Source organism: Candidatus Villigracilis vicinus (genome assembly GCF_016702885.1).
GTDB lineage: Bacteria > Chloroflexota > Anaerolineae > Anaerolineales > Villigracilaceae > Villigracilis > Villigracilis vicinus.
Genome location: NZ_JADJDD010000005.1, coordinates 115,344 through 173,014, shown reverse-complemented (window position 1 = coordinate 173,014; position 57,671 = coordinate 115,344). Strand labels below are relative to the sequence as shown.

The following is a 57,671-nucleotide window of genomic DNA, read 5'->3' as shown; positions in this document are numbered from 1 at the left end:
CCAGCAGGAAAAGATCGATGTTCCCGCTGATGGCGAAGTGGAATTAAAGCCTGGCAGCTACCATATCATGTTGATTGGTCTCAAGCAGGATCTGATGGCTGGCAGCGAGATCACCCTGACCTTGACCTTTGAAAAGGCGGGCGAAGTAACTTTGACCGTGCCTGTGAAAGATGCTGCAGAAATGGGCGGCTCCGGTATGGAAGGTGAAATGCACATGGGTGGTGAAGACCCCATGCATGCGGAAGCCACTCCCACCCCTTAGTAATGAATTCGCGTCTTCGCCAGACGCATTCTCCTGTTCCCCGTTCATACTATGGACGGGGAACATAATTTAATCGCTGTCTTGATGGGTATTCGTACGATATCAGGGGGGTGATTTTTTATTTATTCAAAAAGGATACGGATAATGAAGAATACTTTATTGACTCTCTACATTATTTTCCTGGTGATCGCTGCGGGTTTCGGTGTTGGGGCTGCCACCGATGCGGGGATTTTGATCCCTGCTTCTGTGCCTTTTGCCCTGATCTTGATCGCGCTTTTATATTATATGGGGGGCAAGCCGGAATTACTGGCGTGGGCGGCTCTGACGGTCGGTCTGCTGGGCGGGACATATCTGCAAACAGGCGAGCCGATCGAATACGGCATGTATTTTATTTACATGTTGTTAACTGCTTTGGGAATCTTTAAGTCTCCTTATTTTCTAGCATTGGCATGGTTATTCCACCCGGTTTGGGATTTCGTTCCGCGTACCCTGCCTCAACACATGCATGACCTGCCGCTTGCTTGTGCGTTTTTCGATACACCGATCGGTCTTTATTTATTGTGGGGTTCATGGAAGAAACGTTGGGTCTCCTTTGGCGAGGACTCTAAGGATGCGTATTGGCAGATTGGAAAAACCTTTTTCGTTGGGATGCTTATTGTGGGGATCAGTTATGCCGCTATTATGGCGGCTGAAACAAAGGTACTGATTTGGGCGGCACTTCCTTTGGCAGCTGTGGTTATTTTTAGTTTTCGTGCCATGGGCGCAAGAGCGGAGTGGCTTGCTTGGGCAGTGTTGACTGGCTGGCTGGGTATGACCTATGCCCATACTGGCAATTCATTGGATGCGGTCGTATTCTTTGTTTATGTAGTGATTTCTGCTCTTGGCGTTTTTGTGTCTCCCTACTTTTTGGCGGCTGCCTGGCTGGCGTTCATTCCCTGGAATTTTGTACCGCATGAACTTTCTTTGACCTATCCTGATTTCCCGTTAGCCTGTGCCATCTATTGTCTGCCAGTCGGTCTTTATTTGTTGTGGGCGATTCGGAAAAAACGTTTTGTGCCAGCGGATGCAAAAAGACCATCCGAGATGGTCACTACTGTAATTTGATACCTACTCTTGGAGAACAAGAACATAAATGAAATCTCAATCATTCAGGGTTGCCGATCTGGCTTTCAAGTCAGACGAGAAGAAATACTCCCTCTTTTTGTGGGGCATTATTTTTATCCTGGGTGTTTGTGTGTTCTATCTATTCTCTCTTGGGTATGGCGCGCGCAAAGTTCCGCTGCCTTATGAATATTCTGCGCAGGATCTGTATAGCGGGAAGGCAGTATCACTAAGTCAGTATCGTGGTTCGGCTGTTGTCCTTATGAGTTGGGCAACATGGTGCATGGATTGCAAAGACGAACTTGCTGCCTTGGAAGGGCTTTGGGACTCTATGCATGAACGAGGCTTGGTTGTTATTGCCGTCAATCTTGATGCGGTGGAAGCCAATAAGCAGATTGAGGATATGGTTAATCAATACGACTTATCCTATCCCATCTGGCGCGACCCGGAGAATACATTCTTTTCAACGTTCAATGCGCCTGGAATTCCCACCACGGTGCTGCTCGATAAGCAGGGGGTGGTGGTGCGAGCTTGGGTGGGACCTGTGGATTTTGAAGTCTGGGATGTTAGAGAAGATATCGAAGATGTGTTGGTACAGTAGTTGGACTACTGGAAGACGATCCCCGCTGTGATAGGCGGGGTTTTTGTTTGGATGAAGTGGAGAAGTTTGCAGCGCCGAGGCAATTTTCCCGTAGGGGTGAGGCGGTGTGTCATGAATCGAAATGACAATCCTCCTGTTTGGTCCGGGGTGTAACTAAAGTCACAGGAGATTTCGTCGTATTTGGCTATAGTAGGGTTAGGTAAATTTAATGCGAGGTTAATCCATGTCTAAACTTCCTATCATTGCCATTGGGATCGCGGTGCTGGCGCTTGGGTATTTTGCGCTCGTGTCAGATGCCGCTGCCTACGGCGGAAGCGCGCCGGAGACGTGTGCGAACTGTCATGCAATGGACTCGCAGTATGAGAACTGGGCACATGGGGGGCATGCCAAGGTGGCAAAGTGTACAGATTGCCATTTGCCTCACGATAATTTTGTTTCGTATTACATGGAAAAAGGACGTCAGGGCGCGAAGGATACCTATGCCTTTGTAACGGGAGATATCCCGGTGGCGATCCGTGCTGAAGAGAAAACGAAGCAGATCGTGCAGGAGAATTGCATCCATTGCCATGAAAATACTGTGGAAGCCATGCTGACGAGTGCTCAGCCCTTTGACCGCTATTGTTGGGAGTGCCATAGAGATGTTGCGCACGGACAGCGCGGCGGAACGGGTGCTCCATATCAAGACTCTGTACTTTACCCGACTAAATGAGGAGAATGCTCATGAAAAACTATACAACCTTAATTCTTGCCGGATTGGTGATCGTGCTTGCCGCTGTATTGATCGGCGTGATGGTCTATATCCAAAATCAACCTGCCGAAGAGCGTGCCATCGAACCCCTGGTGGATATTGCCGCTATGGAGCCGGATTCTTCCAAGTGGGGTATCAATTTCCCAAATCAGTACGATTCGTTGATGAAGACCAAAACCAATAATATAGATACTGCCTATGCCGGGTCTTCACAGTTCTCCTGGTTGGAGCGTGACCCGCGTCAGGTGATCTTGTTTGGCGGTTATCCATTCAGCAAGGATTACAACGACGATCGCGGCCATGCCAATGCAGTGGATGATGTCCGCGCGACCAAGCGTTTGAACCTGAACGATGAAGATCCCAAGCATACACCTGCCACATGCTATTCCTGTAAATCTTCCGATAACCCCGGCTTGTGGGCAGAGCTTGGCATGGAAGCGTATGATGCAATGACCTTCAATGAGATGACACCGAATATCAACAATTCCATTGGCTGTGCCAACTGCCACGAAGCCGGAACGATGCGCCTCATTGCCACCAACCCGGCGCTGATCGAAGCCCTTGAACGTCAGGGCAAGGATTGGGAGACCTATTCCCGCCAGGAAATGCGCTCGTTGGTCTGCGCCAATTGCCATGTGGAATACTACTTCAAAGGCGATGGCAAGTATTTGACCTTCCCTTGGGATAACGGCACCAAGGTTGAGGAGATCATTTCCTACTACGAAGAAGCTGGTTTCAAAGATTGGGCATACCCTGAAACAGAAAGCCCCATGCTTAAGGCGCAGCATCCGGAGTATGAGTTCTTCACCGCAGGCAGTACGCACTATGAAGCTGGTGTTTCCTGTGCCGATTGCCACATGCCGTATGTTCGTGATGGTGCAACAAAGTACTCTTCGCACGATGTTCACAGTCCTTTGCTGAACCCGGAACAAGCCTGCGGACAATGCCACACCGATACGGACTATGTTGTAGGACGCGTTGCGATCATTCAGCAGCAGGTGGCTGATACAAAGATCACAGCCGAAGATGCCATCATCGATGCGATGAATGCCATCAAGGCTGCAACTGCGGCCGGAAATGCCGATCCGGCTTTACTCGATGAAGCCAAGAAACTGCATCGCGAAGCCCAATATATGTGGGATTTCATCTCCGCTGAAAATTCGACGGGCTTCCATAACCCGGAATATGCACTGGAAGTGCTCTCCAAGTCCATTGATAAAGCACGACAGGCGCAGATGTTGGCGGCACAATCCGTCAATGACTCCGCCCTATTGCAGACAGGCACATTTTACGAGACGAAGTAAGACCAAATGAAAGCAAAACTCCCCGCCATACGGCGGGGAGTTTTGCTTTGGAACATTTACGGGTAAACTTTCGTTATATAAACAAGGAGTTTTATCATGAAGAAGATTTTAATAATGGTTCTTTCGTTTATGTTGGCGGCCTGCTCTGCTACTTCTGAGTATGACCAAAACCTCAAAAAATGGCAGGATGCTACTATTGATCACTATCAATTTGACCTATTCATCATTTGTTTCTGCCCATTTCGGGATGTCATGCCATTGACCATTGAAGTGCAGAATGGAGAAGTGCTCTCGATCACTCAGGTGGATGGTGTGATTGTAACCGCCGATAATCCATCGTTTGATTTGTTTGTGTCCGCCGCCAGTGTGGATGCTCTTTTCGCCATGCTGGATTCCAGCCTGAATGGGGATGCGGACGAAGTGCTCGTAACCTACGATGCCACATACGGTTTCCCCACTTCGATTTCCATTGACCATATTAAAGAGGCGGTGGATGACGAAATCTATTATCAAGTGGAAAGTTTTGAAGTTCTGCCATAAAAGAAAAGGCGGCAAATTTGCCGCCTTTTCTTTAGTTGGGTTGCATCCACTGTTCAAAAATTTCCTTGTCCACGATCTGGATGCGGCGATCTTCGACCTTGATCGCGCCGCTGCGTTCCAATTCCTTGAGCGAACGTGCCACCACCTCACGTACAGTTCCAAGCCGCGCCGCAAGTTGTTCCTGCGTCCAATGCGGGGCTGATTTATCCATGGATATTTCGGAGATGAGTCGCGCCAGGCGGTGAGTCACCTGGTAGAACGCCATCTCACTGACCATACGCACCATGCCGCGCAGCATTTTGCCAAAATTGACCAGCGCCTTTTGGGCAAAGGTAGGGTGTTTCATGACCAGCTCATGCAGTTTGTTCTTATCGATCACCCAGACCCGGCAGGTTTCCAGCGCTTCTACATTGACCGGACTGGTGCCTTCATCAAAAGCGGGTACTTCAGCAAAGGTATCACCTTCTTGAAGGATGCGGACAATGTATTGGCGTCCCTGCGGGGAGAGGCGGAATATCTTGGCACTGCCCTGCTCCAGAATGAACAAGCCTTCACAGTCGTCGCCTTCCCAAAAAAGAACATCCCCGCGCTGGAATTCTCCAAGGCGGGTATGTTCTGCGATTTCCTTCAACATGCTTTCAGAAAGATCATCAAAGTATTGATTTCCCCTGACTGCATCCATTCTTTGTTGTAGGGTGGTCTCAACTGATTTCATGTCAGTTATGCTTCGCCGAAAAGGACTTGATCCGGTCCCCGATCGATCTCCCATGGATATGTGATGAAGGCATCAGTGGTAGCGGCATAGTAATCGGGGCGGGCATTGCCGAACAGGTTGCGATACGGGTTGAAATGCAGCACACAAGTTTCCGGGAAGCCGCCCGCCGCGGAAACGCGATTCTTAACCGCGGTAATGGTGCGCCCGGAACCCCAGACATCATCCACGATCAAGGTGGGACGTCCACGCAGCTTATCTTCGGCAGGGAATTGAATGAACTCGGGCCATGCCATAAATGCGGAGGATTTCTCACTCTGTGTTTGTGCGGGGAAGTCCACGGCTGCGGTGAGGATGTGGGTGATATCCATTGCCTCCGCCAGCATTCCTCCGGGGATGATGCCGCCGCGGGTGATCATTACCATCGCGGTAAACTCACGGCGAAATTGCGGGATCAAGTGGTCGATCAGCTTATCCACTTCTTCCCAGGTTATGGCTTCTTGTCGGCGGGGATCAGGTTTCATAGGTTTATTTTATCAAAAGACCCCGAAGGTATGGAACTTCTTTCGGGGTCTGATCTGTTTTAGGATGCGAGCACCGCTGCCAGCGGAGCCGGAGCCTGCACCTGCGCCGGGACTCTTCCTTCCACTGTGGCTTTTTCCACATCACGCGCCCAAATGTAAAGGCAGGTGTGATATGCAGTGTTGGTGTACGAACTGAATACGCTGGAGATCATCACAAACGTGAAGAAGATCAACGCACCGACCACAATGCCAGCGATCGAAACAGCCGTATTCCCACCGGAAACGAAAGCCAACCCACCGCCAATGGCAAATGCGATGACCAGGCCCACCAGCCCGAATAAAAAGCCGATCAGCCCGGTTACAAAGCGAACTCCCACTGTACTGACGCCGATCAATAGCAGGTTTTCCTTGGTGATTTTCCACACACGCTGCAAGCCATCTTTGAGGTTCAAGTCATCGATAACCATCGCAGGCAGGACGAGCGCCGCAGCCTCTGTCCATAATGTTTCCATTAATCCAGTTGCTGAGCGAGCCAGACTAGCAGCAATACCGCCTTTGCGATTACGCTGTGCTGCATTGCGGATCAGCGCAACCGCTGTGGATGCGGCAGCCAGAGTGAGAATATCAAAGAAGTCACGTTTCACGACCGCCCAGGCATGATCCATGCGACCATCGCCTTTTGTGAGGTAACCAAAGATCAAGTAAGCCGTCATCCCTGAGAAGACATACGTCACTACGAACTGCACAAAGATCAACACCGCGCCCATCGCTGAAAGCACGATATTCCCAAAATCGCTGCCGCCCAGAATGACTGCCGCGATGGCGATGGGAATGATACCAATGACGGAGATGATACCGCCAACCACCAGTGCATAGATCGAGGGCTTGAGCAGATCCTTGTCTTTGAACGCCATATCCCAGGCTTGTTTCAGGAATGACCAGCCGCGTGAAAAACTTTGCATAACTCACTCTCCTTTTAATAACGTAAAACTGGTTGCATTATAGCAAACTTGCCAGACCAAAAAAACCTTATTTAGTTCGAGACAAGTATAATCGGGCAATTCCAATCCAACTTCGGGACTATTATGTACAGATATATACTTATCATTTTGTTTGCCGCCTTGGCTCTTTCCGCTTGTACTGGTGCTTCCAATGCAGTGCCCACCCCAACCCCTGACCCGTTTATTCTGCAAGGGCAGGCGGTCTTCAATGCGCGTTGTGCCACGTGTCATGCCCTCGTGCCTGATACGATCATCATCGGTCCATCCCTGTATGGGGTTGCCACCCGTGCTGAGACGCGTGTTCAGGGCTTAACTGCAGAAGAATACATCCTGATGTCCATCTTGCGCCCCGGAGACTATGTGGTGGAAGGCTTTAACAACGTCATGATCACCAACTTTGCCAAGGAAATAACCGGCGAAGAAATGGATGCACTCGTCGCATTTTTGCTGACGATGAAATAGTTCAACAAAACTTAAATACCAAAGGAGAGTGTATGAAAGTTTGGATCAAACGAATCTTTACAGGGCTGGGCGTTTTGCTGCTCGTTGGTGTTGCCTATGCCGCCTTTGTGCCTCTTGCCCCTGCTGTGGAATTGCCTGAAGAACAGTGGGGAGCAGGCTCCAGCAGTGTTGAACCCGCCTGGAGCGGATTGCAGCGTGACTTCCCTGCCACGAACGAAACAGCGGAGAATTCATCGACGCCGGAAAAAGTGGAACTGGGACGCCTCCTTTTCTTCGACCCGGTTCTGTCTCAAAACGACGACATGTCCTGCGCCTCATGTCATCACCCAGACTTGGGCTTTACCGATGGCAGACCGCAAGCCTTCGGCGCGGACGAACAACCATTAACTCGCAACGCCATGAGCTTGTGGAATGTGACCTACAACACCAACTTCTTCTGGGATGGTCGTGCTGCCACGCTAGAGGAGCAGATGGAAACTCCCATCACCAACCCGGATGAAATGGGAGCTTCTCCTGAAGAGATCGTTGCCGAGTTGAAAGCCATTCCCGAATACGTGGACTTGTTCGAAACAGCCTTTGGCAGCGCAGATGCCGTGACGTATGAAAATGTCAAAAATGCCATTGCCGCATTCGAGCGTTCTATTGTGACGAACAACTCGCCCTTTGATCGGTACGCTGCCGGTGATGTGAATGCCCTCACGCCTGCTCAGCGCCGTGGATTGGGACTCTTCCGTTCGGCGGCAACGCGCTGTTTTGAATGTCACGCAGCACCGACCTTCAGCGACGACTCATTCTCTGTCACTGGCGTGCCTGACCTCGAAGGTCAAGTGCATGATGCCGGGCGCAAAGCCATTGAAGACTCGAGTTTGGATGGCGCATTCAAAGCGCCGACCTTGCGCAATATTGCCCTGACTGCACCTTATATGCACAACGGTGTCTTCAACACCCTTGAAGAAGTCGTGGACTTTTACGCCAAAGGCGGCGGACGTGATGCAGGCGTGCAAGATGTGGATATTCACGTCCTCGGCTTTGAATTGACCGAGCAGGAAAAAGCCGACTTGGTCGCCTTCCTCTATGCGTTGACCGATGAAGGCAACCTGCCTGAAATCCCTGCCTCTGTGCCTTCAGGCTTGCCCGTTGTGGAATCCGTGGAAAACCCTGCACGTGACGTTATCAGCCAGGTGAATGCTGCTGAAAGTGAATCAGCCGCCACGTCTACGCATGAGCCGGTGACTTTGAGAGTCGAGCCCGGTCAGACCATTCAGGAAGTTGTCGATCAGGCATTGCCCGGTGACACCATCGAAGTCCCGTATGGTGTTTATGAAGAACATGTCATCATTGACGTGAGCGATATCAAGTTCTTAGGCATTCCGAACGATGCAGGTGAGTGGCCCGTCATCGAAGGTAATGGCACCGGCTCTGATGGTGTGATCGCCTCTGGTAATAACTTTGAGATGGCGTACTTTCAGGTGAAGAACTTTACGAGCAATGGTGTCTTGGTGGAAGGTTCAACACATGTATACCTGCACGATATGTACATCGAGAACACCGGTGTGTATGGCGTGTACCCCGTGCGTTGTACCGATGTGTTGATCGAACGCATTGAAGGGACGTTGATGAACGATGCGGCGATCTATGCGGGTAAATCGAAAGATGTTGTCATCCGCGATACGTTGACCTATGGAAACGTGATCGGCATCGAATTGGAAAACACCGTCAATGGTGAGGTGTATAACAACTACGCTCACGATAACACCATCGGCATTTTCATTGACTTGCTGCCGCAGTTGCCTTCCAAAGTATCGATGTACACCAAGGTATATGACAACATTTCAGAGAACAACAATGGTGCGAACTTTGGCAAGCCTGGCACGGCGGTCTCGCTCATCCCGCCGGGAACGGGTATGTTGATCCTTGCGGCAGATCATGTGGAAGTGTATGGCAATACTTTCAAGGGCAATAAAACGGTTGGTTTGGCGATCTTCAACCTCACCATTGGTTTCTCGCCTGAAGAGATCGATGTAGACCCCAACCCCGACCATAACTTTGCCCACGATAACATCTATGAGAACAATGGGTATGATGCCGACCCATTCGTGAAGAATATGCTTGGCAGTGGTTTTGATATTGTGTGGGATACCACTGGTGTGGATAATCGCTTCGATGAGCCGAACGCGAAGACATCCTTCCCGCCTGCATTGCCCAAGAGCAACTGGCCCCAGCCGTTGTATAACTTGTACTGGCGTGTTTTGAATTTTGCTGTGGGGTTGATCTCGTAATTGAAAAAACTCGGCTGAGGGCTTAGCCCTCAGCCGAGTTTTTTATAGTATGTTGATGGGGTCTATCTCAAGTCGCCAGTCGTTGAAACGCATATCTTTCAAAACAGCTGCCGGGTCGGGTCCACGCAGGACGACCTGCCAGCGGTACTCGCCATTTTCTTTGGCAAAGAAACAGGGAACGGGACCAATTAATTCCGTTTGACGGAACCCGCCCGCCTCAAGCTTTAACTTTAGCTTGTCTGCCATTTTTTTGGCTTCTTCTTCCGCTTTGGCATTGTCTACATTCTTATATTCAAGTCGTGCCAATTTCGCGAAGGGTGGGTAGCCTAATAATTTTCGATATTCCAATTCACGCGCATAAAATCCGTTCACATCATGCCCGGCGGCAAATTGAAGTGCATAATGTTCCGGGGTAAAGGTCTGCATAATGACCTTACCGCCGCGTGAAGAGCGACCTGCCCGCCCAGCTACTTGGGTAAGTGTTTGAAATACTCTTTCATTGGCGAATGGATCGGGCAAATTCAAACCGACATCTGCCAGCACGATGCCAACTAATGTGACCAAGGGTAAATCCAAACCTTTGGCGAGCATTTGTGTGCCGACCAAAATATCGGCTTGATGATTGGCAAAGTGGGTCAGGATGATCTCGTGCGCATCTTTCTGACGGGTCGTGTCCCAGTCCCAACGCAGAGTCCGCGCTTGTGGAAACATGGATTTGATTTCCGCTTCCACTCTTTCACTGCCCAAACCATATTCACGGATTTGCGTGCTCGCACAAGTCGGGCAGGTCTTGGGCATCTGGCGGGTGTATCCGCAGCGGTGGCAAAGCAATCCATTGACCTTTGACATTTGTCCGTCGACATGCAACGTCAACGGCGTTTCGCAGTTGGGGCATTTCAGGGTCGTGCCGCAATCACGGCAGAAGATGTAGGTGGAGGTTCCACGGCGGTTGAGATAAACAATTGCCTGCTCTTTGCGCTCGAGCACTTCTGCTAAAGACTCTGCTAGTGTTTTTGAAAAAATTCCGCGATTGCCGTTCTTTAACTCCTCGCGCATGTCCACTACTTGAACGGGAGGTAGGTTTGAGTCAGTCACGCGATTCGGCAGTTCTAACACCCTCATCCCCGACCCTTCTCCCGAAAGGCGAAGGGAGTGCTCGGCGGTATATCGTTGTTCCACGGTTGGTGTGGCAGAGCCGAGTACGCACACTGCCCCACATAGACGGGCATATTCTTCTGCGGCAGTCACCGCGTTGTAATATGGCGGCTCGCTTTGATAATAGGAACTGTCGTGGCACTCATCCACGACGATGAGACCGATGTTTGGCAACGGCGCAAACAATGCCGAGCGTGCGCCGATGATGACGTTCAACTTCCCATCACGGGCACGGCGCCAGGTGTCGTATCGTTCCCCTTCAGAAAGCTTCGAGTGGACCAAGCCTACCTGCCCTGGAAAGCGCGAGACAAAGCGCCGTACGGCTTGGGGGGTCAACGCAATTTCAGGGACGAGGATCAGCGCCTGCTTGCCGTTCTTTATCACTTCTTCCGCTGCTCGTAAATAAATTTCCGTTTTGCCGGAACCAGTCACACCGTATAAAAGGAAGGGAGCAGGCTGATTGCGAAAAGATGAAAGGATCGCATGCAACGCATCATTTTGTTCAGAGGTTAGTGATAACTCGCTGTTCGCTTCCTGTTGTTCGACCCTTTCCAATGGGTCTCGGAAAATCTCGTTCTCAAACAAGCGGATCAAACCGCGTTCTTCAAGTTCTTGCAAGTCGGCGATGTTGCTGCCGGTTTGCGCATAAACCCACGAAAGATTCACCGGCACAGGTTGTTGGATGAGGAAGCGCAGAGCCGCTTCACGCCGGGTTTGAGTCGCTTTTGTGGAGCCAAGAGAGCTTATCTCCGCCTGAGCCGCTTCAGGTGTGACGGCAAGCTGCGCAACGCGGATATTCTTTGGGCGTACGCGTGGCGGCGGCAGGACGTTCTTCGAAGTCAACACGCCTTTTTTGACGAGCATGTTGGCGGTCTTACGCCAATCTACTTTGGCGAAGTGAGAGTCGATCTGACGTCCGCGCAGGGGTCCGCGTTCGGTCAGAAGGTTTATCAAACGAGTTGAAATAACAGTCGATTTTTCCTCGTAACTCGTAACTCGTAACTCGTAACTTATATCGGCTTGCTGACTTAACCCGGTGGGGATCATCATGCCGATGATGGCGGAGAGTGGATTCAGCGTAGAGTCCGCTAACCGCATGGCAAGCGCAAGTTGGGGCGGGGTGAGAAGCGGGGCAGGGTCGAGCAGGTCAAGGATCGGTTTGAGATTCGGTACGGAGGAAGAGTCGGTCAACTCGACGATAATGCCCTGCACGGTTTGATTTCCAAATGGAGCTGTGACAAGGCAGCCTGCCTGGAGGTGTGGCGCGAGTTCGGCGGGGACAGAATAGTCGAAGACGCCGGAAATTGCAGGGATGTTGACGGCAAGGCGGGCAAACATGAGGTGATTATAATGTTTTATAATATCTTGAACGGAGGCTGATCGATATGAGTATTCTTATTCTTGTAGCAGGCGGGGTAATGATCGTGGTTGCCTTGGTGATGCTGGCGCTTGTATTCATGAAGTCAAATCAGGTGAACCTGACGGAGAAAACAGATGGGAAACCAGAATGGATGCATGCGATGCCTCCGGCTGAAACTGTGGCGGCAACCCTGAAGGATGGGGAAGGCGTAGCGCTGTTCGATCATGATGAAGGCGAGAAACTTGCAGCACCCTTTGCTGAACAGATCGAAGATGTGTTGCGTGCAAAAGTGGAAAGTGACCCTTACCTAAAATCTTTTAATATCGACTTTGGGACGGCTCCCGATGGTGGGTTGGAGATATGGGTGAACGGCGAGAAATATGAAGGTGTGGCGAACCTGCCCGATGAACAGTTGAAAAAGACATTCCTTCAGGTTGTGAAGGAATGGAATAGCAGGGGGTAGAGTTAATAAACAGGTGAAGGCGCGCCGGAGGAAACTCTGGCGCGTTATTGTTTTAAGATCACTGCGGCGCCATAGCCGACCACAGAGGAATAGTCACCGGTGACATCCCCGGATGTGGCATGTTTAAGGACTTGAACCTTGTTCGCTCCAAGAGCTTGTGCCGCCCACATTACCGCGGCAACTGCGGCATGCCCGCAGGCGAAGCCTTTGCCGGTTTGCTCGGCTTCAAAGATCGAAGCAGGGTCGAACGCTTCAAATCGTTTTAGCATTTCCTGGTCATATGTGCTGGCGGTTCGTTGGTCGTAGAAATGTGACAGGTCGGTGGATGCGATGAGGATGGCGTTCTTGTGCTGTAGCGTATGTGCCAGCGCTTCGCCAAGCTGCTTTGCAATGGAATCTTCCTGTGCTCGCAACATAATGGGTAGAAGTTTGAATTTGTTCTTGAAGATGCGCTGCAAGAAGGGAAGCTCGATCTCAAGCGAATGTTCCCGGTCGTTTGCCATGGGGGTGATGGGCAGAGGAAGCTGGCTTTGAAGTTCAGCCAAAGCAGATCGATCCACTTCGAGCTCGCCTAGAGGTGTGGCATAGGCTTGGTGTTTGGTCGTGAGTAGAGGGTGCGGGCTGTAGTTGTGGAACGGTGAAATGACAGCAGCGAGGTCGGGGGTAAGTCCGTGCAATGTCGCGAAGGCATGGGCGGCAACTGCACCGGAGTAACGGTGCCCGGCATGCGGTGCGATGACTGCGATGACCTGTCCGCTTAATTTTGGCAGTTTGACCTCTGCCAGGAATTTGTCTATGCTGGCGGCTAATATTTTGGGATTCTCAGGATACCAAGTCCCTGCTATCGGTGAAGGGCGGATGTCTGGTGCGGTCATGTTTTTATTGTAGCACTCTGAAAATAAAAGACCCTCGCGAATTTTCGCGAGGGTCTTTTGATAGAGTAGTTTTGATTACGGAATGCGGTACGAGGCGATGGCGTTGTTGATGGTGTCTATGGTTGCCTGGTCTGCGCTGCCCATCCACCAGGAGGTGAGCATCATAAAGGTGCTGTTGTCGTCGCCACGAGTCTCGAAGAAGGAGACTCCGGAATAACCGCCGCTTTTGGAAACCCATTCGAGGCGTTCGGAACCGTCGTTCATGATCTGATCGCTGGAAATGCGGATATCGCCGACAGCGCCAGTGGCGCTATAGAAGTTGTTGATCAACTCCAGAGCGAATTGCCCCTTCTGGCTCTTTTACGAAAGCCGTTCCGTCGTTGTAAACAAGGTTTTCAACGAAGCCCGACACTTCATCGGGAGATGTGAAGCGGTCTACGTAGTAGTTGTCACCGGTGGTATGGCTGTACAGCCAGTCGCCGGGCAGGTCGAAGGCGGCGAGACCGTTCTCATCAGTAAAGGTGACCAGTCCATTATCTGCGGGTTGCTGCTGTTGCTGCTCACCCTGATCTTGGGGAACGTTGGTTGGAACGGGCGGAATAGTGGGGTTCACAGCAGGGGTGGATGAACCGCCACACGCCAGGCTGACAACCATTAAAAGGGCGGCAAAAGCAAATATCATACGGTAACTTTTCATTTATTAATTATTCTCCTTAAATTTATATGATTATATGGGTTTTATTAAAAACAAAAAGAGTACCGAAGTACTCTTTTTGTTTTTTGTGTGGTTATAGCGGGACTACGGAATACGGTAAGTAGCAATGGCATTATCGACAACATCAAGGACTGCCTGATCGGCATTGTTGTCCCACCAGGCGGTCAGCATTAACCAGGTGCGTTTGTCGTCGCCGCGCACTTCAAAGAAGGATACGCCCGTGTAATTACCGCCTTTGGAAATCCACTCGAAACGTTCTGAACCATCTTGCATGATCTGGTCGCTTTTGATGCGAATATCACCATTATTTGTTCCGGTGCTGCTGTAGTAGGTGTTCAAGATGTCGAGCGCTACAGCCTGACTGATCGAATTGTTGACGGTAACACCTTCGTTCGCGAACATGACCAGACTTTCAATTTTTGCCGCTTCATCAGGGGAGGTGAAGGTATCGGTGTAGGCAGTTACATCTGTGTAGATCGTATCGCCGTGATCGGTGTGGAGGTAGGTCCAGTCGCCGGGCAGGTCGAACGCCAATAGGTTATTTGCATCAACAAATGTAACGATCCCGTTATCGGTAGTTTGCTGCTGTCCTTGCTGCTGGTCCTGCTGTTGTCCCTGCTGCTGGTCCTGCTGGACGGGGGGATTGGTCGGAATAGGGGGCAAGGTGGGGTTGGCGGTAGGCTCTTGTTGTGATGTGGCACTGCATGCCAAACTGACAGCCAGCATAATTGCCAAAAAGACAAATACCATACGATATGATTTCATGTTCTTTTCTCCTCTTTTTGTAAGTTGATCAATACAAGGATACACTAGCAATTAAGGTCTTTTGTAGGGTACCTTAGTCTCATTTTACACTCTCGAATTTTTACTGCATAGTGCTAAAACAGAATCACTTTGCAATCCGTGTGAACCTGAAAAAATACAGAGGGGAAAAATGAAAGACGCTGTCAGTTCAATGGTTCACTATAAATGAAAAGCTCACCCTCAAGGTTTAGGTTTCGAGAGTGAGCTTGTTTGTTCGGGGAATATTTTATTTGGCTGCTTTGCGGGTTCGCTTGACTTTTTCAGGCTGAACAGGTTCTTCGGAGGCGGGGACTTCAACCGCTTCGAGGGGCAGTGCAGGGGTACTGACTTCCAGAATGGGTTGCGGTGGAGTGACTGGATTTGCGGAAACCATAGTTGGCTGGTTGATGCGCTTGAAATAATCTTTGACTGTAAGATCACTGTAAAAGATCAGTGTGAGAATGCCAACCACCATTGAGAAGATATTGCCCATTAAAAAGGTGAGGATCTGGAATACGGCAATGGAAGTGGCAGGTTGTACCGGCTGTGGTTGGGTGCTCAGTAGTTTTGCCGCATAAATGATCTCAAAGATGCCGAGGATTGTGGGCAAGATGGTGATCGGAAGACAGACCACGCCAACCAAGGTTCCGAGCGCGGTTGCAGATGCGACGAATCCCCAAAAGAGGTTGGTGATGCCGCTGAGTAAAGTCATCACGGCAATGGCGGTCACCAGCCCGGGTTTTTGCTCTGTGTAGGATGTGTTCATATTGTTGCTCCTTGAAAATTATCTGGTGGATATAACGATTGAACACAGGTTTGGTTGCATCGACTAGGGTTGTTGGAACGTGAGTAAGATACCGCCGGGGTAACTCGCTCCATTTGCATCTGTGCAGGTGGGGGCGCTGACATCGGGAACGAATGCGCCGCCCGTAACGATGCGGATGTTGTATACCGTATCCGCCTCCATGAGGAAGTCGGCGTATCCATCTCCCAATTCAGGCTTGAGCCCGGTAAAGAAGCGGTCTTCGCCCTGGTCCCAGGTTACGACGATCTCGGCACCGGAGATCGGGTCTCGGCGTGAATTCAACAAGTTGAATTGCATGACCTTCGCCATGCCGGGGTCGCAGACTGTTTCCTGGCTGGTGAGGATGAAGGGCGCGCCAGGACCAGGGGTGGGTGTAAAAGTGGGGCGTGCGGTCACTGTTACTTGAGCGAGAGGGGTCAGTGGTGTTTGTTCAAAGAAGACGGTTGGCGGGGAAAGTGGGGTGGCTTCTTCGATCGGTTCATTCGGTTGAATGGTTTCCACCACTGTGGTTGGCAGGGGGACGTCTGGGGTGTTGAAAGTTGGGTATGGGGTGGATGTGAACGGTTCGCTGACACTACCTCGTTGAAGGTCGGTGGCAAGTTGCGCGAGGGGGCGGGCTTTCTCGAAGGATTCGCCTTCAGCGAGCATACGTTGTGCGAGTGCGCTGAGTTCGCTGACCGGATCTATGTCGCCGAGCAGGCTGAGGCGGGCTTGGGCGCGGGGCAGGTCTTTGTTGGCGGCGTAGGAAGCGGCGATGGCGATGCGGTATTGATCTTTGAAGTCTGCACGCAGAAGTGCGGGGTGCGCATCCACATAGGTGACCGGGGCGAGCAGCCAGGCGTATGCCAGACCCAGCCCAAACCCGGCAAGAAGCGCAAGAATGAGATAAAGGATGGAGTTTTGCGGAAGCTGCCTCATGGGTTTGCATCCGCATTGGGCTGATAGGTTTGCATGGCGGTTAGCAGGGTTTGCAGAGAGAGGATCTCCGCTTGCGTGAAGCCGTTGAGGCTGGCATATTCCAGTGCAGAAGAAACAATCTCGGCGGGTGGGGCGCTGCCAAGCAGTGCAATACGACGTGCGGCGGCTTCGGCATCGAAATCGTTTTGATAAGCTTCTGCGGTCATGAGTACATAGTCCACTCTGTAATCTTCACGCAGAACGTCGGGAGTTACATCGGTGTATTCGACCGGGTCAATGACCCAACCGTAGACGAGCCCAAGACCGGCACCAAGTGCAAGCGCCAGGACGATCAAGATGATTTTTGTGGAAGGCATGTGGAGAATTATAGTATGGAGTTAAACAAATATCCGGGCAGGGAACCGGCGGCACCCGAAGACTCTTCCTTACCGTTGCTATCTTTCGATCCTGGCGGGGTTCGAAAGGCTTCGCCGCGCCGGGCCTGCCCGGACGCCGCAAGCATACCCGATGAAGGGGGGCGTGTCAAATCAAAGATTATGTGATTCGACAAATGCGAGGAATAGATCGACCAACTTGGGTTCGAACAGGATGTTGGATTTTTCGCGCAGGTATTCGATGACCTGTTCACGCGGCAGTTGTTTTCGGTAGGGTCTGTCGCTGCGCAGTGCATCCCAAACGTCGACGATGGCGAAGAGGCGCGCAACCCGCGGAATTTGATCGCCTTTCAAGCCGTGCGGGTAGCCGCTGCCATCCCAGCGTTCGTGATGATAGTAGGGGATATCCAATGCGGGGCGCAGGTAGGCGATGGGGGAAAGCATGTCGTAGGCGTAGTTGGGATGCTGACGCATTTTTTCCCATTCGGTTTCGTTAAGCGGACCCGGCTTTTGCAGGATCTCATCGGGGATGGCGATCTTGCCCATATCGTGCAGAAGCGCGCCTCGCCGGATGTGGGAGAGTTCTTCTTCGCTGAACCCAAGCTGTTTTGCCACTTTGAGGGTGATCTCAGTGACGCGCTGGGTGTGTCCTTCTGTTTCACGGTCGCGCAGGTCGAGCGCGCGCACCCAGCCTTCGATGGTGCGTTCGTAGGCGTCGCGTAACTGGTCGTGGGCGAGCTGCAGGGCTTCTTCGGCTTTTTTGCGTTCGGTGATATCGCGTGAGGTGGATTGGATCTCAATGACGCTGTTGGTGTCGTGGTCGATGATGGCGCGTGCAGAGGTTTCCAGCCAGACGTAATGCCCGTGCTTGTGTTTGGCGCGGTAGGTGATGGTGTATGGGGCGTCACCCGGGTTTTGTTGGAACAGTCCTTTTACAGCGGGACTATCTTCTTCGTGGATCAAGTCGAATATTTTGAAGCCGAACATATCTTCGGGCAGGTAGCCAAGGATGGTCTTGCATGCCGGGGAGACGTAGAACATCTGCCCGGTTATGGTGAGGCGGGCGATCATGTCGCTGGCGTTCTCGGCAAGCAGGCGGAAGTGCGCTTCGCTTTCCAGAAGCGCTTCCTGCATGTGGATGCGGTCGGCGCGGGATTTCCATTGGTCGAGCGCTTTGCGGGCGAGGTGCGGCATGTCCAGCATCGACTCTGGGGATTTGACGACGTAGTCGAGTGCGCCTGATTTGAGCGCTTCCACGGCGATGCGTTCGTTGCCGTAACTGGTCATGAGGATGATGGGGGTGGCGAGGGGGTCGCGATGATTGGGCAGCAGTTCCAGGCTTTCGCCATCGGGCAGGCGCCAATCGGCGATGATGAGTCTGGGTTCGCGCTGTTTTATTTTTTCGCGGGCTTCACTGAGCGAGCGCACACGGTGGATCTGGAATTCGGTTTCCTGATCTTCGAAGGCGCGTTGGATCAACTCCGCATGGGGGTCTTCATCTTCAACCAGTAAAATATGAATGGTGTCGCTGGGCATAGGAGTTAAGCGCGGAGTTGTTTGTTCCAACCCAACCAATAGACGCCCAGGTCTTTCATCAGGTTGCTGAAATCTTCGAACCCCACCGGTTTGACGAGATAGCTGTTGACATAATTCCCGTAGGCATGGGTCATGTCTTTTTCGGCTTCCGAGGTGGTGAGGATGACGACTGGGATGCTGCGGAGTTCCTCTTCTTCTTTGATGATGCGCAGGACTTCAAGCCCATCTACACGGGGGAGGCGCAGGTCTAAAAGGATGATGTGTGGGCGTGGGCTGCTGGAAGGTTCGCTGAAATTGTTGCGGCGCAGTAGATAATCCAAAGCTGTTTCCCCGTCAGTGAGGTGTTGTATCCGTGTGGGGATGGGGTTGTTTTCCATCGTTCGGATGACAAGCTCGGCATGGTCCACATTATCTTCGATCAGCATCACGAGTGTCGGTTCGCCTGACATGATAGCTCTCCTAATAATAACGCCCATATTGTAAACGATTTAGTCGCATCGGGCATAGGTGTTTGTAGGTGGATGATTGGGCATTTAAGGGAAGTTCTCCTAACAAACTTGTAAATTCCATAATTTAATTTTGGTTTTGAAAAATATATTACTCATCATCTTTACTTTGAGATTGCTCAGTACAAACCTTGGCGGGATAGCGTCCATGTTGGTGAATCCTGTAACCTCGCTCAATGGTCGTGATATAATTTTGCCGTTCATCAATTATCGAAACCCCGCCCGGAGGAGAAATTATGGAAATCACCACACAAGAATTCAAGCATTGTGATCTGATCGCAGTAAAAGGACGGGTTGACAGCGCAACGGCTCCCCAATTTGCAAAAGCGCTTGAGACCGCCAACGATAACGGACGTTTCAAACTTGCCCTCGATATGAGCGGGTTGGAATATATGTCCAGTGCCGGTTTCCGCGCCCTGCTTGCCGCCCAGCGCAACTGCAAGCGCTACAATCGCGGCGAGGTGGTGCTCGTGCATGTCCCAGATCGCATTCGCGAAGCCCTCGAACTTGCAGGGTTCACTGAACTCTTCAAGACCTTCGACGATACCGTCGCCGCCGTGGGAAGTTTCTAACAAAAGGCTCCAATCAGACCTTGGAATGCCGTCTCTTGAATACAGGAGGCGGCATATCATTTTCTTTATGCCAGCTTATACCTTTCCAGCCAGGTTTGAATTTCTGGACGAGATCCGTGATGCGGTTGCCGATGTTGCGCGTGAGGGCGGTTTTTCAGATAAAACCATCTACTCCCTCCAGCTCGCCGCCGACGAAGCCGCTTCCAACATCATTGAGCATGCCTACGAAGGCGTGTCTAATGCCTCATTGGCGATGACCTGCGACATGCAGGGGGACCAGATCGTCATCACCATGCACGATACTGGAAGATCATTCAACCCCACCACCGTGAAAGAACCCAACCTCAAGGCAGATCTATCTGAACGACAGATCGGTGGCTTGGGCGTTTACCTGATGCGAAAGTTAATGGACAGTGTGAGTTACGAATCTTCCAAATCGGGCAACCTGCTCACCATGAAAAAACGGAGAGAATAACTCCATGTGCGCCGCAACCCGATCCTCCTGGGACTGGCTTCAACTCGCCAGCCTGGGTGAACAGCTGCGGAGCGAAGACTCTCTCAGCGCGCAGCGCGACCGGATCATTAACCTTGCGAATCGTCTGATCGGTGGGCAGGTGGATGTCTGGTTAAAAGAAGGTATTTTTCGCCTGCCCGATTGGGAAGACGGGCATCTTTTCCCGACCCAGCCCGCGCTCGAAGGCATGAAGCGTGCTGTCAAAACCGGGAAACTCGCAAAAAATATCAGTAAGAAGAAAACCAGCGCTTCTACCTCAGCCTTTGCCGCTGTCCCGCTCGAGGATCAGGGGATCACGCTGGGAGCGCTTCAAGTCACCCGCCCCAAAGGACCCGAATTTTCAAGCGACGAATTAAACCTGCTCCAGGGCTTGGGGCAGATCGTTTCCGTTAACCTCTTCGCCTCACACCGCGCCGAAGTGGAACAGTTCCGCTTGCGCCAGCTTAATCTCGTGCGCGAAGTCAGCTCACAGATCGCCAACGTGTTGGATGTGAACGAACTCGCCGCGCGGGTCACCAAACTCATTCAGAACACCTTCAACTTTTATTACGTCGCCTTTTTTACACTTGAGCCGAGTGACCATGCCTTGCATTTCCGCGCCAGTGCCGTCGCGCCGCGCAAAGGCAAGCGCAAAGCCTCCATTGCATTGGAAGTGGAGATTGGTCAGGGTTTGATCGGTGAAGCTGCCAAAACCGGAACCGAGATCGTCTGTGACGATGTTCAAGCCGACCCGCGTTACCGTTTCATCGATAGCCTGCCCGAAACCCGCTCTGAAGTGGTCATCCCGCTAAAGATCGAAGACCACATTCTCGGCGCGTTGGATGTGCAGAGCAACCAGCCGAGAGCCTTCCATCCCATTGACCTGCTCATTTTGCGCGCACTTGCTGATAACGTGGCACGTGCCGTTGAAGGTGCCCGCCTTTATAGTGACCTGAGCCGCCGCGCCACTCAATTGACCCTGGTTTCCGAAGTCAGTAAAAGCGTCACTTCCACTCTTGACCTCTCTCAACTCATGCGCGACGCTGCCACATTGATCCATGAAAAATTTGGGTACCCGCATGTTTCGCTTTTCACCGTTCACCCCAACCGCCGCATGATCATGTATGAAGCGGGCAGCGGCAAGCGCAGTAAAAAACTCGAAGGCTTCACGATTCCTTTGGATGAAGAGCAGGGCATCATGCCTTGGGTGGCGCGGAATGGCGTCACTGTGATCGCCAATGATGTTTCCAAAGATAAACGCTATGTCGATTCGCCGCTGCCACCCCGGAATACCAAATCAGAATTATGCGTGCCATTGATCTTTGCCGAGCGCGTGGTTGGTTTGCTGGATATTCAATCGGATAAATTGAATGCCTTCACGGAAGATGACCGTATCATGTTCGAAGCCGTGGCAGATACCATGGCGGCGGCGATCCGCAATGCCGACTTATATCGTTCCGAGCAATGGCGGCGTCAGGTGGGGGATAGTCTGCGGGATGTGGCAGGCTTGGTCTCCAGCAATGCCGGTGTGGATGAAGTACTCGAGATGATCCTCGGTGAATTGGACCGCAACCTGCCGGTGGATACTTCTGCCATCTGGCTGCTGCAAGACGGTGAGTTGTGTCTTTCTGCCGTGCATGGTATGGATGGAAACCAGCTTGAGAATACCTGTCTTGCCAATCCTGAGTCAACATACGTTATGGCAGATGCGTTGGAGTCAGAGACGCCCATTATTCGCCGACCCGGTGACCCCATGGGTCCGGCTGGCATCACTGCAGGTTTTTCTCCCGATTATTCTTCCATTGTTGCGCCGTTGCGAGTGGGTGACCGTCCGTTGGGTATTCTGACGTTGGCGCATCACTCTCCCGGGCGCTATGGGCATGAAGCCCGTGCCATTGCAAGTACGTTCGCGAACTATGCGGCGGTATCGATCGAAAATACCCGCCTGTTCGACGCGGCACAGGAGCAGGCATATGCCTCAGCGGCTTTGTTGCAAGTTGCACAGGCAGTCGTCAGTTTAAGCGATCTGGATGAAATACTTGGCTCCATCATCCGTATCATGCCGATCCTTGTTGGTGTCAAGCGCGTGATCCTGTACCGACTCGACCATCAGTATCAGGCGTTGCAGGCATCGCAGGAATATGGTTTCTCAGAAGAAGAGGAAGCCATTATGACGGAGAAGACTCTGCCGCTGGCAGATTTTCCGTTCATTGTTTGGGCGCTGGAGCAGAATACGCTGGTAACGCATCCGCTTAAGGCGCAGGCGCAGCCGAAAGATTGGTTCGAGATCCAGCCTGAGGTGTGGAGTGAAGCGGATGTTGTTAATGCGGAACGTTTATTGATCGCCGTCCCGCTTTCCATCAAGAGCGATATCTTCGGAGTGATGTTGATCGAAGAGGATGAGAATGCGCGTCGCTTTCGTATGCGGCGGCTTGAGATCATCAATGGCATTTCACAGCAGGCGGCGATGGCAATACAGAGCGACCTGTTGCAGCAGGAGATGGTGGTGCGCGAGCGCCTCGAAACGGAAGTGCAACTGGCACGCCAAATTCAGCAGACCTTCATCCCGAGCGTTTTACCGACCCATCCCAACTGGCAGATCGCGGCACGCTGGCGCACAGCCCGGCAAGTGGGCGGTGATTTTTACGATGTGATCGAACTGCCGAACCACAAGCTGGGTATTTTCATTGCAGACGTGGCGGATAAGGGCATGCCGGCTGCGTTGTTCATGGCGTTGACGCGCACGCTCATGCGCGCCGCTGTGCTGGAAACGGCATCCCCTGCTGCGGCGCTGCGGCGAGTGAACGATTTTCTTTTGCCAGATACCCAGCAGGGAATGTTCGTGACCGCAGTGTATGGTGAGCTGGATCTGGCGTTGGGGACGTTCACTTATGTCAATGCGGGGCATAACCCGCCGTTCTGGGTGAAGAATGATGGAAGTTTGGAAAAGCTGACAAGAACATCTATTGCCTTGGGGGTGATGGAGCAGCCTGTCATGGAAGAACGTACCCTGACCATTGCGTTGGGGGATACGCTCCTGCTTTATACCGATGGATTGACCGAGGCGTTCTCACCGAGTGGGGATCTGTTCGGTGAAGTGCGTCTGTTGGATGTGATGGCATCCTTACCGGCTGGCACTGCTGAGGAGGTCATTCGATCCATTGAAGATTGCCTGAATGATTTTATCGACCCGCTGCCGCTGGCAGATGACCTGACGATGATGGCGATCCGCAAGGTGGGATAATGCGATTGTGTTCGTAATTTATACGGCGACCATGATGTTGCTGTGTAAGGGAGGGGGCTTACAAAAATGTTAGCCGTTTTGAGCCCTCTAAAATTGACGATTTTGCACTTGGCTTCTATGATGTAGATGTTCAATATCGGGTCATTTAACTCGTTGAAATTCACATTGGAGAAGCAATATGAAAGATAAATCCCATTTTTTCCTATTATTAATGGCGGTTATTACCGCGTTAATTGCAGGCGCTGTCGGCCCGTCTGTTGTTTATGCAGACGATGGGGACACATCTGAGCCTTCTGGCGATAGTGCTCCCGTTTCAGATCCAACCGGTGAGGACGCCGTCGTAGAAGAGCCGGTCTTTGTTCCTGAAGTTCTTGAACAGGCGCCTGAAGGAACAGACCTGATCGTGGTCAATGAATCTGGGGAGGTCGTTCCGCTCGCTACAGAAGAAGCTGCGGTGATCATTGCCTCCAGTGACCCGATGTGGTGCCCTGCATCTGCCACACCGGGTGATGCTGGTTGTACAGCAAACTTTGGAACGTTCGACGATTTGATCGATGCCCTGGCTGCCGACGCAGTTTCAGGGTCACCTGTTTATACGGGCGATGGCATCATCTGGGTTGAAGATACCTATAACGGGAACGACAATGCCCAGATCTTGTTCAACGGCTCTGTGTTGACAAATATCGGTGCCAGCAACCTGACCATTCGAGGCGGGTGGAGCGGCGGCAACAATACCACGATTACCGGGGTTTCTGATGTAGATGTGGCTCTGGCTATATTAAACTGGGGTGGGAATGTTACGCTCAACAACCTGGTGATCTCTGCCACTGATAATAGCGGCTATGGTTTGTTCGTAGATAACACAGGCAGCACCACGTTGGATAATGTGTCGGTTAACGATACGATGGTCAACCCTTCGGGGTATGGTGATGGTGCAATGATCGTCAGCTCCGGGAATGTTGACATCGATGACAGCCAATTTAATGGCAACCAGGGCAATGGTTTGCAGGTTTCTTCCGGCGGAACCATTTCATTGGATACAGTCTCGGCAGATAATAACCTGCTAACCGGCGCCTATTTGGATACCTGTCAATATGACAGTGTGACCGGGCTATGTGTTGGAACCGGTTTGGTGACGATCACCAGCCTGACGGGTAATACTTTCAATGGAAATGATTTTGTTGGCTTGACCGTTGAATCGGGCGGCGGGCTAAACATGGATAATACCCAGGCAAATAATAACGGACTTGATGGTGCGGTTATTACCAGCGCCGATAAAGACGGCACTGGTAACGTCAACATTGACCAGAGTGAATTCACGGGTAATGTAAATGCCTACGGTTTGGATGTGTACACCGATGGCAGCCTGATCCTGACCAACGTCACCGCAAACTCCAATAGTTTTGGCGCATTGTTGGATACAAGTGCAGGAACCGGCGCAGTCGACGTTTCTGACAGTAATTTTGGCGAAAGTAATATTACTGGAAATTCCTGGACCGGTCTGCATATTGAATCAGGCAGCACTGTAACCCTGCTTAACGTGATGGCGTCCTATAACGGGACCAACGGCGCCTATGTGGAAGCTCAAGGGAATATCAATGTTACAAACAGCACCTTCAATGAAAATGTACATTTCAATTTTCCACAGGATCCCGGTTTGTATGCCCATAGCAATGGTGGAAATATAACCCTTGTGGATGTAACCGCCGATGGCAACCGCTTTGGCGCGGGAGCGGTCTTGAGTACCAAAAATACAGGCACGATCTCTGTTTCCAACACCGTACCGGGTACAGATCATTTCAATAGCAATGGAACCTTTGGAATTCAGGCTTCCACTCAAGACGGCAACCTGAACCTGACGGATGTGGAAGCATCTTACAATAAATCCAAAGGGATGTATCTTTCCACAAGTGGGCTTGGAAATGTGTTCGTTCTGGACGGGGAAATTGTGGAAAATGGGTACTACGGTATTTATGCCAGTACAAACGAAGGCGATATTAATCTCGATACCGTATCTGTTCTTGGCGATGATGGTGTTGCCACAACCGCCAATGATGATCTGACAGATATCGGCGCTATGTTGAAATCCTATAGTGGCGGTAACGTCTTTGTCACAGACAGTTCGTTCAACCACAACACAACAACAGGCTTGATCGTGATCAGCAGTGCAACAGTGGAATTGAACAACGTCACTGCCGATCAAAATGGCGTGAACGGGGTTGAGATCTACACCCCTCAAACAGCCTACTGCCGTGGTGCCAGCGAAGCCACCACTCAAGTGATCGTGAATGTGGATGCTGGAACGTTCACTAATAATGGCGAATACGGCATTCTGGCAATGCCCGGACCCGCAGGCACCCTGAACTTCGTTGCCCCGTCTGTCTTTGGCGGTAACGGGACGGGTGATTATTTACTTGACCTGCGCGAGCCGACCATCTGCCCGGTTGAGGTGCAAGAACCGACCGAGCCGAAGAAACCGCAGATCGTTCCCGCTCCGACCGTTCAACCTGTGGCACAGGATTGCTCGCAATTCAGCAGCACAGTCCACGAACTATCCGATGGAACTTTCGTCAATGTGGGTTGTCCTTATGAAGGCTTTAGCAGTCTAAACGAAGTCACTGTTAAAGACCTGCCGGGCGCATTGGGGGCTGGAACCCAGTTCTTGGGTGGTGTGCGGGTCAGTTTGACGGATGCTTCCGGCAATACGATCCTTAACCAGAATGGCACTGTTACGATCAGTTTTGCGCTTCCTAAAACGGTGCGCGGTCGGACACCCTCCATTTTGTTCTGGGACCCCACCCTGAATGGCGGGAAAGGCGGCTGGATGAAATTGCCGATCTTTGAGGCTGGCACCAGCTTCCCATTACACCCGGAAGACCCAGATGATCTGCGTGTTGTAACTTCTGGGGTGCAGCAAGTGGACGGCTCCATCACCCTTACAGTAAACTTCTCAGGCATCTTTGTAATGACGATACCATAGCCAGTATGAATCAAAAAAGGGACGGTTTGGATGACCGTCCCTTTTTTGATTTAATGCAGATCAATACCGTCTTGCCGATAAACCCTGCAGCATTTGGTAACTTTGGAATGCCAGCAGACCAAAAAGAAATGCCATGTAAATACTATTCATGACCAGCAGCCCAGTCACCGCAAGCAAGCCGCCGGTGACGACGGATACCCACAACGAAGTGCGCAACCCATTCCGCGGGTCGCTTTGGATCAAGACATATCGGGTGACATGACCGCCATCCAATGGGAAGACCGGCAGCAGGTTGACGATGCCCCAAAAAACATTAACCCACAAAAAAGTGAGGAATACTTCGTTTAACATTCCGCTGCCATAAGGCAGTAACACGATCGGAAAGGGAATGAAGCCCAGCAGGGTGGATAAAATGATCTGCCCGCCTAGCGCAGTGCCAACAGCGAGGGTAAGTGCGGCGAGGGCAAACCCGGCAAAGGGTCCGGCAAGGGAGACGAAGATATGTTGGTTCGGGGTCAAGCTGACCGTGGCGTATCCGCTGCCCCATGGTAAAGACTCGGGGATGGTCAACCCGCCGGAGAAATGCAGTAGGATATTTGAAGGCTGCCCAAAGCGCCGGAAGGCAAAGGCATGTCCCAGTTCATGCACAAGAATGGAAACGAAAACAACCACGATCCAAACCAGGATCATCAGCAAGTTGTTCGAGTTTGAGCCGAGTAAAATGGCGATCACCCAAAACAACGGGTGGACGCGTATGGGAATCCCTGCGATGGAAAAACGCAAGTCGAAACGGGTTGGGGAAGTAGATTGAAACATAAAAGATCCTGTTCTTTACTGTTGGATGGGCAACGTATAGCCGCCATCCACGACGATGGTTTGCCCGACGATCATTGCTGCAGCGGGAGAGCATAAAAATGCCACCACTTCGGCAACATCTTCCGGCGTAATGAGCCGACCGGCAGGTACCATCTCCGTAAATTTTTGGAGGATGTTTTCCTGCCCGCCCATGGATGCGAAGTGATGCAACGCCTCTGTCTCCACCACACCGGGTGACACCGCGTTGACCTGGATGCCACGCCGGATCAGTTCCACGCCGAGATAGCGAGTCAGGGATTCTACTGCTGCTTTGCTTGCGCCGACCACGACATAATCTGGCAGCACACGCACCGACCCGGCACTCGAAATACTGACAATACTTCCGCCACCCCGTTTTTCCATAAGAGGTGCCGCTCGTTGGGCGGCGAATAACAGTGCTCGGGCATTGATGTTCATGGTCCAGTCCCAGCCTTTGGGCTTTTGTTCCATGACCGGGCGGTTATACCCCGAAGCCGCATTATGGATGAGAATATCCAGCCCGCCAAATTCCTTTTCCACTTCATCGAACAGACGGTTCAGATCGTCCATATCGCCTACATCTGCTTTGACCAGCAAGGCACGCCTGCCAAGTTTTTCCACTTCAAGGGCGGTCTCTTCCGCAGGGGCACGGTTGCGAAAGAAATTAATAACCACATCTGCGCCATTTTTGGCGAAGTGCAAGGCAATGGCTTTCCCAATTCCCCGACCAGACCCGGTGACGAGGGCGATCTTGTTCGTAAATGATGAGTTGGACATATTTATGAGTATAACATTTAGGAGTAGTTGATAATGAAAGCGGAGATTCGCTTTTAATCAAAATACAAATTCAGGTCAGAGCAGTCGAAGCGGTTGCCGCAGTTGGGGCAGCTTACTTTACAGTTCATCTCATACATTTCACTTCCACAGCGATCACAACGCCACAGCCGTTTTTCATTCCATTGGATCGGCTTGAAGAGGGCAAGATCGAACGTGTTGATCCCAGCCTTGCCCAGGCGTTGTAGTTCCGTCATGACAACTTCCGCGTCATCCCTGATCTTCTTTACATGGATCCCCCGACAGATATCGCTCCAGCCATGTAGCCACTTCAAACTGCGTCCATAGACCTTGACCGCACCGTCATAATTCCCGCGTGTAATGTGCAGGTAGGTGACAGCCACTTGTAAGATCCCCTGATATAGGTCGCGGATCGCGCCGGCCTCATCGCGCCATGCGGTTTCAAACTCTTCATGTGCTTCAAAGAACTTTCCGGCGTTAAATAAATGCAAACCTTCCATGGCTTTGGGATGCAATTGACCCTGGCATTCCTCAGTGGTTCTTCCAGAAGATTTTATCGATTTGTTCTCAACGGGCATGGCGGGAGTATATCATGCGGGTTTAAGCCGGATGGTAAAATGCTTAACGGAGGAATTTTGTTCATCTTTGTGCTTATTACCTGCATTATCATTTCTACCGGTTCATTTGCATTGGGATACCGGGTAACCGGTTACGAGGATGTAATGCGTTGGATCGTGGTGTTTGGTGGCTTTTGGCTTGTGGCTTTTTGGCGTGGATGGAGGTGGGTCTCAGCGCTTGCAGTTTTACTTGCTGTTTCTCTTGCCGCATATGGGGTCTGGTTCGAGTTCGGTTTGAATTGGATGTTCAGCGGAGCCGCTTTTGCATTCTTCGCCTGGGACCTGACCGAATTTCAACAACGGCTTAAACGTCTACCGCCGCGCGATGATGTGGACGGTATGCTGCACCGTCACCTGATCCGTATTGGTTTGCTGGCAGGAGGTGCGCTTGTGCTTACCCTTATTTTGAGTCTTGGTCAGTGATCTTTGTGCGCAGCTTTTCGATCCATTTTTCAGTCTGGTGCGGGTGCTGAAAGTGCAATGATGTGAGGTGCTGAAATTCGGGGTTTGCCAACAAGATCGGGATCTCCCTTTTTCTTCGCCAATAACTTTTGAAGAACCAATGGATCAATGAATCTTCAGACCAAAGTTTGAGTTGGTTTGCAAAATTTTCTCGATTCCCATTCCATAGTTCTTCACGGGTTATACTGCGATGCAGGGTGCGGGTGAGCAGCCGCCAGAACACGATGTGGAAGGGGTAATCCAGCCAGATCACGGCATCGGCGCGGCTCCAGAGAATGTCGCGTACTTTGCTGTAATTTCCAGCCGCCACCCAACCTTGCGCTTGAACTGCACGATCAACACGTTCTCGAAATACCGGGGTTTCTGCTTCCTTCCAGTTCGGTTCCCAAAAAAGTGCATCCAGTTCGATGAATTCCAGGGCGAAAAGATCTGCAAGTTGTTTTGCCAGGGTGGATTTGCCCGATGAGGTGGTTCCAATGACAACGACGCGTTTATAAGGGAATGGGTTCATGGGCAGGGGATTATAATTTGATGTATACCGATTCTGTAAACCCAACTTGCAAAGGACTTTCCATGTTCGATCTTCCCGATAATGAAATTCTTCCTCTCTCGAAAGACCACGTCTTCTGGACGTGGTCTGCTCAAGCCAAAGTCAATCCGATTGCCGTAAAGCGTGCCAAGGGTGTGTATTTTTGGGATGTGGATGAAAAACGATACCTTGATTTCAACTCGATGACGATGTGTGTCAATATCGGTCATGGAGATGAGCGTATCATCAAAGCCATGCAAGAGCAGGCTGCAGAGCTGCCCTATGCCGCGCCAGGCATGGCGACAAAGATTCGCGCCCTGGCAAGCAGAGAAGTGGCGCAGGTCACTCCAAATGGCGCGTTAAGTAAGGTGCTTTTCACCCTTGGCGGTGCTGATGCGAATGAGAATGCCATCAAATTGGCAAGGGGCTATACCAAGCGTCATAAGATCCTCACACGGTATCGTTCCTATCACGGTGCATCTGCCGGAGCCATGGCTGCCACAGGCGATCCGCGCCGTGTGGCGTGGGAACCGAATTTGATGACGGGTGTGGTGCATTTCCTTGACCCATATCGTTACCGTTCAACCTTTCACCGCACCAACCCTAATATCTCCGAAGCTGACTTCGCGCAAGATTATGTTAATCATCTGGAGGAGATCATTCTTTATGAAGGTCCCGAGTCCATTGCGGCAGTCATGATGGAGTCGGTGACCGGCACGAACGGTATCATCATCCCGCCGGATGGATATATGCAAGGGGTGCGCAAGTTGTGCGATAAATACGGCATTGTGATGATCTGTGACGAAGTGATGAGCGGCTTCGGGCGGACGGGGAAGTGGTTTGCCATTGAAAATTGGAACGTAGTACCGGATATCATCACCATGGCAAAGGGGCTCACCTCTGCCTATGCCCCGCTGGGAGCTGTGGCGATGAAGCCAGAGATCGCGGCAGCGTTCGATGAACATGCTTTTGAAAGCGGGCTGACGTACACATCACATCCCATTTCACTGGCGGCAGCGGTGGCGAACATTCAAGCCATGAAGGAGGATAAGGTTGTGGAGCATGCGGCAGGTATGGGGGCGGTGTTGAGGCGCATGCTGACAGATCTGGGCGAAGCTCATCCATCGGTTGGCGAGGTCCGCAGCATTGGACTATTTGGTATCATCGAACTGGTAAAGGATCGTAAAACAAAGGAGCCGTTGGCGCCCTGGAACGGGTCGTCACCTGAGATGACGGCGCTGCGAAAATATTGTACCGACCGCGGTTTGTTTTTATACACTCATTGGCATACCGTGTTGATCATCCCACCGTTGATCATTACCGAGGCGCAACTGAAGGAAGGGTTTGATGTGTTAGACGAAGCACTCAAGATCACGGATAGGACTTTGGATGGATAATCTATCCAGGATAGGTGATGTAAAATCTTGGAAACAACTTTAAAGGAGAATGTAATCATGGAATCCCAGCCTTTTTCACCCGAACCTTCATCTGCCCCTGCTCCCAAGGGGAATGAAGCGGTTTTTGCCGCCGTATCCTTGATGACTGGCATTACGAGTTTGTGTGCCTCACTTTTGCCGATATGTGGCGGACCCCTTGCTATTGCAAGTATCATTTTTGGGTACCTTGCAATGAAGAACCCCGAAAAGAAAACACTCGCAATTGCGGGTATGGCATTGGGCGGCGTCGGCTTATTCCTTACTTGTCTTTCTGCTGCTTATGGTGCTTATGTAGGGATGACGGGTCAAGGCTTTCAGTTTTCCCCGTAAATAAAACAAAAAGGCTCCCGCACAAAATGCGGGAGCCTTTTTATTTTAAGGGGTTGATTTTTGAACGGCTAGTGGTACACGCTCCGAACCGGGCAACAAAGGCATATCTGCCATAAAATAGGCATGTTGGTACGCGCAATCTGCGCCGCCTTCGCCGGGAATGGGGTCGATGCGTTTATTGCCATCCTTATCTTCCCCGAATACCATCTGGTCAGAGAGTACACTGATCTCTGCGATGGTCGCTTCCATTCCAGACCCAAATGGCATGGTTTGTAACCCCAGGGTTAATTTTAGCAACTGCCTGCCCCAGTTTTCCATGTTATTGGTGCAGGTTATGACCTCTTCGCTTCTTTGCAAAATATTATCAGTGGCGTCTGGGGTTTGTGCAGCGAGCTCTGCATGGGCTATGCTCTGGGGAATATATCCCTGATCGATATTACTTCCAGGGTCGCCGTTGAGAAGGAGCCCATATCCATCGGAAGGATCGGCTATTTCACTGTCGCCATCCCAATCTTGGTACAGGTCGAGGTTTTGATCACCAACTAATTGATTGATGATCTCTTCGGTCTTTACCCGCATGGTCTTTTCATCCCCTTCATCGAAAGCTTCTTCAAGTTCTATTGTTGAGGTATTGACGGTGTCTGCTGTATCCCATAATCCTTGTATAAGTGCTACACCATCAGGTGTGCTTGATATGGAAACCAGCAGATGTCGGACATGTACAAGCGCTTGTGGAGGGAAGACTGAGGAAGCGACGGCTTCACTTTCGGGTTCGTCAGGATATGGATCGTCAACCGGCTCGAGCGTGATATCGATTTGGTCGAACTGCGATAGCATACTGACCCCGTCAGGGTCTGTGTAAGTCAACTGCCCGCTTGTGCCGTTGAAATTTACGGTTCCAACGCTTCTCAAGACTTTGCCCTGTGACAGATACCATACTTCATAACGAGTGCCGGGCCCGGGTAAGGGGAGCCCATTGATAGTAATACTCGCTTTGTCCAGGAGTCCGTTAAAGTCATCGTAATTGACGAACCCTACCGGCAGGTTCGGGTCGAGGTCTTTTGGGGCAGGTCCACGCGAACGGAAAAGCCACATGGCTGCAAAGACGATCAACGCAAGAAGAAGTGCGCCGCCCCCGGCGAAGAGCGGAAGACGTGAAGCTGCTGCTGGAATAGCTGCCATTTTGGCGGTTTCGGCTGGAGCATTCAAGATATCTTGAACTTGTTCTGTCTTTTTGGAAATCGCCCTCCCTTCAAGGATGGCGGAAAATTCTTCAATCATCTCACTGGCAGAGTCATAGCGATGGGCAGGGTCTTTGGCGAGTGCGCGACTGACCATTGCTTGCATCGCTGGAGAAATTCCGGAGATGGTTGGGGGTGGTTCATTCAGGTGTTTCATCAACACACCGAACGAGGATTCAGCATCGAATGGAACGACGCCTGCCAGCATTTCGTAAAGGACAACACCCAGAGAATACAGGTCTGTGCGGCGATCCACCCTGTCACCTCGGGCTTGCTCGGGGCTCATGTAAGAAGGGGTTCCCGAGACGGTGCCAGTTGAGGTTTGAATGCTTGAATCGAGCATACGCACCAGCCCGAAATCGGTCAGTACTGGCTCTACATCGTCATCCAGAGTGGCGTTCAGATCCACGCCGCCGCTTTTTGTGCGGAGCAGGATATTGGCTGGCTTGATATCCCTATGGACGAGTTTGCGTTCATGGGCATAATCCAATGCCGAAGCAATGGGAGCGAGCAGTCTGGCGATGGTTTTATGCGGGAGTCTTTCACCGCGATTGTGCAGGGCTTTCAGGTAATTTGCCAGTGATAAGCCGGAGACAAGCTCCATCACGATGCATGGACGTCCATCCACCAAGTCATAATCAAATATTTGAATGATGTTGGGGTGGCTGAGGTTCGCGACCACACGGGCTTCACGATCGAACCGTGCCCGGGATTCGGGATCTTCCTCCACGTGGTCGCGCATGATCTTTACTGCCACATCGCGCTGCAACGTGGAATGCGTTCCGTAATAGACTTCTGCCATGCCTCCGCGTGCAATGAGGTCGCCGATGAGTACCTTGCCGAGGGTCTTGCCGCTCCATGTGGACATGAGGCGGATTATACCCGATGACTTTTTCAGGAACCTTGTCTCAAAAAGGTTGGAAGTGTCTAGTCTCGAGGTGGTACTCAAGAAGTATAGTGTCATTCTGAGCCGCGCTCTTGCTCTTTGCGGCGAAGAATCTCACGCTATCTCAGAGACCCTTCACTTCGTTCAGGGTGACACATCACCTCAGGTTTAGTTACTCTCAAAAGATTTTTTTGCAGGGGGATTTCCCTATAATTTATTATCCCATCGCGATAAAATAACCCGATGAATCCCACTCCTTCAACCCCATTGGAATTGCTCATTGGCAGGCACCTGAGTAAAAATCCATTAACGCTTGCCACCGCTGAATCCTGTACGGGCGGGCTGGTTGCCAGTCGCATCACAGATGTGGCTGGTTCGTCGGCTTACTTTTTGGGCGGCATTGTCGCATATTCATACGAGGCCAAGGCTTCCTTGTTGGGCGTCTCATGGGATACATTAAATGGGAAAGGTGCGGTTTCAAAAGAAACGGTCATTGAAATGGCACAAGGGGCACGTAAGGCATTAGGCGCAGATATTGCCGTCAGCGTGAGTGGCATTGCCGGTCCGGGTGGCGGCACGCCCGATAAACCCGTAGGAACCGTTTGGGTTGGGCTGGCAACTCCGAGCGGGGAAGAGGCGCGGCACTTCGTCTGGGATGGAGACCGGGTTCGCAACAAATATCTTTCAAGCGAAGCCGCGCTGCAATTCATCCTTGATCATTTGGAAGGGAAGCTTGGATGAAGACGGTTGTGATGATCTCTGCCAATGCCGAATGGAGGTCTGTCAAAAAGATATTTCCAGCCCTTGTGCCTCAGCATGGGGCATATGGCGAGACAGCAGAATTAAACCTAAAAGGGTTTAACCTCAAATTATTTCACAGTGGTTGGGGGAAGGTGGCTTCGGCGGGGGCAATGCAATATGTGATCGACCATGAACAGCCCGACCTGATCGTCAACCTTGGCACGTGCGGCGGCTTTGAAGGTGTGATTGATCAGGGGGATGTGGTGCTGGTTGAGAAGACATTTATTTATGACATTGTCGAGTTGATGGGCGACCCCGACGTGATGGAATACTACGCCTCTGCTCTCGACCTGAGTTGGTTGCCAGATCCTTTGCCTTACCCTACCCGGCGGGGAACCCTCGCCTCTGCCGACAGTGACCTTCAACCGGCGCAGATTTCTTACCTCAAATCATTGGGAGCGATCGCAGGCGATTGGGAGACAGGGGCATTGGCATGGGTTGCAAATAAAAACGCCGCGCGTTTGTTGATCTTGCGCGGCGTGAGTGATTTGGTGAATGAGAAGGCGGGGGAAGCGTATGATAACCTGCCGTTATTCCAAGAGCGAACGGACGAAGTGATGCAAACGCTTTTTGATCAACTTCCCGATTGGTTGCAGGGTATAAAAATATAAAGAGGCGGCAATCACTTTCAAAGTGACTGCCGCCTATAGTTTTACTGCGGATTTACCACCCGCCCAATGAACAAAATCTGACCGGTTTCTACATCACGAATAAAGTACAAGAACGGGCGGTCAATGACCAGCAGGTTATCGGGCATCATTGCAGTTGCTCCCTCCATGATGACGGCAGTTGCTGCGGCAGCTTCAGTTCCTTTTTCATCCACTGCTACAAAGGCTTTATGGATAATGTTGCCGATGTATAGATCTTGCTGGTCGGTCATGCCGGAGAAATCAGCTTGGTTTGCATCGAAGGCGAGGGGCATGCCCATGCCTGCCAAAGTTTCTGAAAGGTTGAAGTCGCTTTCGTATTCGAATTTTGGAATGCTTAAGGTCACATCGGCGAGAGTGAGTTTTTTCAGAACTTCGCGGAACATAGTATCTTCCAGCTGGGATTCGATCTCTTCAAAGCGACCTTCATCTGGCACGAGCACGGTCATCACCGCAGACTCGCCCGCATAGGGTAATTCTGCAGCGGTATAACCATCTCCGAGCATGTATGGAATGGTCATCCGCTGTCCCATCATGGGGACCGTGATTTGAGAACCGTCAAGCAGGGTGAAATTTCCATCACGAGTATCATTGGCGTCAAAGGGCGAGAGCCAATCAGCTTTGAAGTAGATCGCATTAACCAGAACCATTTTTGTATCGGTTGTGACCGAATTTTCGGGCAGCAGATCGTTGATTTTATCCTTTGTCTCATCGCTGACCCATTGGTTGATCTCTTTTCGTGAAGGGTCTGGGTTGTTGATGAAGTCCAATAGGTGAATACCGGCACCGTAATTAAGCGAGAGCGTATCCAAAAAATCAGGGAGGAAGGTAAAGGTCTGCTCTGCCCAAACGGAATTGGCAATGCTCAATTGCATGGGTTCCTGGTCTTTATCCAACATAATGGAGGGTTCTTCAAGCGCCAGATCTAATGCATTGAAAGCAGGGTGTGTCTGTTCTTGCGCAGAAAAATTCAAAACATCAGCCATTTGGGATGCGGTTTCAGCGCGGGCACCGGCGTACGTCATGGCTAAGGCGAGGGAGATACTGAACGGAGAAAGAATCAGATTCCCGTCTTCGGAACGAAGCGAATGATATACGTCCAGAGCGAAGGCGTTATTTCCATCCACCTGGGTTTGCATGTCTGATGCGCTTATGGTCGGATTCTTTTCACGCGAGCGGTTCGATTCTGCCAACCCGGCAGTGACGCCGCCTTCGCAAGCAGATATTAAGATCGCAACGAGGGCGAGTACTATGGTTGAACGTTGAATTGCATTCATGGTGTCTCCTTTTCCATGCAGACGATGCCCGCCCGTAATTTGTTTCCATTGTATCCATTTATGTGCGGGTTATAATCGGTTTTCTGCCTCACCCATTTTTCCTATGTCTCTTGAACAATTCGATATCCAAAAACGCAATTACCGTTACGTGCTGATCGATGGCGCAGGTGTCAGCATTGCCAATGTGGCTGCGCCTTTCCTGCCGGTACTGCTGACCCGCCTCGGCGCGACCAATTTTCAAGTGGGGTTATTAACTTCCATGCCCGGTGTGACCGGGTTGATCCTTGCGATCGTTGTTGGGCGTTTCCTGCAAAGCCGCAATGATATTGTGCCATGGTACAGCCTTTCGCGTTTGATGGTGATTGCTTGTTACACATTGACGGGCGTGGTGGCATTTACCATATCGGGTCAATATGCGGTGGCTGCCATTCTTGCCATTTGGGGTTTCGCAACCCTGCCAATGACCGGGCTTGCAGTTGCATTTTCAGTGGTAATGAATGCCGTCGCCGGACCGGAAGGACGTTATGCTTTGTTGAGCCGCCGTTGGGCGGTCTTTGGGTTGACGGGTGTGATCGTGACGTTTTTTATCACGCGTGTCATCGACCTGGTTGAATTTCCAGTGAATTATGGGTTAATGTTCATGGGGCTTTCACTGGGCGGCTTGCTTTCTTATTATTTCTCCCGCAAGATACAAATTCCGCCGCTTTCTACAGGGACTTTGCAAACCCCGCCTGTGCTTGCATCATCCTCCACTGCTGTGGGCGCACCCCGCAGTTATTTCTCCCTTATCCGTAGCGAGCGCGCCTTTCAATCTTTTGCGATCAAAAAATTCGTGTACACCTCAGCGATCGCATTAAGCCAACCCATCCTGCCGTTGTTCTTCGTGCGCGAGGTCAACGCCACAGATTCGCAGATCGGCACCATCAACATGGCAATGACCCTCGTGATGCTTGCCGGATACTTTCTCTGGCCGTGGACCTCGCGCAAATACGGCGGGCGGATCGTGCTTTTGGCTACCACGCTCGGTATGGCGTTCTACCCTGCATTGACCGCAGCAACCCCGCAAGTGAATCTCATTATTCTTTATGCGGGCATTGCCGGGTTATTCCAAGCCGGGTTGGACCTGGTGTTCTTTGATGAATTGATGAAGACAGTCCCGCCGGAATACAGCGCCACCTTTGTTTCGTTTTCTCAGTCCTTGCAATATTTTTCGGCGATCATTGCACCCACGGTCGGCACCTGGCTGGCGGATTCGATTGGCTTGGGCGGTGCGCTGTGGGTGAGCGCCGGTTTAAGAGTCGTGGGATTCATCCTCTTCCTCATACCGGATCGGCGAAAATAGTTCCTTTTTAGCATTTACATGTTAACGGGTTATCAGCCAGGTCATAGTGACTTGCTCGGGGGTAACTGATACTGATTGCAGTTTGGCATTTTCATTTTTGCTGCCAAAGTTTGCAAGCCGGTTGGCAATGGTCTGATTCCAATTATCCACTCGGTTTTGTTCAATGGCAATGCCATCGATCTGAGCCTCGGTGACCGAAGCGGTTAATTCACCATTGACTACACCCAGGTCAAGCCGGAAGCTTAGCATGTCGGTCTTGCTGGCATCGTTCAGGCGTTGGCGTTCTCCCGTCACAGAAACATAACCGGATTGTAAAGAGACAGTCAAACTCTTGACCAGTGGGTCGGCAATGGCAGAAGAAATCACTTCCTGCAACTGGGCTTGTGTTACCGAAGTTTCAACTGTGACCGTGCCATCTTCATTACGTGAGATATTCGCTTTACACGCACTCAACGACAGCAGCAGGATCGCCGCTAAAAAAGAAAGTTTTTTGATGTTCTGTTTCATTTGATAGTTTCTCCAATGGACAAAGTATTATATGGCTTTGTTGATAATCAAATAATAGAATGTAATCTTTTTGTAAAATCGAGCTGCCCTTAATATAAAAAACGCCGCACTTTTGTGCGGCGTCAAATTGATTGTCATGGGTTGCCCGGCGGCGGGAGCACATTCGCGCCTTCCAGAATTTGCATGTCTGCCATGTATTCGGCATGTTCGAAGGCGGTTAGTGCGCCGCCTTCGCCCTCGATCGGGTCTATACTTTCGCTGCCATCTATGTCAATGCCTTCGTGGATCTGAGAAGCAAGCGCAGCCGCAAGGCGGATGTCCGCTTCATTGACCTGCCCTGACTCAAGGATGCGCTTCGCCACATCTCGAAGCTGGGTTGCCCAAACTTCCACATTCCTGCCGCTGACAGCTACGTGTCCGCTATGCAAAATAACGTTTTCAGTGGCATCGCCTGCGCCAGCAGCAAGTTCAGCGTGTGTGATCGTCCCTTCGATGTACCCACCCTGCCCGCCGTTCAACAGCAGACCAAATCCATCGCCGGGGTCATCAACTTTACCGTTCCCATCCCAATCTTTGTGGTCGCTGCTTTCCCTGCCAACAATGAGGTTGATGATCGCTTCAGCATTGGCACGGATGGCTTTCTCGTCATTACTTTCGAAGGCTTGTTCGAGCGCGGAGCCTGCCTCTTGAATTAAACTGCTGGTTTGCACCAAGCCGGTGGTCATTCCGATCTGATTCGGGTTGCTGGGAAAACTAACCAGCAAATGCCGAACGTGGGTCAGGGCTCCTTCTGGAATCCCGGAGGAATACATAATTGTGTCGGATGGGTTGGGGCTGGAATCGGGTTCTGTTTCGAGCGTGATCTTCATACGGTTAAAGCCATCCAACAGGTTGCGGTTTTGCAGGTCGATATAGCTCAGAGTATATTGCCCAGTGCTGTTCTTTTCCAAAATACCAAGGCTGATGATGATCTCATTGCTGTCATCCAGAAGCCAGGCTTCGTATTGGGAGCCGCCTGCCGGGTCTGGCAGGGATGCGCTGATGGTAATCTGGTCCATGTTGCCCTGGAAGCGCAGAATGCCCATGAAATCACCGAACGAGACCGGCGGCGGCGGAACCCCCGGCTCAGTAGTTGCGGGGTTTCCATGTGAGTGGTCAGCAGTCTCTGTCGCAGTGACTTGAGAACCGCTCAACCCTGGCAACAAGGCAACCGCGGATATTCCCAGTGCGCTTGTAAGAATGACACCCAAACAAATGCAAACGAAGATACCAGCACCGATCCATAGGAATAGGTTGCGGCGTGGGGCAGGGGCTTTGGTGGTGGTAGCAGTTGGCGGCGGAGTTTTGAAGCGCAAAGCGTGGATCGTTTCCGCTTCAGCGTGCATACCTACGGCGTTGTAAAAATCGGCTAAAAGTTCGCGTGCGGTTTGGTAACGGTTTTCGGGGAGCTTTTCCAGCGCTTTGTTGATGACCGCCTGGACTTCAGGCGAGATATCTTCAATGGGCGGCGGCGGCTCAGTCATGTGTTTGAGGATGATGCCAAGTGTTGAATCGCCATCAAAGGGGACGCGCCCGGCGAGCATTTCATACAGCACGATGCCGAGCGAATAAGTATCGGACCTATGGTCTACAGACTTCCCCTGCCCCTGCTCCGGTGACATGTAAGCGGGGGTTCCACTTACAACACCCGAGGTAGTGTGATGAGCCGAGTTGGTCATGCGTACCAAGCCAAAGTCTGTGATGATACATTCTGTGTCAGCTGGCAGTGGTTGGTCTACGGCATAGAAATTGGTTTTATTGTTGAGGATGATGTTGGCAGGTTTGATATCACGGTGAACCACTCTTTGAGAATGAGCATAGTCCATGCCTGCTACAAGGGACTTAAGCAATTGCGCTACCTGGGCAAGCGCTAACTTTGCACCGCCTTTATGCATGTCTCGCAAGTACCCTGCCAGTGAGGGTCCGCTTAAATATTCCATCACGATGTAGGGATGATTGTCGTGGGTATCGAAATCAAAAATTTGAACGATGTTCGGGTGACGCAGCGCCGCAACCGCCTTCGCCTCACGTTGGAAGCGGGTGAGCAGGTCGGGGTCCTCTTCGATAAAACTGTGCATCACTTTTATCGCTACGGGGCGCTCAAGTGTTAGATGAGTACCTAAAAAGACCTCAGCCATGCCCCCGCGTGCCAGGTATTTTTCGATGCGGACTTTTCCAACGGTTTGTCCAAGCCATTCTGCCATGCGCGAATTATACAACTGAAACTGGAGCAAATATGTCTGTAATTCGATCGAACATGGATTTGAAATGTGAATTTGAATCGGATGAGCAAAACCGTATTGCAAGATAAAATAACTCCATGAACACTTTTCGCTTCATCCTTAACTGTATATTGCTCCTGTTTCTCACGGCTTGTGCTGCGCCGGTAGCCCCTGCACAAACTTCCACGCCCAAAGCGCCCACCGCTATTCGACAGACTCGTACCCCAACCCTTACTGTTACCCCTGATGCCACACTGGGAAAGATCGAAGGAAACTTATACTGGCAGCCTTCCGGCTCGGAAGGTATCCAGCCTATTCCTGATGTGACCTTGCAGTTGGAGCGTCATTCTGGCGAGTATTTGAAAATGAAGGTTCGCTCTCAGGCAGATGGACACTTCATTTTTTACAATGTTGAACCGGGCGAGTATGGGTTTGGGCTGTATCTCAATTTACAACTTGGTGAGCGCAAGTGTGAAGCGCCTGAATATATCTACAGCCGCGACCTGAAGTGGCTGCACTATTCCACTTGGAGCAAAGTGGATGTTTGGTACGACGTCATCTTTTCCAGCGTGGATCTAACCATAAATTTGGGCGAGACCACAGTTTTAGATTTCACACTGAAATGCCCTTAATTAGGTCCTTTTTTGGATACGGATTACACGGATTTTCCTTGAGAAGACATTGGAAAAATCCATTGAATCCTTGTACTTAACTCAAGTTACCACCTTACATATTTTGGCGTGATGGGTCAAGCGTTTTTTAACGCAAAGTCGCAAAGACGCTAAGATTTAAGTGCTTTTTCTTTGCGTTAATTTTTTTTTCACCTTCTCTATAGGTCGCAACTTGGTTTACTTAATATACTCACCTCATGTGCCCAACCGTGTCGCTCTGAGTGATAGCGAAGGATTTCTGGGGTAATTGTAGCGGTACTTCACTCTGCTCACGTGTGCAGGCAGAGCGATACTGTGTAAGGTAAGGAAACAAGAAGTTTATAGAAGTTACACACCCCCCCCCCCCATTATATCTAGTACCGATTGGGGAAAAGATTTTTACTTTTTTTAGTACTCTCAGTGGATAATAAAAAATAAATGTTTTCCGTATAATGCCCAGCTGTGTTCAAAAAACATCGTGGAGAATATAAATGCAAAACCTTACTCGTAATCTAGTTGGTACCCTGTCAAATCGCATTGGTGGTGTCATTGCGGCGATTGGCGGCGCCATTGTTTTGGCAGGCTGCGGCGCCTTAATGACCTTTGTCCTTGCCCCCGGACAGGCGGTGAAAGCCTCACAGATCGCAAAGATGCCCCAGATGGATGCACAATATGTCAGCGCTGCGGCACCGGGTGCGGATATTCTGATCACCGGTTATTTGACCGGAACTGCCCCCAACTCGAAATTGCCTGAATTCATCGCATATAACCAGGAAGAATGGGATGTGACCCGCTCCACCAATACTGACGGGACGCCCCAGCCGCCTTCCGGATCATGGATGCATGTAGGAACCGTGGTACCGAATTTATCGCTCGATATGAACGGTTCGCCTGTAAATGTCCTTTCCGTCAACAACGCCATGTTCAGCGGTTCTGCCATGCATGAAGAGGTTGTGCGTGCGCCAAGTACTCAAAGCCAGTTTACAGCAGATTATCAGGGGCAACCTCTGCCAGACGGTTCGATGCGCTACACTGGCTTTTTCAATGGCGACCTTGTGACCATCCTCGGCAAGAAATCGTCTGGTGATGGCGTTATCCCTGAGGAACTTTTCTCCGGTGACCGCGTCGCTTTTGAACAACACCAAAAAGATGCCGCCAAGGCTCTGCTCTTTATGGGCATTGCTGCCATGGTCTGCTCACCATTCATAGCGATCAGCGGTGTTTTTGCTGCATTGCTCGGTCGAGGGAAGCGTCTGGCGTAGAAAGTTACCTGTGTCGATTTATCAAAACTCGGATGTCATCACGACATCCGAGTTTTGATTTAATTTCCTAGCCTGCCTCGTTCTACTTCGATCACATCCACTTCCAACTTCTTGAAAAGCGGACCGGGTTGATTCAACTTCGCGCCCGGCTTCAGGTCGCTGGGTTTCCATTGCAACCCTTCAACGGGCTTATATCGCAGAACCTTGTGCGAGCCGATGGCGTCGGTGACTTCTTCGGTGTATTGCTCGCCGAAGAGCGGAGTTTCGTAGGCGAAGAATCCGTGTAAGCGTTCGGAGGTGAAGGGGATGAACGGTGCGAACATCACCTTGAGTGAGTCAATCGCCTTCAATGCGGTGTAGATGGTTTTGGCGGCGCCATCTTTGTCTGTCTTTACGGCACTCCATGGCGCATTAACATCCAGATACTGATTCACGACCGTGGCAAGTTTCATTGTCTCGCTCAAGGCAGAGCGCAGACGCACGGCGTCGAGTTCGGCGCCGACAGTGTTGAAGCCAGCTTCAATGGTGGCGAGCAATTCCAGGTCCGCAGGGCGAAGCGTGTTCACATCCACATTCGGCACAACACCTTCCCAGTGTTTGTAGCAGAACGACAGCACGCGGTTCGCGAGGTTGCCCCACGTCGCCACAAGTTCGTTGTTGTTGCGTGCCACGAACTCTGCCCAATCCCAATCGCTGTCTTTGGCTTCGGGCATATTCGCCGTCAGATAATAGCGGATGGCATCCGGGTCGTAGCGGGTGAGGGCATCACGTCCCCAGACCGCCCAGTTGCGCGAGCCGCTGATCTTTTGCGATTCGAGATTCATGAACTGATTGGCTGGCACATCATACGGCAGGATAAGCGGCGCATTTTGCTCGCCCGCAAAGAACTCCATGAACGCACTGCCCGCGCCCATCAACTCGGCGGGCCACTGCGACGTGTGGAAGAAGATGTTGTCTTTGCCAATGAAGTGGAATTGCTTGGCTGCAGGGTTGATCCACCAATCGCGCCACGCTTCTTTCGCACCCGATAACTGTGCCCACTCAATCGGAGCGGAGAGGTAGCCGATCACGGCTTCGAACCACACGTAGAGCACTTTGGTCTTCCACTGTGGCTCATCGATCGGGACGGGGATACCCCAATCGAGGTCACGGGTGATGGAGCGCGGCTTGAGTCCTTCACTTTCGATCTTGCGCAGTGACTCACCCAGGACTGTATCGCGCATATGGTCTGAGCGCGATTGCAGGAATTTCTTCACTTCGGGTTCAAGCTTAGACAGATCGAGGTACGAATGCTCAGTATCGCGCAGTTCAAGCGCACCGTCACCGGTGGTGGCACGCGGATTGATCAACTTCTCCGGCTCAAGCACGTTACCGCATTTGTCACATTGATCGGATCGCGCGCTTTCATAACCGCAGATGTAACAGGTCCCTTCGACATAGCGGTCAGGCAGGAACTTTTCTGCTTTGGGTGAATACCACTGCTTGCTGAACTGACGGAATAAAAATCCGTTTTTCTGCAAGGCAAGGAACATCGCCTGCGACACCTTGAAGTGATTGTCGCTATGAGTGGTGGTGTACAGGTCGTAGGTGATGCCAATTTGCTGGAACAACTCGATGAAGCCTTCGTGGAAAGACTTATACACTTCTTCGACGGGCTTGCCGAGCTTGTCCGCGCTCATGGTGACGGGCGTGCCATGCGAGTCGGTGCCGGTGATCATCAGCACACGATTCCCTTTGAGACGGTTATAACGGGCAAAGATATCCCCGGGTAAATGGGAACCCGTGATATTGCCCACATGGATCTCGGCATTGGCGTAGGGCCAGGCGACGGCTACTAAAATGGTTTCGGTCATGGTGGAACTCCGTTCCTCGATATTCGGGTTTCGATATTCGAAGATCGAATACCGGTTCTTTTCAAACAAAAAGGCTGCCCGCGAAATGGACAGCCCGTTTTTTCAGGTATGAAAAACTATGCTTTCCACTTGGCGCAGGGGGATATTTCCATTCGCATCATGCGCATGGCCATGGTCATTGGCACCATTGGGAAAGCAGACGTGTATTTCATGGGCGTTATTTTAGGCATGCGCGGGTACTTTGTCAATGGCGGGTTTGGTAAAAATAGGGAATTGCTTCTAAAAACTGCTTTGCCTTTAATCTCCCGGCAAATTGCGGTTTTCAGGCTGCAACAGCGTCCTGGTCGGAGGGCTTTAAAAAGGATTACTTAATTGTAAGAAATTTCTTTTTGCCTGCATGCTATACTACCTTTATTGTTATCGCGTTCCATATTAATGGAGGCATGATGTGGTACAAAAGACGTGCATTGTATATGTATGGCATCGTTGGGGGACTGGCAGGAATTGCAATTCTGGTCATCGGCGTTTTGCTTGAATTTAATAGACATCACCTGCCGTTAACGGTCTGGTCATTCTTATACTTGCATCGCACAGAACCGATGGTTATTTTGCTGGACCTTGCACCATTGGTTCTGGGAGCTATGGCGGCTTTGATAGGCTGGCAAAAAAGTCTTTCGGCATTGATTGTGCAAGCCAAAAAAGAGTGGGAACTCATTTTTGACTCTTTTTCTGACCTGATCTTTGTTGTAAATTCCAACAACATCATTACTCGTTGTAATCATGCGGTAGCAGACCGGCTTAATACGTATTTTGCCAATATTATAAATAAACCCCTTTTAGAGATTTTAGGGGAGGATTTTCAGCATGTGCCGCAATCCGGGATGGCGGAGTTTGAGTGGAAAAAACGCCTGTATGACGTTGTTACATTTCCGGTTCAAGTTCAAAATGCTGAGCCGTTGAATATTGTCATCCTGCATGACATCACAGACCGTAAGGATGCGGAAAATAAGCTTGCCATTGAAAGAAACCTTCTGAGAACTCTCATAGACCACCTGCCTGATCGGATCTATGTAAAGGATATTCAAGGGCGGAAAACGCTTAGTAATCTTGCCGATATGTCAGCATCTGGTGCCAGATCCATACAGGAGCTTATTGGCAAGACTGATTTTGATATGTATCCGTCCGAACTGGCTGAAAAATATTGGACAGACGATAAGGTTGTGATCGATACTCAGGCTCCTCTTATAGACCGGGAGGAACTTGGGTTGGATAAAGATGGGAATCCCGCCTGGGTTATGACCTCAAAAGTCCCAGTGCGGGATGGAGATGGGCGGATGATGGGGCTTGTAGGCATAGGACGGGATATTACCCGGCAAAAAGAGATCGAATTTGAGATCAAACGCCAAAAACAATTTTATGAAATACTCATTTCAAACAGTCCGGTAGCTATTGTTGTTTTGGATAATAACGAGAGGATCACTTCCAGCAACCCGGCATTTGAAAAACTATATGGATATAAAAGCAGTGACATCGAAGGTGTATTTCTTGATACCTTGATCACAACAGATGAGACGCGGGATGAAGCCGAACAATATACTCGTCAGGTGATGGATTCGTCAGTACATGTGTTAAGTAAGCGCCGTCGAAAAGATGGTTCGATGGTGGAAGTGGAAATATTCGGCGTGCCTGTGATCGTGGAGGGAAAAAGGGTCGGTGCTCTGGCGATCTATCATGATGTTTCTGATCTTGTGCATGCCCGTCAGGAAGCTGAACAGGCAAATCGCTCGAAAAGTGAATTCCTTGCAAATATGAGCCATGAGATCCGCACACCCATGAATGGTGTGATCGGAATGTTGGAACTTGCGCTTGATACCCCTCTCACACCGGAACAGCAGGATTATTTGCAAACTTCACTCAAAAGTGCCGAGGCGCTTCTCTCTCTCTTGAATGATATTTTGGATTTTTCGAAGATCGAAGCAGGTAAACTGGACCTGGAGTACATCAACTTCAAACTTCGCAATACGATAGAGGATGTAGGATACACCCTTGCCAAACGTGCTCAAGACAAAGGACTTGAATTGGTTTGCCTGGTGGATCCGGAAATGGCGCATACCCTGAAAGGGGATGCTGGTCGTATACGCCAGATATTGATCAACCTTGTTGGAAATGCCATCAAATTTACCCATCAAGGCGAGATCGTTATCCGTGCCGGACTTTTGGAAGAAACGGAAACGCACGCAAAAATACATTTTTCCGTTCAAGACACTGGCATTGGCATTCCTTACGAAAGGCAGGCGGCTGTTTTTGAACGCTTTACACAGGCGGATGGATCCACCACCAGAAAATATGGTGGTACAGGGTTGGGGCTTGCCATAACCAAACAACTTGTCGAAGTGATGAATGGAACCATCGGTATTCGCAGTGAACCCGGGGTCGGGAGTGATTTCTGGTTCGACATAACCTTTGAAAAAGTGGGCAATGAACCAAATGAGTTTTCACCTGTCCTGGAGCAAGTGGTAGAGTTGCGGTCTGCGCGCATCCTCGGGGTGGATGACAACCAGACGAACCGGTTGGTCCTCTCTAAAATGGTAGAGGGGTTTGGCTGCAGGATCGATGTAGCCTCAAGCGGGGCGCGAGGGATCGAGATGCTTTATCAAGCCATCCGAAGTGGAGATCCATATCATGTAGTCTTGCTTGATATGCAAATGCCTGGCATGGACGGGGAGCAGACGGCACGCGCCATAAAGAGCGATCCGTTGGTGAAGGATGTAAAAGTCGTTATCCTAACTTCCATGGGAAAACGCGGCGATGCAGCGCGGCTTGAAGCATTGGGGTGTTCCGGGTATTTGTTAAAGCCGGTTAAACAACAGATGTTGTATGATGCTTTGCAGGCTATCCTAAACCGGAACGATGAAGAAAATGGAGGGATTGTCACCCGGCATCTTATTTCAGAAAAACGTTCGAATGGTAATCGAATTCTTCTTGCAGAGGATAATTCGATCAACCAAAAGATCGCTGTTGCCATGCTGCAAAAGATCGGCTACTCTGTTGATGTTGTGGAAAACGGCAAACAAGCCATTGAAAAGGCTATCTCCGGTGGATACGGAGCGATCCTTATGGATGTACAAATGCCTGAGATGGACGGACTTGAAGCGTCGAGCCACATTCGCGAATGGGAGTCCAATAGTGAGCAGCATATTCCGATCATTGCCATGACTGCACATGCCATGAAAGGTGACCGCGAAAAATGTATCGATGCAGGCATGGATGATTACATTACCAAACCGATCGAATCCCGCATTCTCTATAATGTAGTGGAACGTTGGCTGGCAGATGCGCCTGCACAAGAAGAACCCGTCGCATCTTTTGATGCTCCTCAATTCGTGATCGATGATATGGATGATGGACTTTTCGGTGAAGAGCCTACTCCCGCCTCAACCCAGACTAATGAGCCTGTTTCTCCATCCCGAACATTCATTCCCCCTGAAATTCCTGTAAACCTGGATGCCGCACTTTCTTATTTCGACGGTGATAAAGAATTCATGCTCGAGATGTGCAGGGTTTTTAAGAACCATTTACCGGTACGGATCGAAGAGATTCAGTCCGCATATAAAGATGGGGATATTAACCGCATGCACCGTCACGTACACACTCTCAAGGGCAATGCTTTAAACTTCAATGCCGACTATTTGGCTGAACTCGCCGCTCACTTGGAAGAAATGTGCAAGCATGAGAAGATCACTGAAGCACCCGCATTCATTCAGGAAATAGAAGCAGAATCCATTCGTGTTCGAGATTATCTTGAGCGAACCATTAAATAACCGGAGGCAAAATGATACGCATATTGTTTATTGACGACGAGCCCAGTAATCATCAATTGGTTGCAAAGGCACTTGAAACAATGGATTGTCAGATCAGCTATGCGGAGGATGGGACCAGCGGTATTTCACGTGCTCGTACCTTGAGGCCGGATGTGATCATTACCGATGTGATCATGCCGGATATCACTGGTTATGAAGTGACACATCAACTTCGGCGAGATCCGCAATTCAGTACCACGCCCATCATTGTACTTACTGCTCAATCCGGATTGCAGGATAAGCTGCGCGCATTCGAGGTGGGTGCGGATGATTATTTGAGCAAGCCCTTTGAACCGGCAGAACTGGTTGCCAGGATCACGTCATTAGTTCGCCGGGCTGAGATGGCGCAATCCGCTGCTCCCTCAAAAGATCCTGCACATATGGCGCAAGTCATTGCTGTCCATAGTTTACGAGGCGGAATAGGGTGTTCCACCCTTGCCGTTAACCTTGGGCTTTCCCTTGCCAATCTTTGGTCAAATACCATTCTGTTGGACCTGTCCATGTCTGCCGGGCAGGTAGCGTTGATGCTCAACCAGAACCTTCGCCGGACCTGGGCAGATATTGCCCGTTATAAGACCGGTGAACTGGATATGGAAATATTGCGCAGCATCGTCAGCACCAATGAGACTGGACTATCTTTTATTGCTGCGCCTACATTTCCTGGCGAGGCTGATTTTCTCAGCGGCGAAACACTCACTTGGACAATATCCATCCTCAAAGAACATTATCAATACATTGTCTTTGATCTTCCTCATGATTTCAGTGAACTCTCCTTAAGCGCACTGGATGCATCGGATCTATTGCTGCTTGTAGCGGCGCCGGATATGGCGTCGGTGAGAGCGAGTGCCGCTGCCATTGATACTTACAAAAAACTGGGCTATCCTAAGGAAAAGATCAGACCCGTCTTGAATGCGACCTTCCCGCGCTCAAGTCTTGCAAAGGAAAAGGTTGAAACAGCCCTGGGAATGAACTTTGCCGTATCCATTCCGTATATTGTCGATACCGTTTTGGAAGCAATTAACCTCGGACGCCCTCTGGTGTTGGACAAACCCAAAGAGAATATTTCAGCCTTGCTCGAAGATTTTGCTTTTCACCTTAGCAAGCCTGAACATAAAAAATCCAAGCCTGAAAATCCCACTGAGACCTGGAAACGGGTATATAAGCGATATCAAGATAGGAAAAAGTAAATTCAAAATCGAACGGGCTGGACATAAAAGTCCAGCCCGTTTTTTAGATATAAAAACTAACGAATTTTCCATTGTTATCATGCGCTAGGACAAAGTCATTGGTCTCATTGTTAAAGCAGAAGTGTATTTCACGATGTTAATTTAGGCATGCGCGGATGCTTTGTCAATAGTGGATTTCGGTTTCATATGTTGAGCGATAAAAAGAAATGCCAGCACCAAAATCGTCGTACCGAGACTCCACAAGTCTTTTTCGGTAAAGGCTTGTTGAACGAGCGCAAAGATCGAAACAAGATCTAGCAAGATTAGAAATACAAATGCGAGCAAAATACTGCGCTGTTTTTGGACGAGCGTACCCATGATCCAAACAATTGGGATGATGTACGGAAGCTGGTCGTACGCCCAAAGATAGATCGTACTCACAAACCCAACCGGGATGATGAGGTTCATCGCCTTCCATGCCGACCATTGGGCTTGATTCTTCCAAAGTAGCAGACTCGCCCCACCGAGCAGACTCACACTCAAAGCCCCGCCCAGCAAATTTGAGCATGGAGAAGCCCCATTACAGCCGAGATAAGCAAACGCCCAAACGTTGGAATGAACTCCGAGAGTCCGATCCATTACGGCGTTGCTTGCGCCGATAAATTTTTGAATCCAATGTGGGTCTTGAATCAAGCCGGTTATGAGAATGATGAGTCCGCCAATAAAGATGCCTTTAATAGCTTTCCAGTCACGCCGCGCCAGAAACCAGACGCCAGCAAGTAAAAGGATGGTGAAGCCCTGTGGCGGCTTAAGCATGGTAAAGGCGAGGACAATGCCAGCCCATAAGGATTTATCTTTTTCAAGCAAGAGAATGGCTGCCAACAAAATCATCACCGGCAGAATACTAATCGTCCCTGCATGCGTAGTGAGATAAAGCGGACTCCAAAACAGTAGGAAAAAAAATATTGGCAGGAGTAAGTTTTGCTGTGCCTTCTCCCGCCAGTGACTTAAAAGAAGATAGATCGTTAGTGCAACAAGCAAAAGTGAAATAACCTGCCAGATTGTATAGGCTGTCTTCATCGAAAAGAAGCCCAACGGAATACAGAACAAAGTCAACGGTAATGGATAAGGGAAGATACGGTTGGGGCGCCAGTCGATGCCGTTGGCATCGTGCCCGGCAAGGTATTGAGTTTCGTCGTACGGATTTTCACCGTCCAGAATCATGCGTCCTGCCAGCCAGAAAAAAGAGAAGTTCGAGTTGGGTACATCCAACTTCTGAACGAGCTGAACACGCGCAGAGATCATAACGCCAAGCATGACAAGGCTGATAAAAATACGGAGGGGTTTTGGAATGGAAAATTTCATGAGGTTGAAAAACCACCCGCGTGAGCAGGTGGCGTGTATTTTTTTACTTTAACAAGTCCTTCAACTTTGCAAAAGGTGAATCCGGTTCTTCCGGTCCGTGACCACAGTCTTTTTCGTTGAGATTTTGTCCGCATTCGAAGCATAGACCCTGACAATCTGGTTTGCAGATGGGGTTGATGGGGATTTCCAAGAGGGCAAACTCCCGCAAAAGTTCTTCCACATCGAGGTGGGCGTCATCGGGCAGGAGCAGACCTGATTCGGTGATGGAGCGTTGGTCGAAGGCGTAGAGTTCGGTAAATTCCCAATTGAGATTCAGGACAACATCGCTAAGACAGCGCGCACAGATAACGGTAGTCTCTGCCGAGAAATTCCCTTGGGCGATCAGTCCTTGCGGCGTTTTGCCAACATTGACATTGCCCTGGAGATTGCGTAGTTCGATCTCACCTTCGAGGGTTACTTTTTCAAGGTCGAAGGGGAAATCGTGGTTATAACCAACTTCTTCATGAATGATGAAGCCGACGTTGAAGCGAAAGGGTTTTCTTGGGTTAGGCATAATGGTAATGATAAAAGGTGAATGTAGAATGATAAATGAAAAATAAAGCCATCAGTGTTTAAATATTTTGGCTATATTTTTCTATCGACAATATATTTTGCCAGGTTTTCCAACGCATCGCGTTCGGGACAGGGTTCAAGGGTTTCGAGGCGGGCGAGGGCACGGTCTACATGCTGTTCGGCTTCGACCATGGCTTTTTTGGTGCAGCTGCTCGAACGGATCTTTTCTACAAGGCGGGTCATATTCTCATTGTTAGTCCAGCCGCCATTCGGGAGGGAGAGCACATCGAGGTCGTCGGGGTTGATCTCAGCAAAGTAAATGGCTGGCAGAGTTACCAGACCAATGAGCAGGTCTGAGCCGAGCGGTTTGCCGACGGCATTCTGGTCGCCGTTGAAGTCGAGGATGTCATCCACGATCTGGAATGCCATACCGATCTGATAGCCGAAGTCGCGCATGGCTTCGATGGTGTCCTCGCTGGCAGGGCTGACCATCGCCGCCGCGCGTGAGGTCATCTCGAATAGGGAGGCGGTTTTGGCGTATATACGTTTGTAATAATTATCGCGGCTGATGAGCCCGCGTGATGTGAACATTTGGGTCAGTTCACCGTTGACAATGGTCGCCAGCGTTTCGGAGAACAATTTCATCAAGGGCAGGTAATCTGTATCGGCAGCAAGTTTGGCGGCGCGCGCAAAAAGGAAGTCGCCGGTCAAGACGGTGGCAGGCGGAGACCAACGCGCGTTAAGGGTTGGCGTGCCTCGGCGCAATAGAGAACCGTCGATCAGGTCATCGTGAACCAATGTTGCGGTATGTAATAGTTCCACTGCCGCCCCAAGGTTAACGAGCTTCTCCAGCGGCGCTCCCAGCATGTTTCCAACCAGCAGGCTGAGGGTTGGGCGGACGCGTTTTCCTCCGGCTGCGAGCAAATGCTCCAGTGCAGCGCGCAGGTCGGGGTGATGCTCATCCGCCTGTTCGCGCATGCGTTCTTCAACAAGTTTGATCTCTTCTGTTACGGGTGAAAGAAAGGTTACCGTGCTCAAATTAGTCTCCCCATGTGAAGAGCCGCGCCGCATTGGCAGAGGTAATTTCGGCGATCTCCACAGGGCTTTTAGAATGGATTTCTGCTATTTTATCAGCAATGTGACGAACAAAGGCGGGTTCGTTCCTTTTGCCACGAACTGGAACTGGGGCAAGAAACGGCGAGTCAGTTTCGATAAGCAGCCGATGTAGCGGCAGATTCTTTATCATTTCGCGATGGGTTTCGTTTTTCGTGTAGGTAACGGGTCCTGTGACACCAAGGCAAAACCCAAGTTTGATGGCTTTGGCAGCAAGGTCTATATTCCCATTGAAGGAATGCAGGACGCCGGGAGCCAGCCCAAGCGGGTGATTGAGATATAGCCATTTATTGAACCAGTATTCCATCATCTCGAATAGATCATCGAAGACGGGACCTTCCGTGGCATCATTTAACTCTCGCAGGTGGATGACCAGCGGTTTGTTCAACGCATCCGCGATCTGGACTTGAGAGTTGAATACGGTTTTCTGATGCTTTTGCTTCTCTGATTCCTTGACCCAATAATAGTCCAAGCCGATCTCACCGATGGCAATGACCTTTTCATGTTCAGCGAGTTTGTAAAGCTCGTCAAAATTATCCTGAGAAAGAGTTTCTGCATCCGTCGGGTGAACACCAACCGCAGCATAGACCTGCGGATATTTTTCAGCGAGTTCGATGGCTTGTTTGCTGGTCTCAATGGTCGTGCCGGGGACGAGCATTTTAGTTACGCCTGCTTCGATGGCGCGTTGAATGACGGCTTCGCGGTCTTCATCGAATTTATGCCAGTAAAGATGGCAGTGTGTGTCGGTTAATTGCATGGTTTGGCGATTATATCAGCCGGATTTTCGAGACGATTATTAAATGGACGAATTTTACAGAGAAAGTGAGATATTCATGACATTTATCCATGCGTTGCTTTTGTTTTGTCATGTTGCCCTGGACCCTTTGCCCGATTTGACCAATGGGTCTAATCCTTGTATAGTTATAAACACCTCATGCTCAGGAAACCATAATGAAAAAAGTGATCCGTGTTCTATTTGTGTTCGTTCTATTGGCAGCTATAACTGCCAAACCTGTCCGGGCGGATGTTGCCCCGCCGGAAACTGTTCCTGGTTCCAATGTGAACCCAGAGTCAGAATCTACTCAGGTGCGCATGGTGGCAGAAACGGTCATATTGACGGTTTCTGAAGACCCAGCCAATGCCGATCATTCCACAGCAGAGACCCGTGCTGTCTTCACCATGCGCAACCTTGGCACAGAACCTGAAACGATGGATGTCCGTTTTCCACTTTCATTTTTCAATGGCAATTCAGATGGTTTTGGGAGATTCCCTGAAATCGAAGGTATTGATGTCAGGGTGGATGGGAAGCGTGTGGCAACCCGCAATGAAGTCCAGCCCTTTCTGGAAGGTGCTTTTTCCTTTCGGGAGCGTGAAGATATCCCATGGTCCATCTTTGAAGTGACCTTTCCACCCGATCAGGATGTTGTTATCGAAGTTGTGTATACCGTGCAAGGCTTTGGATACTATCCGTATGATGTTTTTAAATATGTACTTGAAACTGGTGCCGGATGGAACGGCACCATCGGCAGCGCCGAAATCGTTCTGCGCCTTCCGTATGAAGCAAGCGAACAAAACGTCTGGGTTGAAGATGTGATTGGTTACAGCCCGCCCACTCCTGGTGGTGTTTTCAGCGGCAATGAAGTTCGCTGGAAGTTTGAAGAATTGGAACCAACCTTCGAGAACAACCTGGAGTTCGTCATCGTGACTCCGTCTCTTTGGCAAAAAGTGCTCACCGAAGATGCGAATATTACCCGTAACCGCAACGATGGTGAAGCCTGGGGCAGGTTGGGTAAGGCTTATAAAGAGATCATCATGATGTCTCATGGAAATCTTCGCAGCGATCCTGTCGGTCAGGGTATGTTTGAATTAAGCCGCAGCGCCTACGAGACCTGCCTTGGCATTTTGCCCGAAGATCCGCTTTGGATGTATGGATATGCCGAGCTTTTGTGGTCGCATTATTATTTTGACATTTATGCACTTGGTAAACCCGATACACAAAATATTCTGCCAACCCTATTAATGCGGCTGCAAACCGCCCTCAGTATTGACCCAAACCTGCAACAGGCAAAGGATCTGCTGAATGAAATTTACTATGCCATGCCGGATGCCGTTTCAGTTGAAGGTGATACTTATGTTTATCTCGGCTTGACGGCTACGCCGGTTCCTCCCACGCCATGGAGTGCGGAAGCAACTCCTACCATTCCCTCCACCGTGGTTCTGCCAACTTCCACATTTACCATGGGTGTAAATACTCCAGAGCCCACGCCGGTTCCTTCAACCAACCCACTATGTGGAGGTGCTTTTCTTTTGCCTGCATTATTTGGATTAGTGATCATGAATAAAAAACGTAAATAAAAAAAGAGGAGACAGTCACTTTAAAGACTGTCTCCTCTTTTTATTAATTCACAATTTACTTAATCCCTGCCACTTTCAATCCATCCTGCAAAATCGCTTGCACCTTATCGGCATGGCGCGTCTCGCAGTACACACGCAAAATCGGCTCCGTACCCGAGAAGCGGATGAGCATCCAGCCGCCATCTTCCATTTTGAATTGGAAGCCGTCCACGGTGATGACTTCGGTTACTTTAAGTCCACCCAAGGTGGCTGGATAGTTATCACGGATGATCTTCTTGCGTGATTCATGGTCACCGCTGAAGGGACTATCCACACGGTCGTAGAAGTATTCGCCGCCCACTTTCGCGAACAGGTCTTTTAACAACTCAGTCGGTTTCTTGCCGGTTTTGACCATGAAATCGAGCATATACAAACCAGCCAAAATGCCATCACGTTCGGGTACATTCCCACGGAAGGCATAACCGCCAGATTCCTCGCCGCCGATGAGCGCGTTGGTCTCGGTCATCTTCGGGGCAACATACTTGAAGCCCACACCTGTCTCATGGACAGGCACGCCGTAAATCTCGCCGAGTTTGTTCAGCATACCGGTTGTTGAAAGCGTTTTTACAATGTCGCCGCGTTCGCCGCGTACTTCAAGCAGGTAATACGCAAGTAAAGCATATACGCGCAGTTGGTTGATGAATTCACCGTTCTCGTCACCGATACCGCAGCGATCCGCATCACCATCGGTGATGAGCAGCACATCGGCTTTGTTGGTCACAGTCGCTTTCAGCCCGACATCAATGTTCGGACGGATAGGTTCCGGGCGCTTCATTTCAGGGAAGGATGGATTGCGTTCGTTGTGGATTTCGATGATCTTGGTCTTGCCGCCGCCAAGCAGTCGGGTGAACCAACCTGCGCCATTACCCCACATCGCATCCACCACCACGGTCAGACCGGCGTCCTTGATGGGTTGCAAGTCAATGAGTCCGTCACGGGTGAGGTGCTCAATGTACGGAGTCGCTGCATCGAACTTGACGATCTCGCCAGCCGCTTCGGCTTCTTTGTAATTTTTGACTTTTACATCTTTGACATCATCGGGAATGCCAGCCTCGATCTGGGTCAAGCCTTCCGGGTCAATGGCACCGCCCGTCTCATTGCGGACTTTGAAGCCGTTGTCGGTGGGGGGGTTGTGACTGGCGGTAATGTTCACCGCGCCTGCGGCTTTTTTGTCCACCACCGCATAAGCAATGACCGGGGTGGGAGTTGCTTCCTGGGTAAGATAAACTTTCAAGCCATTGCCTGCCAGCACTTCGGCAACCGCCGCTGCGAAATTCTCCGAGTGGAAGCGTTTGTCATGCCCCACCACGACCCACTGTCCTTTTTTGCCTTGTGAGAGCATATAAGAAGCAAAGCCTTGTGCGCAACGACGCAGGTTTTCGAATGTGTAATCTTCTGCAATGACACCGCGCCAACCGTCTGTGCCGAACTTGATTTTTTGTACCATGAGTCTTCTCCTGGAATTTAATAACTTTCGGGATTATACCCGTCACGGACGTAAATATCACCAGCTTTTTTACTTTAACCCCAATAGCTTACTGGCAGAATTCAAGAAATTGAGCATGAAAGCTGTTCCGCTTTCGGGGGATGCCAACAGAATGCCCATCGTCACATTTACCAGAGCAAGAGCGCTCACAAGGCTTGATATGCCGCTGGTCATGAAGCGTTTCTCTTTCCATGCTTCATACTCCAACCCCAGCGAAACTGCGATCGCGATCAACGTGGAAGGCAGGAAATCCAGAGTGTAACGCAGGGTGATGAAGTAGAACGTGAAGATGAAAATTGCAGAAACCATCGCTGCGCCAGTGTACATGACAAGGACCTTGTTGTAGTGGGTGTTCTCTTTCATTCGAAACACCAAACGATAGAGCGGTAGAAATATGAGGACGATAAAGGGCGCAATATAAAGCAAGCCCGAGAGCCTGTCATTTGAAGCTGTGTATTCCACCATTGAAAGAAAAGGATACCGGCTTTGAAAATTGACCGGATGCAGAAAATAGACTCGCAGATTCTCGGCAATATATTGCAAGCCGAACGACCCTTTAAATTGGGTGTAGTCCACATTGGCGAGTTGGTAGCGAATGCCAAACTCAAAGATGGAACCGAAGCGAGCCCAGTTGTACCAGGCGAGGGCAGCGCCCCCTGCCAGAAGTGGAAGCACAGCCGCGATTAAAGGTTTGAGCCGGGCTTGCGTCGTGAAAAGCATTGGCAGGCACATTATAAGTGCGGCGATCGCTACGGCAGGCAGGATGGTCACTCTCGCGCCTATGGCAAATGCCCAATGCAGGGCAGCCAGCGCGAACTTCCATGGAATGGGAGAAGCGTCCATCAATGACATGGACGCCCAATAGCACCCTCCAATGAAAAAGAATTGACATGCAAAAATAGCGGCTTCGTACACTTCGCCCCTGCCCAACATGGTTGTCATGGGAACCGAAAAACCAAGCACCAAGAGAAGGATTGCCAACATCCAAACTGGTGCAGATTTCAACCGCTTCCACAGCGTGGTGACAGTTACTGCGGTGTAGAGGAATAACCCGAAAGCAAAGACCAAAGTCAGATGGAAGTCTTCGATATTCGCGAGGAAGTCATCGCTAAATGGCAAAAGGAGGAATGCTGGAGTGGGACCCCAGTAAATATAGAACCTGCCTTTGTACAAGGTCACATCCCACGGAAAATCTTCGATGTCCATCTGTTTGCGAAGGGCGGTGTCGTATGGATTTTCCATTGCCAGTAATGCAGGTGAAGGGGTTTCGGGTAAATATAAATTTCCGCTCCGAAAGCCTTTGGCAAGTTCGCTGTAATAGTTGTAGATCTTATCGGAGTCGCTTTTATCTCTCAATAACCAGTTATATCCAAAAGCAGTTAAGACAGCAATAAATGCAAACACGATACCTATTGCAACATCACGATTGGCAGAGTGAAGGAGGTCTCTGACCTTTATCTGTAATTTTTGCAGCTGAGCTCTAAATATTAACAGCATCAGACCAAACAAAAATATAACGAGACCCACTTTCAGGAGGAGGGTTCGCCCGCCGCCCCAACCGGTATCATTATCAATGCCCAATTGATTGGCGAAGATCGCCATCAGCGTGATCATGCCCCCAAAGATCAGGAATATATATTTCAAGGAATCTCTCAATGCGTTGGGTTAAGGTGTTGGTGTGGCAGAGTTGAC

Annotated in this window: 53 protein-coding genes, 1 other RNA gene and 1 pseudogene (2 of these 55 cut by a window edge); 25 read left to right on the top strand and 30 right to left on the bottom strand. The window is 50.6% G+C overall.

The window, feature by feature from the left end; genetic code table 11:
• From IPG80_RS05785 to IPG80_RS05760, 6 genes are all read left to right on the top strand, one after another.
• Positions 1–262: the 3' portion of a copper chaperone PCu(A)C gene (locus tag IPG80_RS05785; protein ID WP_345103695.1), read on the top strand. Its footprint begins 278 nt before the window's first position; 262 of the gene's 540 nt are visible here — the last part of the coding sequence; its start codon lies beyond the left edge, outside the window; its stop codon occupies positions 260–262.
• Between the two features lie 144 nt (positions 263–406).
• Positions 407–1,366, top strand: a complete 960-nt coding sequence (locus IPG80_RS05780) for a DUF6010 family protein (RefSeq protein ID WP_345103692.1) — start codon at positions 407–409, stop codon at positions 1,364–1,366.
• A 28-nt stretch (positions 1,367–1,394) separates the two neighbouring features.
• A complete protein-coding gene (locus IPG80_RS05775; RefSeq protein ID WP_345103689.1) occupies positions 1,395–1,964 on the top strand; it encodes a TlpA disulfide reductase family protein in 570 nt (189 codons plus the stop codon).
• Between the two features lie 223 nt (positions 1,965–2,187).
• Complete coding sequence (gene nrfH / locus IPG80_RS05770; RefSeq protein ID WP_345103686.1) at positions 2,188–2,673, top strand: cytochrome c nitrite reductase small subunit; 486 nt, start codon at positions 2,188–2,190, stop codon at positions 2,671–2,673.
• 11 nt (positions 2,674–2,684) lie between these two features.
• Entirely contained in the window at positions 2,685–4,016 is a 1,332-nt protein-coding gene (locus IPG80_RS05765) for an ammonia-forming cytochrome c nitrite reductase subunit c552 (protein ID WP_345103683.1), read from the top strand.
• Between the two features lie 96 nt (positions 4,017–4,112).
• Positions 4,113–4,556 carry a DUF6174 domain-containing protein gene (locus tag IPG80_RS05760; RefSeq protein WP_345103681.1) on the top strand — a complete coding sequence of 148 codons (444 nt, stop codon included), beginning with the start codon at positions 4,113–4,115 and terminating at the stop codon, positions 4,554–4,556.
• Between the two features lie 31 nt (positions 4,557–4,587).
• Here IPG80_RS05760 and IPG80_RS05755 read toward each other — a convergent pair whose 3' ends face one another.
• Genes IPG80_RS05755 through IPG80_RS05745 form a run of 3 tightly spaced genes read right to left on the bottom strand, consistent with a single transcriptional unit; the run spans position 4,588 to position 6,754 of the window.
• On the bottom strand, positions 4,588–5,271 hold the full coding sequence (locus tag IPG80_RS05755) for a Crp/Fnr family transcriptional regulator (RefSeq protein ID WP_345103678.1): 684 nt from the start codon (positions 5,269–5,271) through the stop codon (positions 4,588–4,590).
• A gap of 5 nt (positions 5,272–5,276) precedes the next feature.
• Positions 5,277–5,792 carry a phosphoribosyltransferase family protein gene (locus IPG80_RS05750; RefSeq protein WP_345103676.1) on the bottom strand — a complete coding sequence of 172 codons (516 nt, stop codon included), beginning with the start codon at positions 5,790–5,792 and terminating at the stop codon, positions 5,277–5,279.
• 59 nt (positions 5,793–5,851) lie between these two features.
• Positions 5,852–6,754, bottom strand: a complete 903-nt coding sequence (locus IPG80_RS05745; protein ID WP_345103674.1) for a hypothetical protein — start codon at positions 6,752–6,754, stop codon at positions 5,852–5,854.
• A 147-nt stretch (positions 6,755–6,901) separates the two neighbouring features.
• Here IPG80_RS05745 and IPG80_RS05740 point away from each other — a divergent pair, with 147 nt between their 5' ends.
• Positions 6,902–7,255 (top strand): cytochrome c, encoded by a 354-nt coding sequence (locus tag IPG80_RS05740; RefSeq protein ID WP_345103672.1) that lies wholly within the window; start codon positions 6,902–6,904, stop codon positions 7,253–7,255.
• 32 nt (positions 7,256–7,287) lie between these two features.
• Positions 7,288–9,534, top strand: a complete 2,247-nt coding sequence (locus tag IPG80_RS05735; protein WP_345103669.1) for a parallel beta-helix domain-containing protein — start codon at positions 7,288–7,290, stop codon at positions 9,532–9,534.
• 42 nt (positions 9,535–9,576) lie between these two features.
• Here the strand turns inward: IPG80_RS05735 and priA are convergent, their stop codons facing one another.
• Positions 9,577–12,027, bottom strand: a complete 2,451-nt coding sequence (gene priA / locus IPG80_RS05730) for a primosomal protein N' (protein ID WP_345103666.1) — start codon at positions 12,025–12,027, stop codon at positions 9,577–9,579.
• Between the two features lie 47 nt (positions 12,028–12,074).
• On the opposite strand from priA, the gene IPG80_RS05725 reads away from it, so the two are divergent.
• Entirely contained in the window at positions 12,075–12,512 is a 438-nt protein-coding gene (locus tag IPG80_RS05725) for a hypothetical protein (RefSeq protein WP_345103663.1), read from the top strand.
• Positions 12,513–12,556: 44 nt separating this feature from the next.
• On the opposite strand, the gene amrB is transcribed toward IPG80_RS05725, so the two are convergent.
• From amrB to IPG80_RS05675, 10 genes are all read right to left on the bottom strand, one after another.
• The gene (gene amrB / locus IPG80_RS05720; RefSeq protein ID WP_345103660.1) at positions 12,557–13,387 is read right to left on the bottom strand and encodes an AmmeMemoRadiSam system protein B; all 831 of its coding nucleotides are present in this window, start codon (positions 13,385–13,387) and stop codon (positions 12,557–12,559) included.
• Between the two features lie 75 nt (positions 13,388–13,462).
• Positions 13,463–13,717 (bottom strand): hypothetical protein, encoded by a 255-nt coding sequence (locus IPG80_RS05715; RefSeq protein ID WP_345103657.1) that lies wholly within the window; start codon positions 13,715–13,717, stop codon positions 13,463–13,465.
• On the bottom strand, positions 13,698–14,084 hold the full coding sequence (locus IPG80_RS05710; protein WP_345103654.1) for a hypothetical protein: 387 nt from the start codon (positions 14,082–14,084) through the stop codon (positions 13,698–13,700). Before IPG80_RS05710 ends, IPG80_RS05715 begins: the two co-directional genes overlap by 20 nt.
• Positions 14,085–14,186: 102 nt before the next feature.
• Entirely contained in the window at positions 14,187–14,867 is a 681-nt protein-coding gene (locus tag IPG80_RS05705; RefSeq protein WP_345103652.1) for a hypothetical protein, read from the bottom strand.
• A 265-nt stretch (positions 14,868–15,132) separates the two neighbouring features.
• On the bottom strand, positions 15,133–15,651 hold the full coding sequence (locus IPG80_RS05700; protein WP_345103649.1) for a hypothetical protein: 519 nt from the start codon (positions 15,649–15,651) through the stop codon (positions 15,133–15,135).
• A gap of 63 nt (positions 15,652–15,714) precedes the next feature.
• A complete protein-coding gene (locus tag IPG80_RS05695; protein ID WP_345103647.1) occupies positions 15,715–16,608 on the bottom strand; it encodes a hypothetical protein in 894 nt (297 codons plus the stop codon).
• On the bottom strand, positions 16,605–16,964 hold the full coding sequence (locus tag IPG80_RS05690; protein WP_345103644.1) for a hypothetical protein: 360 nt from the start codon (positions 16,962–16,964) through the stop codon (positions 16,605–16,607). The genes IPG80_RS05695 and IPG80_RS05690 overlap by 4 nt, the downstream gene beginning before the upstream one ends.
• Before the next feature lie 32 nt (positions 16,965–16,996).
• Positions 16,997–17,095, bottom strand: an RNA gene (ffs, locus tag IPG80_RS05685) — signal recognition particle sRNA small type.
• A 40-nt stretch (positions 17,096–17,135) separates the two neighbouring features.
• A complete protein-coding gene (locus tag IPG80_RS05680) occupies positions 17,136–18,518 on the bottom strand; it encodes an HD domain-containing phosphohydrolase (RefSeq protein WP_345103641.1) in 1,383 nt (460 codons plus the stop codon).
• 5 nt (positions 18,519–18,523) lie between these two features.
• The gene (locus IPG80_RS05675; protein ID WP_345103638.1) at positions 18,524–18,967 is read right to left on the bottom strand and encodes a response regulator; all 444 of its coding nucleotides are present in this window, start codon (positions 18,965–18,967) and stop codon (positions 18,524–18,526) included.
• A gap of 293 nt (positions 18,968–19,260) precedes the next feature.
• On the opposite strand from IPG80_RS05675, the gene IPG80_RS05670 reads away from it, so the two are divergent.
• From IPG80_RS05670 to IPG80_RS05655, 4 genes are all read left to right on the top strand, one after another.
• Positions 19,261–19,596 (top strand): STAS domain-containing protein, encoded by a 336-nt coding sequence (locus IPG80_RS05670; protein ID WP_345103635.1) that lies wholly within the window; start codon positions 19,261–19,263, stop codon positions 19,594–19,596.
• A gap of 67 nt (positions 19,597–19,663) precedes the next feature.
• Complete coding sequence (locus tag IPG80_RS05665; RefSeq protein WP_345103632.1) at positions 19,664–20,071, top strand: ATP-binding protein; 408 nt, start codon at positions 19,664–19,666, stop codon at positions 20,069–20,071.
• Between the two features lie 4 nt (positions 20,072–20,075).
• Positions 20,076–23,333, top strand: a complete 3,258-nt coding sequence (locus IPG80_RS05660) for a GAF domain-containing protein (RefSeq protein ID WP_345103630.1) — start codon at positions 20,076–20,078, stop codon at positions 23,331–23,333.
• Between the two features lie 178 nt (positions 23,334–23,511).
• The gene (locus IPG80_RS05655) at positions 23,512–26,313 is read left to right on the top strand and encodes a right-handed parallel beta-helix repeat-containing protein (protein ID WP_345103628.1); all 2,802 of its coding nucleotides are present in this window, start codon (positions 23,512–23,514) and stop codon (positions 26,311–26,313) included.
• A 60-nt stretch (positions 26,314–26,373) separates the two neighbouring features.
• On the opposite strand, the gene IPG80_RS05650 is transcribed toward IPG80_RS05655, so the two are convergent.
• From IPG80_RS05650 to IPG80_RS05640, 3 genes are read right to left on the bottom strand one after another with little or no spacing between them, the layout of a single operon-like run.
• A complete protein-coding gene (locus IPG80_RS05650; RefSeq protein ID WP_345103625.1) occupies positions 26,374–27,129 on the bottom strand; it encodes a site-2 protease family protein in 756 nt (251 codons plus the stop codon).
• Between the two features lie 15 nt (positions 27,130–27,144).
• Complete coding sequence (fabL, locus tag IPG80_RS05645) at positions 27,145–27,924, bottom strand: enoyl-[acyl-carrier-protein] reductase FabL (protein WP_345103622.1); 780 nt, start codon at positions 27,922–27,924, stop codon at positions 27,145–27,147.
• 53 nt (positions 27,925–27,977) lie between these two features.
• The gene (locus IPG80_RS05640) at positions 27,978–28,520 is read right to left on the bottom strand and encodes a DUF309 domain-containing protein (RefSeq protein WP_345103620.1); all 543 of its coding nucleotides are present in this window, start codon (positions 28,518–28,520) and stop codon (positions 27,978–27,980) included.
• Positions 28,521–28,559: 39 nt separating this feature from the next.
• Here IPG80_RS05640 and IPG80_RS05635 point away from each other — a divergent pair, with 39 nt between their 5' ends.
• A complete protein-coding gene (locus tag IPG80_RS05635) occupies positions 28,560–28,982 on the top strand; it encodes a hypothetical protein (protein ID WP_345103618.1) in 423 nt (140 codons plus the stop codon).
• Here the strand turns inward: IPG80_RS05635 and IPG80_RS05630 are convergent.
• Positions 28,960–29,532: an adenylate kinase gene (locus IPG80_RS05630; protein WP_345103616.1), complete on the bottom strand. Its 573-nt coding sequence runs from the start codon at positions 29,530–29,532 to the stop codon at positions 28,960–28,962. The two genes, IPG80_RS05635 and IPG80_RS05630, sit on opposite strands and share 23 nt — an antisense overlap.
• Before the next feature lie 20 nt (positions 29,533–29,552).
• Between IPG80_RS05630 and IPG80_RS05625 the strand changes: the two genes are divergently transcribed.
• Positions 29,553–30,947 (top strand): aminotransferase class III-fold pyridoxal phosphate-dependent enzyme, encoded by a 1,395-nt coding sequence (locus IPG80_RS05625; protein WP_345103614.1) that lies wholly within the window; start codon positions 29,553–29,555, stop codon positions 30,945–30,947.
• Between the two features lie 57 nt (positions 30,948–31,004).
• Entirely contained in the window at positions 31,005–31,316 is a 312-nt protein-coding gene (locus tag IPG80_RS05620) for a DUF4190 domain-containing protein (RefSeq protein WP_345103611.1), read from the top strand.
• 45 nt (positions 31,317–31,361) lie between these two features.
• Here the strand turns inward: IPG80_RS05620 and IPG80_RS05615 are convergent, their stop codons facing one another.
• The gene (locus IPG80_RS05615) at positions 31,362–33,425 is read right to left on the bottom strand and encodes a protein kinase (protein ID WP_345103609.1); all 2,064 of its coding nucleotides are present in this window, start codon (positions 33,423–33,425) and stop codon (positions 31,362–31,364) included.
• A 279-nt stretch (positions 33,426–33,704) separates the two neighbouring features.
• Between IPG80_RS05615 and IPG80_RS05610 the strand changes: the two are divergent.
• Positions 33,705–34,184 (top strand): annotated as a pseudogene (locus IPG80_RS05610) (CinA family protein); the annotation flags it as partial.
• Entirely contained in the window at positions 34,181–34,855 is a 675-nt protein-coding gene (locus tag IPG80_RS05605; RefSeq protein WP_345103607.1) for a hypothetical protein, read from the top strand. The pseudogene IPG80_RS05610 and the gene IPG80_RS05605, both read left to right, overlap by 4 nt.
• 41 nt (positions 34,856–34,896) lie before the next feature.
• On the opposite strand, the gene IPG80_RS05600 is transcribed toward IPG80_RS05605, so the two are convergent.
• Positions 34,897–36,168, bottom strand: a complete 1,272-nt coding sequence (locus IPG80_RS05600) for a serpin family protein (protein WP_345103605.1) — start codon at positions 36,166–36,168, stop codon at positions 34,897–34,899.
• A 103-nt stretch (positions 36,169–36,271) separates the two neighbouring features.
• Between IPG80_RS05600 and IPG80_RS05595 the strand changes: the two genes are divergently transcribed.
• Complete coding sequence (locus IPG80_RS05595) at positions 36,272–37,510, top strand: MFS transporter (RefSeq protein ID WP_345103602.1); 1,239 nt, start codon at positions 36,272–36,274, stop codon at positions 37,508–37,510.
• Positions 37,511–37,531: 21 nt separating this feature from the next.
• Here IPG80_RS05595 and IPG80_RS05590 read toward each other — a convergent pair whose 3' ends face one another.
• Complete coding sequence (locus IPG80_RS05590; protein ID WP_345103599.1) at positions 37,532–38,017, bottom strand: hypothetical protein; 486 nt, start codon at positions 38,015–38,017, stop codon at positions 37,532–37,534.
• A 134-nt stretch (positions 38,018–38,151) separates the two neighbouring features.
• Entirely contained in the window at positions 38,152–40,260 is a 2,109-nt protein-coding gene (locus IPG80_RS05585; RefSeq protein ID WP_345103596.1) for a serine/threonine-protein kinase, read from the bottom strand.
• A gap of 116 nt (positions 40,261–40,376) precedes the next feature.
• On the opposite strand from IPG80_RS05585, the gene IPG80_RS05580 reads away from it, so the two are divergent.
• Both IPG80_RS05580 and IPG80_RS05575 read left to right on the top strand, forming a co-directional pair.
• Positions 40,377–40,910: a hypothetical protein gene (locus tag IPG80_RS05580; RefSeq protein ID WP_345103593.1), complete on the top strand. Its 534-nt coding sequence runs from the start codon at positions 40,377–40,379 to the stop codon at positions 40,908–40,910.
• 509 nt (positions 40,911–41,419) lie between these two features.
• The gene (locus IPG80_RS05575; protein ID WP_345103590.1) at positions 41,420–42,190 is read left to right on the top strand and encodes a hypothetical protein; all 771 of its coding nucleotides are present in this window, start codon (positions 41,420–41,422) and stop codon (positions 42,188–42,190) included.
• 59 nt (positions 42,191–42,249) lie between these two features.
• Here IPG80_RS05575 and metG read toward each other — a convergent pair whose 3' ends face one another.
• Entirely contained in the window at positions 42,250–44,043 is a 1,794-nt protein-coding gene (gene metG, locus IPG80_RS05570; protein WP_345103588.1) for a methionine--tRNA ligase, read from the bottom strand.
• A 108-nt stretch (positions 44,044–44,151) separates the two neighbouring features.
• Here metG and IPG80_RS05565 point away from each other — a divergent pair, with 108 nt between their 5' ends.
• The 3 genes from IPG80_RS05565 (at position 44,152) to IPG80_RS05555 (ending at position 49,090) form a co-directional block, all read left to right on the top strand.
• The gene (locus IPG80_RS05565) at positions 44,152–44,415 is read left to right on the top strand and encodes a hypothetical protein (protein WP_345103585.1); all 264 of its coding nucleotides are present in this window, start codon (positions 44,152–44,154) and stop codon (positions 44,413–44,415) included.
• A 71-nt stretch (positions 44,416–44,486) separates the two neighbouring features.
• Complete coding sequence (locus IPG80_RS05560) at positions 44,487–47,864, top strand: response regulator (protein WP_345103582.1); 3,378 nt, start codon at positions 44,487–44,489, stop codon at positions 47,862–47,864.
• An 11-nt stretch (positions 47,865–47,875) separates the two neighbouring features.
• Positions 47,876–49,090, top strand: coding sequence for a response regulator (locus tag IPG80_RS05555; RefSeq protein WP_345103579.1), 1,215 nt, complete (start codon positions 47,876–47,878; stop codon positions 49,088–49,090).
• Positions 49,091–49,231: 141 nt separating this feature from the next.
• Here IPG80_RS05555 and IPG80_RS05550 read toward each other — a convergent pair whose 3' ends face one another.
• From IPG80_RS05550 to IPG80_RS05535, 4 genes are all read right to left on the bottom strand, one after another.
• A complete protein-coding gene (locus IPG80_RS05550) occupies positions 49,232–50,434 on the bottom strand; it encodes a glycosyltransferase family 87 protein (RefSeq protein ID WP_345103577.1) in 1,203 nt (400 codons plus the stop codon).
• Between the two features lie 43 nt (positions 50,435–50,477).
• Positions 50,478–50,987 carry a DUF177 domain-containing protein gene (locus IPG80_RS05545; RefSeq protein ID WP_345103574.1) on the bottom strand — a complete coding sequence of 170 codons (510 nt, stop codon included), beginning with the start codon at positions 50,985–50,987 and terminating at the stop codon, positions 50,478–50,480.
• 71 nt (positions 50,988–51,058) lie between these two features.
• Positions 51,059–52,024 (bottom strand): polyprenyl synthetase family protein, encoded by a 966-nt coding sequence (locus tag IPG80_RS05540; protein ID WP_345103571.1) that lies wholly within the window; start codon positions 52,022–52,024, stop codon positions 51,059–51,061.
• A 1-nt stretch (position 52,025) separates the two neighbouring features.
• Positions 52,026–52,856, bottom strand: coding sequence for a TatD family hydrolase (locus IPG80_RS05535; protein WP_345103569.1), 831 nt, complete (start codon positions 52,854–52,856; stop codon positions 52,026–52,028).
• A gap of 194 nt (positions 52,857–53,050) precedes the next feature.
• Between IPG80_RS05535 and IPG80_RS05530 the strand changes: the two genes are divergently transcribed.
• On the top strand, positions 53,051–54,454 hold the full coding sequence (locus IPG80_RS05530) for a hypothetical protein (protein ID WP_345103566.1): 1,404 nt from the start codon (positions 53,051–53,053) through the stop codon (positions 54,452–54,454).
• A 55-nt stretch (positions 54,455–54,509) separates the two neighbouring features.
• Here the strand turns inward: IPG80_RS05530 and IPG80_RS05525 are convergent, their stop codons facing one another.
• The 3 genes from IPG80_RS05525 to IPG80_RS05515 form a co-directional block, all read right to left on the bottom strand.
• Positions 54,510–55,940 carry a phosphoglucomutase/phosphomannomutase family protein gene (locus IPG80_RS05525; protein ID WP_345103564.1) on the bottom strand — a complete coding sequence of 477 codons (1,431 nt, stop codon included), beginning with the start codon at positions 55,938–55,940 and terminating at the stop codon, positions 54,510–54,512.
• Positions 55,941–56,009: 69 nt separating this feature from the next.
• Positions 56,010–57,623, bottom strand: coding sequence for a hypothetical protein (locus tag IPG80_RS05520; protein ID WP_345103561.1), 1,614 nt, complete (start codon positions 57,621–57,623; stop codon positions 56,010–56,012).
• A 21-nt stretch (positions 57,624–57,644) separates the two neighbouring features.
• Positions 57,645–57,671, bottom strand: partial view of a helix-hairpin-helix domain-containing protein gene (locus IPG80_RS05515; protein WP_345103558.1) — the 3' portion only. It continues 1,029 nt past the right edge of the window; the window shows 27 of its 1,056 coding nt (coding positions 1,030–1,056); the start codon falls outside the window, past its right edge — the gene reads right to left on this strand; the stop codon is at positions 57,645–57,647.

Excerpts from the sequence above, each read along its gene's own strand:
- IPG80_RS05725 (WP_345103663.1), top strand. The coding sequence starts at position 12,075 with ATGAGTATTCTTATTCTTGTAGCAGGCGGGGTAATGATCGTGGTTGCC.
- amrB (WP_345103660.1), bottom strand. The coding sequence starts at position 13,387 with ATGACCGCACCAGACATCCGCCCTTCACCGATAGCAGGGACTTGGTAT.
- IPG80_RS05600 (WP_345103605.1), bottom strand. The coding sequence starts at position 36,168 with ATGAATGCAATTCAACGTTCAACCATAGTACTCGCCCTCGTTGCGATC.
- IPG80_RS05525 (WP_345103564.1), bottom strand. The coding sequence starts at position 55,940 with ATGGTACAAAAAATCAAGTTCGGCACAGACGGTTGGCGCGGTGTCATT.
- IPG80_RS05675 (WP_345103638.1), bottom strand. The coding sequence starts at position 18,967 with ATGTCAGGCGAACCGACACTCGTGATGCTGATCGAAGATAATGTGGAC.
- fabL (WP_345103622.1), bottom strand. The coding sequence starts at position 27,924 with ATGTCCAACTCATCATTTACGAACAAGATCGCCCTCGTCACCGGGTCT.
- IPG80_RS05560 (WP_345103582.1), top strand. The coding sequence starts at position 44,487 with ATGATGTGGTACAAAAGACGTGCATTGTATATGTATGGCATCGTTGGG.
- priA (WP_345103666.1), bottom strand. The coding sequence starts at position 12,027 with ATGTTTGCCCGCCTTGCCGTCAACATCCCTGCAATTTCCGGCGTCTTC.
- IPG80_RS05650 (WP_345103625.1), bottom strand. The coding sequence starts at position 27,129 with ATGTTTCAATCTACTTCCCCAACCCGTTTCGACTTGCGTTTTTCCATC.
- IPG80_RS05565 (WP_345103585.1), top strand. The coding sequence starts at position 44,152 with ATGAAAAACTATGCTTTCCACTTGGCGCAGGGGGATATTTCCATTCGC.
- IPG80_RS05710 (WP_345103654.1), bottom strand. The coding sequence starts at position 14,084 with ATGAAAAGTTACCGTATGATATTTGCTTTTGCCGCCCTTTTAATGGTT.
- IPG80_RS05705 (WP_345103652.1), bottom strand. The coding sequence starts at position 14,867 with ATGAAATCATATCGTATGGTATTTGTCTTTTTGGCAATTATGCTGGCT.
- IPG80_RS05625 (WP_345103614.1), top strand. The coding sequence starts at position 29,553 with ATGTATACCGATTCTGTAAACCCAACTTGCAAAGGACTTTCCATGTTC.
- IPG80_RS05690 (WP_345103644.1), bottom strand. The coding sequence starts at position 16,964 with ATGCCTTCCACAAAAATCATCTTGATCGTCCTGGCGCTTGCACTTGGT.
- IPG80_RS05765 (WP_345103683.1), top strand. The coding sequence starts at position 2,685 with ATGAAAAACTATACAACCTTAATTCTTGCCGGATTGGTGATCGTGCTT.
- IPG80_RS05620 (WP_345103611.1), top strand. The coding sequence starts at position 31,005 with ATGGAATCCCAGCCTTTTTCACCCGAACCTTCATCTGCCCCTGCTCCC.
- IPG80_RS05780 (WP_345103692.1), top strand. The coding sequence starts at position 407 with ATGAAGAATACTTTATTGACTCTCTACATTATTTTCCTGGTGATCGCT.
- IPG80_RS05735 (WP_345103669.1), top strand. The coding sequence starts at position 7,288 with ATGAAAGTTTGGATCAAACGAATCTTTACAGGGCTGGGCGTTTTGCTG.
- metG (WP_345103588.1), bottom strand. The coding sequence starts at position 44,043 with ATGACCGAAACCATTTTAGTAGCCGTCGCCTGGCCCTACGCCAATGCC.
- IPG80_RS05550 (WP_345103577.1), bottom strand. The coding sequence starts at position 50,434 with ATGAAATTTTCCATTCCAAAACCCCTCCGTATTTTTATCAGCCTTGTC.
- IPG80_RS05530 (WP_345103566.1), top strand. The coding sequence starts at position 53,051 with ATGAAAAAAGTGATCCGTGTTCTATTTGTGTTCGTTCTATTGGCAGCT.
- IPG80_RS05700 (WP_345103649.1), bottom strand. The coding sequence starts at position 15,651 with ATGAACACATCCTACACAGAGCAAAAACCCGGGCTGGTGACCGCCATT.
- IPG80_RS05635 (WP_345103618.1), top strand. The coding sequence starts at position 28,560 with ATGCTTAACGGAGGAATTTTGTTCATCTTTGTGCTTATTACCTGCATT.
- IPG80_RS05595 (WP_345103602.1), top strand. The coding sequence starts at position 36,272 with ATGTCTCTTGAACAATTCGATATCCAAAAACGCAATTACCGTTACGTG.
- IPG80_RS05665 (WP_345103632.1), top strand. The coding sequence starts at position 19,664 with ATGCCAGCTTATACCTTTCCAGCCAGGTTTGAATTTCTGGACGAGATC.
- IPG80_RS05750 (WP_345103676.1), bottom strand. The coding sequence starts at position 5,792 with ATGAAACCTGATCCCCGCCGACAAGAAGCCATAACCTGGGAAGAAGTG.
- IPG80_RS05640 (WP_345103620.1), bottom strand. The coding sequence starts at position 28,520 with ATGCCCGTTGAGAACAAATCGATAAAATCTTCTGGAAGAACCACTGAG.
- IPG80_RS05590 (WP_345103599.1), bottom strand. The coding sequence starts at position 38,017 with ATGAAACAGAACATCAAAAAACTTTCTTTTTTAGCGGCGATCCTGCTG.
- IPG80_RS05605 (WP_345103607.1), top strand. The coding sequence starts at position 34,181 with ATGAAGACGGTTGTGATGATCTCTGCCAATGCCGAATGGAGGTCTGTC.
- IPG80_RS05755 (WP_345103678.1), bottom strand. The coding sequence starts at position 5,271 with ATGAAATCAGTTGAGACCACCCTACAACAAAGAATGGATGCAGTCAGG.
- IPG80_RS05545 (WP_345103574.1), bottom strand. The coding sequence starts at position 50,987 with ATGCCTAACCCAAGAAAACCCTTTCGCTTCAACGTCGGCTTCATCATT.
- IPG80_RS05555 (WP_345103579.1), top strand. The coding sequence starts at position 47,876 with ATGATACGCATATTGTTTATTGACGACGAGCCCAGTAATCATCAATTG.
- IPG80_RS05615 (WP_345103609.1), bottom strand. The coding sequence starts at position 33,425 with ATGTCCACATGGAGCGGCAAGACCCTCGGCAAGGTACTCATCGGCGAC.
- IPG80_RS05630 (WP_345103616.1), bottom strand. The coding sequence starts at position 29,532 with ATGAACCCATTCCCTTATAAACGCGTCGTTGTCATTGGAACCACCTCA.
- IPG80_RS05585 (WP_345103596.1), bottom strand. The coding sequence starts at position 40,260 with ATGGCAGAATGGCTTGGACAAACCGTTGGAAAAGTCCGCATCGAAAAA.
- IPG80_RS05760 (WP_345103681.1), top strand. The coding sequence starts at position 4,113 with ATGAAGAAGATTTTAATAATGGTTCTTTCGTTTATGTTGGCGGCCTGC.
- IPG80_RS05580 (WP_345103593.1), top strand. The coding sequence starts at position 40,377 with ATGAACACTTTTCGCTTCATCCTTAACTGTATATTGCTCCTGTTTCTC.
- IPG80_RS05695 (WP_345103647.1), bottom strand. The coding sequence starts at position 16,608 with ATGAGGCAGCTTCCGCAAAACTCCATCCTTTATCTCATTCTTGCGCTT.
- nrfH (WP_345103686.1), top strand. The coding sequence starts at position 2,188 with ATGTCTAAACTTCCTATCATTGCCATTGGGATCGCGGTGCTGGCGCTT.
- IPG80_RS05575 (WP_345103590.1), top strand. The coding sequence starts at position 41,420 with ATGCAAAACCTTACTCGTAATCTAGTTGGTACCCTGTCAAATCGCATT.
- IPG80_RS05535 (WP_345103569.1), bottom strand. The coding sequence starts at position 52,856 with ATGCAATTAACCGACACACACTGCCATCTTTACTGGCATAAATTCGAT.
- IPG80_RS05680 (WP_345103641.1), bottom strand. The coding sequence starts at position 18,518 with ATGCCCAGCGACACCATTCATATTTTACTGGTTGAAGATGAAGACCCC.
- IPG80_RS05660 (WP_345103630.1), top strand. The coding sequence starts at position 20,076 with ATGTGCGCCGCAACCCGATCCTCCTGGGACTGGCTTCAACTCGCCAGC.
- IPG80_RS05670 (WP_345103635.1), top strand. The coding sequence starts at position 19,261 with ATGGAAATCACCACACAAGAATTCAAGCATTGTGATCTGATCGCAGTA.
- IPG80_RS05745 (WP_345103674.1), bottom strand. The coding sequence starts at position 6,754 with ATGCAAAGTTTTTCACGCGGCTGGTCATTCCTGAAACAAGCCTGGGAT.
- IPG80_RS05775 (WP_345103689.1), top strand. The coding sequence starts at position 1,395 with ATGAAATCTCAATCATTCAGGGTTGCCGATCTGGCTTTCAAGTCAGAC.
- IPG80_RS05655 (WP_345103628.1), top strand. The coding sequence starts at position 23,512 with ATGAAAGATAAATCCCATTTTTTCCTATTATTAATGGCGGTTATTACC.